This is a genomic window from Vibrio sp. 1S139 (assembly GCF_041439475.1).
Taxonomy (GTDB): Bacteria; Pseudomonadota; Gammaproteobacteria; order Enterobacterales; family Vibrionaceae; genus Vibrio; species Vibrio crassostreae_C.
Genome location: NZ_JBGOOD010000002.1, coordinates 1 through 57,671 on the forward strand (window position 1 = coordinate 1; position 57,671 = coordinate 57,671).

The following is a 57,671-nucleotide window of genomic DNA, read 5'->3' on the forward strand; positions in this document are numbered from 1 at the left end:
ACATTACGTTAGACGGAATTTACGCTGAGCTTAGTGCTTAAGGTTCTGTCTATGAATGAACCTATAGGGCTTTTAATAAAGGCTACACATACCAGGCTTAAACGATATTTATGGAATTAGAAACGATCTCTAGTTCCGAAAAGAAGTACATTTCTGGTTTAAAACAAAAATGGCTCCCAACTATACAATTAGTTGGGAGCCATTTTTTATTGAATCTAATCAGCAAAGCCACTGCTTACCGCGAATGCCGTTACTCAGGTGCTTGTTCAGCGGCTTGCTGCAATGTGTAAGCCGTCGATGGGTCAATCTCATTAACCAACTTCTCAACCTGCATGATCGCATCAACCGAGGTACTGCTTTTACGGTAGCTCAGATAAATTGGGAGATACCAGTCTTCAACCCCTTTCACCTTGTGCAGCTGACCCGAATCGATAAAAGGTTCGACTAGAGACACCGGAAGATACGCACTGCCGCCTTTCTCTAAAATGAAATCGAGGGCGATACGGGCTGTAGAGGTACGTAGGTACGGTGCTGGCACTTTAGGGTGACGTTCTGCGTGTTCAGAACCAAAGCGCGTTCCCCAATCCACATAAACATACTTATGTTGAAATACAGATTCCAGATCATCTTGCTGCGTTGATACCAACACCAAAACCAAGTCAGCGACTTTTTTACAGTTCAGCTCTTCTGCTTTGATCTGATCGAACGCGAAAGCCATATCTAAGGTTCGTTCTAACAAATTACGGTTCAGTTGCTCGCGCCCCATCACCTCTGCCATAAAGCCGTAACCACCAAAAGAGTCGGTTACCACACTTAAACAGTTTTGCAGATACGCATCCCAAATATTCGGCGTGCCGCCCAGCGTTAACTGCAAGGCTTTACCACTCTCTAACGACAGCTCAAATTTGGCTTGTTGTAGGGTGGACACCATCACTTCGGCATAACCAATCAAACGTTCACCGGAAGATGTGAGTTTGATGTTATTGCGGTCACGAATGAAGAGCTGAGTATCAAAATAGCCTTCAAGCTGTTTGATCCGCGCACTCACCGCCGCTTGTGTTAAATACAAGTTTTCAGCTGCACGCCCAAAATGGCGCACCCTTGCAACCTCAAGAAAGGTTCTAAATACTTTCACATCCATCAAATACATCTCTGTAATAAATCTGCTAACTAGCCGGTCTAGGATTGTTTATCGTAAAGGCAAAAACATTTTGTTTCCTATTTTAGCCTTTTAACAATATTTTCGCGTGAGCAATAAACACTAATTTCTATCTAACCACATTACTGAGGCTGATATGTCTGAGACCGAATTCCGACACGGAAAAAAACGTTTTTATGACACCATTAAATTCCCGAGAGGGTTCGCTAAGTCGGGTGATTTTACTCTTTCAGAAGAGGAAATCCTAACCTTGTTTGGTGACACTATGCTTGCACTTGAAACTGGTGAACTAGCACCAATCAATGCAGAAGAAAAACACTTCATTAAAGTGTTGTCTCACCCTCATAAGGCAAAGTCCAAGTTAGAGCGTGTTTGGTTGAAGTACATTCAACTGGCTCGTGGACGCCGTCGCTTTCACACCCTAAACGGCTGCAAACGCGGCGACGTATCTAGGGAAGAATACGAAAGTGAGTTAGTGTTAGAAGATTAGTAAAATCGCTCAAAGTGATACCTCATCACTTTGGGCTTTTTTTTGCCTTCAAACACACATCTTCTTTGTAATTGGTAAGTTTAGCCAACCTATCCATTTTTACCAATATTTATATACAATTCATAGCGATAGCGTGACTAAAACACAGCTCTCGTTCAATCTTATGGGTATTCATCCCACTGAGATTCATCGTTCTTCATCCTGCCCCTGTCTTTTATCACGATAGCGCTCCATTGCCATCATTATTTTTCTAGTTTCAACTATACGCTCAACGCTTGTTTATACTCGAAACACGTTAATGCACCAAAATTCGTCAATGGTTCGAGCGATGCCATTATTGCAATAATCGTATCAAGGCATAGAAACACACCAACCCTTTCAGGTGCTGAATTAGATCAACATTGCTGTATATGACAAACGTATTAATCTTGTTTAACGCCACCAAATATCCATACAATAATTGTGCAATTTTGAGAGTTCCAGTCACAGTTACGACGAAAAAAGCAAAAACTTGACCTAAAACAATAGCGGAACTGGATAACTTATTTTATAATGCGAATTAATGTTTCAGAACACTATAAAATTTTATTTCTAGGGGCAAAATCAATGAGACTTATTCCATTAAGCAACAAAGCTAAAGTAGGTAAATGGGCTGCTCGTCATATCGCAGATTCAATCAACAAGTTCGCTCCAACGGCTGAGCGTCCATTTGTACTAGGTCTTCCTACTGGTAGCACACCTCTAACTACTTACGCTGAGCTAATTGAACTTTACAAAGCTGGCGAAGTTAGCTTCAAGCACGTTGTAACATTCAACATGGATGAGTACGTTGGCATCGACCCTAACCACCCAGAGTCTTACCGCACATTCATGCACGAGAACTTCTTCAACCACGTTGATATCCAAGCAGAAAACATCAACCTGCTAGACGGCAAAGCTGAAGATATCGATGCTCACTGTGCAGCATACGAAGAGAAAATCCGTTCATACGGCAAAATCAACCTGTTCATGGGCGGCGTAGGCATCGACGGTCACATCGCATTCAACGAACCAGGTTCTTCTCTATCTTCACGCACTCGTATCAAAACGTTGACTGAAGACACTCGTATCGCGAACTCTCGTTTCTTCGATGGCGACATCAACCAAGTTCCTAAATACGCACTAACTATCGGTGTTGCGACTCTTCTAGATGCAGAAGAAGTGATGATCCTTTCTCTAGGCCACAACAAAGCTCAAGCGCTTCAAATGGCTATCGAAGGTTCTGTAAACCACATGTGGACTGTTACAGCTCTACAGATGCACCGTAAAGCTATCATCGTTGCTGATGAGCCAGCTCAACAAGAGCTAAAAGTTAAGACTCTACGCTACTTCCAAGAGCTAGAAGCTGAGAACATCCAAGACCTATAATTCCTATAGTCTTGAATAGCAGGGCGTTTTTATAAAGAGAGCGTCTTGAATAGAAAAAGCCACTGAATGTGGCTTTTTTTGTGCCTGCTGCTTTTGTATTTAATGGGAAGATATTTCGGATATTTTTTAGAAGCACAAAAACAACAAAGCGATTTCTCCAACGAGAGAAACCGCCATCATTTTAATCTTTGTATTGAAACGAACGAACAGCTACAAGTTATGTAGGATGTGAAACAAGATAAGCAGAGCTGCAAACTAGAGCTAAGAGCTCAGCGCGTTATCTCGGCATAGGGTAGTGATAATGTCAGTGATAGCTAATACGATCGTCGACTTCACCTTTTGATTATGTCGCCCCAAGAACATTTCAAGCATTGGGCCAGACATCGTTTCCACCATCTCCGCGTCATATTCGATAGGCATAATACGCTGAATCGCGTGCACCTTGTTGAGCTCAAATATCACATCAACTTCTGTAAAGCTGGTGTCTTCACCCTGTATTTTCGCCCACTCTTTCAAGGTAACGAAAACCTCTAGATCGTCGTAGAGTTCTTTACTGATCACGCCAAGTCCGAGTAGCAACTTAGCACGAATCATGATCTCGCCTAACGGCCCACCACTGTTGAGAAGTGGCTCGACAACGAACTTAATTGCAGTGTCGTCTTTCTTAAAGATGTTTTTTAATACGGCATCTACCGTGTCGTCCAATGCATCATAAGCAGCCATTAGGCAGGCGCTAGCACTCTCAGCTTCCGAAAGGGCTTCGAGTAATTCAGTTTCATGGCTTGTTTGTATTGGCATAACGGCTCGACAATAAGAAAGTGCCACTGGTGTGGCACTTTGATGGTTTATCATTTCAATGCTAGATAAGCTTCTTCCGCTAGTTTAACAACTTCTGAGTCACTATTCAGCTCAGAATAATGCGCTAATGTCTCAGCAAAGCCTTTTTCTGCGAACATTGCTTGAAGTTCAACCGCTTGTGGGTCGTCTTCGTTCTTGTAATGGAACGCAGCAGCGATTGCTTTTACTAGGTGAGCATTCGGTAGGCCGTACTCTAATGTACCGTTTAGAGGCTTAACTAGGCGGTCTTGCGGGCTCAGTTTACGAATTGGCTGACGACCAACGCGGTCTACTTCATCACGTAGGAACGGGTTAGCAAAACGACCTAGAATCTTTTGGATGTAGGCAGCGTGTGCTTCTGGATCAAAGCCGTAACGCTTAATCAGAACCGCACCACTCTCTTCCATCGTCGCTGTTACTTCAGCGCGGATTACGTCATCTTCGATAGAGTCTTTAATAGTCTCATGACCTGCAAGCACACCAAAGTATGCCGTTACCAAGTGACCTGTGTTTAGCGTGAACAGTTTACGCTCTACGAAAGCCATTAGGTTATCAGTGCATTCCATTCCTGGGATGTTTGGAATCTCACCTTTGAATTGTGTTTGATCTACGATCCACTCGCTGAACGTTTCAACCGTTACCGCTAGAGGATCTGTTTCGCCCGCTTCTGCCGGTGGAACAATACGGTCAACCGCAGAATCAACAAAGCCAATGTGCTCTTCAGTGAACGCTTTCATTTCATCAGAAAGGTGCTCTAACACGGCTGCTTTTAATTGGCTAGTACCGCGAACCATGTTCTCTGCCGCGATGATGTTCATTGGTGCAGTGTTGTTTGCTGCTGCACGCTTTTCAATGCCTTGAGCGATAGACTTAGAGATGATTTTAAGAACCGTAGGGCCCACTGCAGTCGTCACAAGATCAGACTCAGCAATGCAATCTACTACTGCGCTTGTCGCTGAGTTTACTGCTGTCACGTTCTTAACAACTTCGACAACACACTCTTCGCCAACAATCTTAACTGGGTATTCTTGGCGTTCAATTAACGCATTTACAACCGTTTCATTTACGTCAGCAAACGTAACCTTCATACCAGCATCAGAAAGAAGCTTACCAATGAAACCACGACCGATATTACCTGCACCAAAATGTAACGCTTTCATAATTTTGACCTTATAAATATTTGAATCTAGATAGCTAACTGCTCAACAACATGCCTTGACGATGTGCCCTAGGCATTAAGCTGTAAGCTATTCAGACTGAATCTTGTTAGAAAGATTAAGACCGAAAATGAGGCCAGTAGGGGGATACCGGCCTCCTTCACTCAGGAGCTTGACTAGAGCTTTTTAGTTTCCGTTGAGAATACGTAGAACATCAGCAGGGTTTGTTGTGTTCTGTAGGCATTCCACAGCTTCTTCATCATCGAGTGAATTGGTAATAGCCATCAGCACCATGTTGTGCTCATCGCCTTGTGCGGCAATACCGATAACCATCTTCGCGATATCATCTTCATCTTCGCCCCACTGAATACCTTCAGGGTACTGACAGAAAACGATGCCGGTTTTTTGTACGTACTGTTTCGCTTCGATTGTGCCGTGTGGTACTGCGATAGACTCACCTAGGTAAGTAGACACAAGCTCTTCACGAGCAAACATGCCATCTACGTATTCTGGTGATACGTTGCCAAGTTTTACTAATTGTTCGCCAGCAAACTTGATTGCGTCTTCTTTTTGAGTCGCTTTAAGGCCAAGGAAGATGCTGTCGTCAGTGAGTGCAAGCTTGTTGCCTTCTTGCGCTGGAGCTGCTGCAGGAGCCGGAGCTTCTACTTTCGCTTCACCACTTTGAGCATCGACAAGCTCGGCAACTAGTTGGTCGTATACGCCGCCGTCTAGGAAGTTGCTTAGAGACATATGCATCGCACCTGGCACAGTGCTACGAGCACGGTCTGTTAGGTCTTTATGCGTAATAACGATTTGCGAATCAGCCGGTAGGTTGTTGATTGCGTAGTTGGTTACTTCAATGTCTAGGCCAGCTGTTGCTACTTTCTTACGTAGTAGACCTGCACCCATTGCACTTGAACCCATACCCGCATCACACGCTACATAAACTGCTTTTACATCCGCTAGGTTTACGTTTGCTTCTGCTGCTGCACCTTTAGAAGACGCTTTCATGTCTTTCATTTGTGCAGAAGCTTTTTCTAGAGAGTCTTCGTCGTCATCTTGAGCTGAAGTTTTAAGCAGAATTGAAGCCACTAAGAAAGATACTGCTGTTGCTGCGATAACTGACAATACAACACCGATGTAAGAGCCTTTTGGCGTCATCAGTAAGATTGCGAAGATAGAGCCTGGTGATGCTGGAGAGATAAGGCCAGAATCGAACATTACGTTAGTGAATACACCCGCCATACCACCTGCGATTACCGCAAGAATTAGACGTGGGTTCATTAGAACGTAAGGGAAGTAAATTTCGTGGATACCACCTAGGAAGTGGATGATAGATGCACCAGCAGCAGATTGCTTCGCGCTACCTTTACCAAACACCATGTAAGCAAGTAGAAGACCAAAACCAGGACCTGGGTTTGCTTCGATTAGGAAGAAGATAGAGCGACCCATCTCTTCAGATTGCTGGATACCTAGTGGAGAGAAGATACCGTGGTTGATTGCGTTATTTAGGAATAGAATTTTCGCAGGTTCAACAAAAATAGATGCTAGAGGTAGTGCACCCGCTTCTACCATTGCGTTTACGCCAGCCGCAAGTCCGCCAGACAGAATCTTAACCGCAGGACCAATCACGATGAACGCGATGATCGCACAGATCATGCCGATGATACCCGCAGAGAAGTTGTTCACTAGCATTTCGAAACCACTCTTCACTTTACCGTGAACAGCTTCATCGAATTTCTTAATTGCGATACCACCTAGTGGACCTACAATCATTGCACCCATGAACATTGGGATATCAGTACCAACGATAACACCCATTGTCGTGATGGCACCTACTACCGCACCGCGGTCACCACCAACCATTTTACCACCGGTGTAACCAATCAATAGTGGCAGTAGGTATGTAATCATAGGGCCAACCATTGATGCTAACGTTTCGTTAGGCCACCAACCGGTTGGGATGAATAGTGCAGTAATGAAACCCCACGCAATAAATGCGCCGATGTTTGGCATTACCATATTGGATAAGAAACGACCAAAGTTTTGAACCTTAATCTTTGCTTCTGGTGATAACATAGGTAGAACCCCGTAATGTATTGGTTGGTCAAATGACCGAAAGTGTGTACTCAAAAGTCGATTAAAATGTATCACAACATTTCCAAAATGCACCTTAGCCCAACTTTCGTGATAGCCATCACACACGAAAAACATTTTCGGGTTAACAAGCACACCTTAGATCACAAAAACACCATGAATTTAAATTACAAAGCCAAATTAATGAGAATAGATATCATCAACACACGATCTAGATCACATTTTATTTTGTAATACTTAAAAATAAATAGTGATTAAAGTCACATTTAATAAAATATAGCATCTAAAATCTATATAAACCGTCTAAAAGAACATCGTGTCACGTATATAAAATATGCACCCAGATGAGCAAAATCGCGATACATGTAATTTAATTACAGGTTGAGCTACATTTTGCTAAACATACAAAACGAGACCTAACGCTCTACTAAAAACATAGACCACTGAACTGCAGTTAGCATTGATAGATGTGATATGGTATTTACCAACGCTATCGCATCATATATATATCCAACACCCATCAGCTGATCACTCCGCTATTTGAGAAAAGACTATGTCAGACAAAATTTCCACATCCGCACTCGCTAAACAAAAAGGCATAGAAGCTAAAGCTTTATTTAGCGATCTAAAAACAGCGGGCTATATAGTGCGTTCACAAGAGCGTTGGATTCTCACAGAACGGGGAGAAAGCTTTGGTGGGGAATATGTCGAACACAAGAAGTTTGGTGTCTTTATTGTCTGGCCAGAGAAACTGCTTATCGATTTGGACTCATTCTCAGGAAAAACACTCACCGCCACCCAGCTTGGCAGTGCCTTTCAACTCAGCGCAAAGAAAATCAACTTACTGCTCAACGAGCTTGGTTGGATAACAAAAGAAGAAGACGGTTGGCATGTCACCTCTACAGGCTTAAAAGCCGGAGGTGAACAAAGAGAAGACAAAGCGACTCAAAACTTATTCGTGGTATGGCACGACTCATTGGTTCGCAATAAACGTTTAAAGCAGTCTGTTGTTGAATTCCTAGGGCATGATGCTGAAAGCCACTCGACCGATGTGTCATTCTCCAGTTTTCGTCAGAAATTTGAGGCGAAGCACCGAAGCTTAGACGGGCATTATGTTCGATCAAAGGGAGAGCTGATCATTGATAACTGGCTTTATATGGCAGGAGTGGTCCATGCGTACGAGCGTCCGCTTCCGATATCAAAAGAAGTGATCAGCGATTTTTATCTACCAAGTGGCAAAGTATACATCCAGTTCTGGGGAACTGATTCTGCGCCAATCGCCGAAAATAAACGTGAAGCTACGAGAAAAATCTATGAAGAGCATGGTTTTGGTTTAATCGAAATCACGCCAGAAGATATCCCCAACCTAGACAGCGTACTTCCGCCATTATTGCGCCAATATGGTATCAAAGCGTACTAAGCTACTGAATCTAGAGATTCCACCTCCATTAAGATCACACTTATTGAATCATTATGGACATTATTAACCATAGTGATTTGATATGTTCGCTATTTTTCCCGAGTCATTCTTCTATTATCTTACACCCATCGACTTGAGCTACCGCAGATACTCGATTTATTGGGGCATGTTCGATAACTATTTAGACGTTCAATCTATTGAGATTCGTTTAAATTGGTTATCCGTTTATTGTTGACGTAACTGAACATAAAACCCTACAACATTTATTATTGATAGATATTAGGATTCAACATGACTCATCCAATCATTACTGATCTAAACACTCGTTACACAGCTAAAAAATACGATGCAGAAAAACGCATCTCTGCGGAAGACATGGAAGTAATCAAAGAAGCACTTCGCTTGTCAGCTTCTTCTATCAACTCTCAGCCTTGGAAATTCATCATCATTGAGAGTGACGCAGCAAAACAACGCTTCCACAATACTTTCGAAAACATGTTCCAGTTTAACCAACCACATGCGAAAGAAGCGTCACACACGATCCTGTTTGCTCACGATCCTAAGTACACTAAAGAGAAATTCGCGAAGCGTGCTGATACAGAAGTAAGCTCTGGTCACTTACCAGCTGAAATGTACGAGCAATTCTTAGGTGCTTACGCATTCGCAGAAATGAACACAGACGAAACAGGTTTCAACGGTAACTGGACTAAGTCTCAAGTTTACATCGCACTAGGTAACACACTGCACACACTAGCTCGTCTAGGTATCGCTTCAACACCTATGGAAGGTGTAGATGCAGCTATGATCAGCGAAGAGTTTGCTGACGAACTAGAAGGTCACGTTGTTGATGTAGCGCTAGCTATCGGCTACCACAAAGACGGCGAAGACTACAACTACGGCAAACCAAAAGCGCGCCTAGCTCTTGATGAAGTCGTTACAACACTTTAGGGCGTGTTGACCTTTCGTGGTTAAATTTTGTTCGGATGGGGACGCCTAGTCAAAAGCGTTTTAATCGCGGTGAGGGAGAAGTAGCCTAGTCATTCTAAGCAAACCTCCCTCAACAAAGAGTAAAACGCTTTTTGCGGGGGCGCCCAGCTCGAACCCTTCGGGCAGCGTTTGCTGGTCATTTCTACTGCGTTATCGGCTTCTCATGTAGGCTAGCTACACATCGATGCCTCTGCCTTGTATAAATACCCAGCAACTCACTGCAAAAATCAGCTCGAAAGATCAACACGCCCTAGTTATTGATGTGACAGAGCCCTAACCGCAGGGGTATCAGGCAAGAAAACCTCGATAAACAAGAACAAAAAAAGCCAGTCAACAGACTGGCTTTCTTGTATTCATCTTAGTGCGATAAGCACATTGCGTTTAAGTAAAGGCGAACATTAACCGATAAACGAGATGTAACCCTGAAGGATAATCAGGTTAACGATATCGATAAAGAAGGCACCAACAATTGGCACCACCATGAACGCCTGTGGTGAAGGACCAAAACGGTTCACCAAAGAGCCCATGTTCATTACCGCTGTTGGTGTTGCACCTAGGCCGAAACCACAGTGACCACCTGCCATAACCGCTGCGTCGTAGTTAGAACCCATTACTTTGAACGTCACAAAGTAAGAGAAGATACCTAACACAACCGCCTGAACCGCCAGGATAACCAAGAACGGAATCGCAAGGTCAAATATGTTCCAAAGCTTAAGGCTCATTAGCGCCATTGCTAGGAACAGTGACAATGACACCGTACCAAGAATATCGACCGTTTCGCTGTCAGTCTTATGCAGCTTAGTCACTTCAAACACGTTAGTGATGAACACACCGATAAACAACGCGTAAACGAAGTCAGGAATCATCAACCAAGAAATTTCAAAAGTCGCCACCCACTGCTCTAGGTACTTCGCACCCGTGATACAGATAAGAAGGATGAACAACACTTCAATCACCTTCTTCGCCGTCACTTTGTCTTCTTCATACTCGTTGTAAGTAACAAGTTCAGGGAAGCGTTCATGTGTTTGCGTGCCAGTGCCGTACTCAGATTCAAGCTGGTTTTTATCAATCAGCTTTTGCGCCACTGGGCTACCGATAATACCACCGATGATCAAACCAAAGGTCGCTGAAGCCATCGCGATTTCTAGCGTATTTGCAATGCCAAACGTGTCTGCAAGAGTTTGAGACCAAGCCGCGCCTGTGCCGTGACCGCCCGAAAGGGTGATAGAGCCAGCAATCAAACCCATCAAGGGTTCAAGGCCTAGTGCCGTAGCTAAGGTTACGCCTACACCGTTTTGGATAATGATGTAAACCGACGCTACCCCTAAGAATAGGAATACCTTAGCACCACCTTTTATCAGCTGCGTGTAGTTCGCCGCAAGACCGACCGTTGCAAAGAACATCAACATAAACGTGTTCTGCAGGGGCAAGGAAAACTCAAGATCAAGGCCGTTAAAGTGCAGGGCTGTAATAGCAAAAGCGACAATCAAGCCGCCGACAATGGGCTCTGGAATGTTGTACTTTTTGAGAATCGGAAGCTTTGCATTGACGAAATGACCTAGAAACAAAACACTAATCGCGATTAGGAAGGATTCTAGTGGTCCAATTGAAATTAATTGATTCATATAACCTCTATTTTTTTACGTTCTCATCTTCCCTAATGAGTCTAGTTTTATCTGTAATTATTTGTGCTGCTCTACCTATATTTATACAAACTGGAGAGAAAGTGTGGATTCGAAAAGCGAACACATTACTGCGATCGCTTAGTACCATGTTAGTAGCACGTTAACTTTTATAGGAGATAAAAGGATTTGTGACAACAATCACCTCCTAAAAGTTGAAAACGGCGTGAGTATCTATGCCGCTGACTCTGCTTTCTTAATACCTAAAAAAGCAAAAAGGAGCTATTTCTAGCTCCTCTTTCATCACCATCGCTGGTAATTAGAATTTTTTCGGTGCGTAACCAGTCATAACCTCAATGCGAAGTTCTTTACCGATCTTCGTCATCGGGTGAACAATTACGAGTCCTTTAACAGACTTTTTAAGTTTACCCATATCCGCTTGCTCAGCCTTAGTGATCTCACGGCTAAATGGCATATCAACCAGAGACTTACGCTCTTGGTTCACATCATAGCTTTCTTTGTGTTTAAGCTGGGCAATTTTCTTAGTTAGCTTCTTAATCTCTTCCTCGAACTGACGAACAACAGGACGATCATTACGAGTTTTAGCAGCATCTAACTTGTGGCGACACTTGTCTAGACGGTTGTTAATTTGTTGAAGTTCGTTTTTAACACTCATAATAATTTCCTAAGATTAAACAAGCCAATTCGGATTGGGGCGCGGAGTATAGCACAAGGGTTGTGTTGAACCGAAATTTATCTGTTAATTACCAATAGAAACGAATCACATCGACACCGCTCATTCAGCTTGCTTATTCTTTGTGGCGAATCTCTAAGCGGATTATTCATTGATAGGATAGCGCCTACTTCAAAAATTGCAGTCCTCGATGCATCAAAATTCCGTCTAAACTTATACTCTAACGCAATAACTAAATCAGGGTACACAGCTTGGAGTTGTTACCCCCAGCACGACTCTGAATCGCAACGTAATCACAAGGATAGCCGATGACATTATTGAAACGAACATTGACCTGCAGCCTAGCCCTGAGTGCAATGTTTGCCACAACTTATACATCTAGTGAACAAGCCACCCAAAGTAACCTAATCGTCGAGTACTCTACACCGCAAAATACCGAAGAAGAGCAGCTCAAACGAGAGATTCAAAGCAGTGGCGTTAATGACACCGTGGTCGACCTATCAAACCAACTCTTCATGTTTGAGAAGCCATTAACCATTCAATATGGCGGGGAAGAAGGACCACTCTACGATCCACAAACCCATCAAGTACTGATCCCTTACAGTTTTTACGCTGAGTCACTCAATTACTTTGAGAAGAACCAATACGAAAAAGAGTATGGGAAATCTGCGCAAACCGGCGCTATTGATACCTTGCTGCACACCCTGCTACACGAGACTGGGCATGCGTATATCGAAGATCAGAACATTGCCATATTGGGTAAAGAAGAAGATGCGGTTGATAACCTAGCAACCGTGCTACTGCTTAACTACGTAGAGCATGGGGCCGACGCTGCTATCAGCGCTGCAGACATGTTCGCTTTCGAGTCAGAAGACCGCCCAGAGTATTACGACTTGGGGGAATACATCGACGAGCACAGTTTCGACCTGCAGCGTTACTTCTCCACGTTATGCTTGGTGTATGGCAGCGATCCCGATGCCTATAAGAACTTGCTCGATGAAGTGGAAAACGACTATTTGAAAGACAGAAAAGAGTTCTGCGTTGAGCACTTTGACGTGATCAATGAAAATTGGCATCAGTATTTAAAAAAGAGTGACGATGCTTAGATGCTTAAAGGTTAGTGTCGAGAACTAGGAAAACGGCTTTGGCATCAAATTCCAAAGCCGTCACTCGATAGATTGGCTTAAGTCTTACGTGTTAAGAGTTAAGAGTTAAGAGTTAAGAGTTAAGAGTTAAGAGTTAAGAGTTAAGAGCTTAAACCCTAGACGTTCACTTTGTACTTCAGATCTTGAGCTTCATCGCCGGTCATCCCTCGAAAACCCCAACAATGTGAAGGCTGCTCTTTAATGGTGATTTCAATATCAATCGGAGAGATAGAGAGCTGCTTTTCAATCTCAGAAAAGATCTTCTTGATTAGACGCTTTTTGGTGTTTACCGCTCGACCTTCCATCATATTTATCTCAATGACGGTATAGGCTTCTGTTCTTCCTTCCGGGTAAAAGAAGTCATCTCGTTCCAATGGCACAAACCGATGTGCTCGCTTGTCATCGGGTAAACCCATTTCACTGTTCAAGCACTGCTGCAACACATTAGAGAGCTGCAACTTAATTGGATTTAAGCACTCTTTGATACCATAAATAACAATCATGACCATTCCTTTGATGCGATGTTAGGTATAGAAGAACGTCAGATAGAAGCATCGTCTGGCAACTACCCATTCGCTTACTATTTGTTCATATATTACCTAATGACGCGTATGAGAAAAGGTAAAAACAATGAATTTATGAACAGGTGCAACAAAATATCTATCCCTTTGCGAACATAAGCCGAAGCGAATTGATCGAACACCACCCTCCCCGCGTATATCTTCTCGAATCACATCTGAACTAAGGAGTACTATGTGCCGAATTCACCTAGGAAGACCACGCGGACAGACGCCGAACCAGAAACACCCGTAGAGTCTTCTCTGGAGCTCGCTGTGTTTCCCCTCCCCATCTTCCTTTTACCGGGAGGCAGACAAAGACTGCGCATTTTTGAGCCAAAGTATCTCGCGATGGTCGCTCACGCAGCGCAGGGCGATGGTTTCATTATCGCCACTCAAGACAAATCTAACTCTGATCATCTCAGCTCTTGGGGAACAAAGGTGACCATCGTCGACTTCAATATGTCGGACGACCAGATATTAGAAATTGATGTCGAAGGCGAAAAGTTGGTGCAATTGCATGGGTCGTTTCGAGACGATGATGACCTGATTAAAAGTAAGTTCAGCTTGTTGCCTCACTGGCCTACCGATGAATATAAAGTGCCTAACGTGTTTACCGCTTTTTTGGTTCAGTTGTTTCGCGACCACGATTCGATAAGAACACTCTATCCCACTCCTGATTTTGAGAGCCCACAATGGATCTGTGCGCGATTGCTCGAAATGATGCCTATCCCACTGGAAAAGAAAACAGAATTTACTGAGCCAGCCAGTTTTCCGTCTCTAGTTCCTTTTTTGAATCAAATCATTACGGGGCAATAAGCACTTTTCTTCACTATAATTTTGTATAGTAGAAATTAATTTAAATTAAAGTGATCCCGACTTTCTCCTTTCACGTAGTGCCCATCAAATTCGCATGATGGTTAGTTACTATGCAAGTGGAAAGCAGAAGTTCAGGGAACGGCAAGGAGCATGTCATTATTCCCGATAACAAAGTACCTACAGACAACAAAGTACCGACAGAGCTCTCGAGCTGGCTGGTGTTGGTTGGTACAGACCGAGACAAGCAGGCGTTCACCTGTTTGTTCAAGTTCTTCGCTCCTAAGATCAAGCGTTTTGGTATCAGTAAGTTGGGTGGCGAAGCTGCTGCAAACGAGCTAGTTCAAGACACGATGACTAATGTTTGGAAGAAAGCACATCTCTACAATGTAGATAAAGGCGCTGCGACCACTTGGGTCTACACGGTAATGCGTAATGCAGCATTCGACATGTTGCGCAAAGTGAAAGCGAAAGCCGAACAAACGATAGCCGACGATATCTGGCCAATCGATGCGATGGTAGCCGAGTCTCAAAGCGAAGATTTGCCATTCGGTGACCATTTGATGAGCCGACACGTAATGACTCAAATAGAAAAGTTGCCTCTCGCTCAGAAAACCATCGTCAAAGGCGTTTACTTTCAAGAGCTCTCTCAAGAGCAACTCGCTCAGCAACTTGGCGTCCCACTTGGAACAGTGAAATCACGTCTGAGACTCGCTTTAGCCAAATTAAAAGTTCACATGGGGGAACAAGACCATGATTAAACATCACCCAAACGCGGCAATCTTGAAAGACTTCGTCGATGGCACGTTGGCTGATTCAGTTTCTTTGATTGTTTCTAGCCATGTAGAGCTGTGTGAACACTGCCAACAACAAGTCAAGCAGCTTACAGCTGTAGCAGCGAATAATGCTTTTGACGCAGAGCCTGTATTCTCAAATGAAGATCTAGACAGCTTCTCAATGGACGACATGGACTTTGATTTTGACGCGATAGAGCAAATCACAGCTGATACTTCTCAGTCTGTTGAAGTGACTCCAGAGGTTCAGAAAGTAACTGTTGCTGACACGACATTCACAATCCCTCGCGCTCTAAACTCAGTAGCGAGAAAGGACTGGATGAACCTAGGCAAAATTTCACGAGCAAGACTCGATTTTGCTGACGAAGCACACCACACCAGCTTGTTGCACATCGACAAAGATGGACAAGTGCCTTGCCACACCCACAAAGGCTTCGAGATCACGCTTCTTCTAGAGGGCAGTTTCGAAGACGAAATGGGCGTTTACAACAAAGGTGACTTCATCTGGTTGGATGGCAATCACACTCATCAACCGGCAACAAAAGAAGGTTGTGTCTGTTTAACCGTTTCAAGTGATGCGCTTTACTTCACAAAAGGTGTGAGCCAACTATTCAATCCACTTGGAAAATATATCTATTAACCCAGTTGCAGGCTATATATATACAGGATGGCATAAAGCTATCCTGTATATCGTCAATACATCTGAATAAAAACAACTACGGTGTCAAAGTAAAAACACACCCAGCTCTGTAAATACGATTAGCAATGTTGAACTATAAGAAAAAGCTCAGAGTAAGAGCAAAGGAGTTGGCCAATGGAAAAGAAAATCAAAATCGGTATCAGTGCATGTGTTGCTGGACACAAAGTACGTTTCGACACAGGTCATAAACGCTCTCGTTTTTGTACAGACGACCTAGCAGACTACGTGGAATTGGAACCTGTTTGCCCAGAGATGGCTGTTGGTCTTCCAACCCCTCGTCCAACCATTCGTCAAACAAGAATGCTAGATGACATCATCCATGTTTCTCGCCCTGATGGCTCAGGTGATGTGACCAACGAACTGATCGAGTTCGGTCAAAACTACTCAAAGAAAAACCAACACATTGCTGGCTTTATTGTGTGTCAAAAAAGCCCAACCTGCGGCATGGAGCGCGTGAAGGTGTACCACCACCATGGTCGCGGCTCTGAATCGACAGGCATAGGCATGTTCACCCAACAAATTATGGACGGCAACCCGTTACTTCCCGTTGAAGAAAACGGCCGCCTTAACGATCCCATTTTGCGTGAAAACTTCATGACTCGAGTGTTCACTTACCAAAAATGGCTCGATCTTGTGGATGAAGGTGTGACCAAGCACAAACTGATTCAGTTCCACAGCGCCCACAAATATCTAGTCATGTGTCACCACGTTGAGGGTTACAAAAGCTTAGGCAAACTGCTAGCGGGTAATGATTTAGATATCGACGAACTAGCGGCTCAATACATCGAAGGCTTGATGACGGCGTTGTCTCATCACGCGAATCGAGGCAGTCACGCCAATACGCTGCATCATTTGCAGGGTTACTTTAAAAAACAACTGAGTAGCGCTCACAAGCAAGAGCTGACCAACCAGATCGCATCATTCAGAGAGGGCGTTGTTCCACTGCTAGTGCCACTGACACTGATCAATCACTACCTGATGGAATACCCGAACGAATACCTAGAATCACAGGTTTACCTAAACCCGCACCCTCAAGAACTTAAACTGAGATACGGATATTGAGCGACATACTATGGATACGACGAGACCTGCGGATTCACGATAACCCAGCGCTCGTCGCGGCAGTTGAAAACGGCGTAACGACCGCCGTTTTCATTTCAACGCCTCAAACGTGGCGGCAACACCATCTTGCGCCGATCAAAGCTGATTTCATCTATCGTCATCTAAAACAACTCGATTCCCAGCTCGCTGAATTCGGGATAACGTTGCTTCACCTGAAAGCTAGCGACTTTGACGACCAATCCAAACAGCTCATCGATTTGTGCCAGCAGCTTGATGCCAAGTGCGTCTACGCTAACTCTGAACCAGAGGTCGATGAACAAGCTCGCGATAAAAAGCTGATTTCAAGCGGCCTAAACCTGAAGATCAGCGATTGTGACGTTATGCTGCCACTCGGTAGCGTTCTCAACAAACAAGGCGAGATGTTCAAAGTCTTTACGCCCTTTAAGAACGCTTGGTTAAAAGAAGTTCAGGTGAAAGGCATCATCTGCAGTCCAGCTCCTGTCGAGTCAGCTGAACGTTCACAAACACAGCTTCCTGACGACTTACAAGCCTTAACCATCTCTGCTGACTATGATTTCGATTTTCCGCGTGTTGATTCGAGTCGCTGGCCATTAAGCCAAGATGTATTGGGCAATGTGATCCCCAATTTCTTAGGCAATAAAGTCAACGACTACGCACGTCTGAGAGATATTCCCTCAGTTAAAGGAACATCGGGGCTATCACCTTATTTAGCGATTGGCGCCGTGAGCCCACGTTGGTTAGCGATTCAATTGATTCAGCAGCAACCCGATCTGTTATTTGATACGCAATTACCGGCCTTTTGTTGGCTCAATGAATTGATTTGGCGAGATTTTTATAAGCATTTGATGTGCCACCACCCTAAACTGGTCAAAGGTGCTAACTTTCAGCAAAAATACAATGGTTTAGATTGGTATCACGATCATCCTAGCTTCAAAGCTTGGTGCGAAGGAAAAACAGGATATCCATTGGTTGATGCCGCAATGCGTCAACTGGTTGAAACGGGCTGGATGCACAACAGACTAAGAATGGTGGTGGCAAGCTTCCTAACCAAGCACCTGCTTATTGACTGGCGTTGGGGCGAGCGTTTCTTTATGTCGCACCTTATCGACGGAGACTTTAGCGCCAACAATGGTGGCTGGCAGTGGGCTTCAAGTACTGGCTGTGATGCTCAACCTTACTTCCGAATTTTCAATCCAATCACTCAGAGTGAAAAGTTTGATCCAAAAGGAATTTTTATTCGTAAGTACATACCAGAGCTGCAAAATATCCCAGATAAGCATGTACATTTCCCACATGACTTTATCGCTAAAAACGGAATAGACAGCGAATACTGGCAACCCATCGTTGAGCATAAAGAAGCACGATTGAGAGCCTTAGCCTTCTTCAAATAATTAGAGTGAATATTATGGATAACTCTCTATGGCTTGATAACTTTCTCAACATGTATCGAGAACTCGGAACCGACAATTTCGACGTGCTTAAGACGGTTTATCACCCTGATATTGAATTCCAAGATCCGCTGCATCATGTCAGCGGTATTTCGGCGCTTACGCACTACTTCGAGAACCTCTACACCCAAGTAACCAGCTGTTACTTTCATATCGAACACACTTTCGAAGCGAACGACGAAGCTTCCGTTTACTGGACGATGCAGTTTGCTCACAAGCAATTAAATGGGCAAAAGCCAATCGAAGTACAAGGACACAGCCATCTCAAGATGCTCGACGGTCAAGTGATTTACCACAGAGACTACCTCGACGTCGGTTCTATGTTGTATGAACACATTCCAGTACTGGGCTGCGCGATAAAATCCATCAAAAAGAGAGCGAGTCGATAATGCATATTATGATTACAGGCGCGACCTCAGGTATCGGCCAATCCCTAGCTAAAGATTACGCTCAGCAAGGGCATCAGGTGATTGCTTGTGGCCGCAATCCAGACAAACTGCAAGCCTTAGTTGATTCTCACGATACAGACATCGCGCATTCATCAATTACACCGCTCTGTTTCGATCTGACTGATTACCACAACTTTCCAGAACTCGACCAAGACAAGCCGCTCGACCTGCTGATTTTAAATGCAGGTGATTGTGAGTACATCGACGACCCAGTGAACTTTGATGCCGAGCTATTCGAGCGCGTCATCAACATAAACCTAATTTCAATTGGCTACGCCCTTAAAGCTTGGTTAAAAAACATCAAGCCCGGCGGCCGTTTGGTTTTAGTCAGCTCCAGCGCCAGCTTTTTACCTTTGCCAAGAGCCGAGGCTTATGGCGCTTCAAAGGCAGCTCTCACCTACTTAGGCAGAACACTTTCGGTTGATCTGGCAACGCACAACATTCATGTCTCAATTGTGCACCCTGGCTTTGTTGAAACGCCATTAACCGAGCGAAATACATTCTCTATGCCTATGATTATTAGTAGTGAGGCCGCAACTCAGCGAATCGTAAATGGTATCGCTCAAGGAAAGAGTGAAATTGATTTCCCAAGACGATTCATCATGTTGATGAAGCTACTAAGAATGCTTCCAACTCCAGTTTGGCAAAAACTCGCTTCAAGGATGGTATAACAATGAAGAAAATCGCCATTATTGGTTCAGGTATCTCTGGACTCACTTGCGCGCATATATTAGATAAGCACCACGACGTAACAGTATTCGAAAAGAATGATTACGTTGGGGGGCACACCGCGACCGTTGATATTGAACATCAAGGCTCGGCGTTTTCGATAGATACAGGTTTCATCGTATTCAACGATCGAACCTACCCGAATTTCAATCAGCTTCTAGAACAACTCGATGTCGAAAGGCAACCGACTGAGATGAGCTTCAGCGTCCACAACACGACGACCAAGTTTGAATACAACGGCCACAGCATTAATTCGTTATTCGCGCAGAGGAGCAACATCTTCAAACCTCAGTTCTGGTCTTTAGTGTCTGACATTCTCAAGTTCAACAAGCTGTGTAAGGCTCAGTTTGAAAGCAATGAATTCACACCAGACGTTACCCTTGGCAGTTTCCTACGAGATAATCAATTTTCCGACTTTTTCAGCCAGCACTACATCTTACCGATGGGCGCGGCGATTTGGTCGACAAGCTTGGAAGAAATGGAAGAGTTTGAGCTCAAGTTCTTCATTCAGTTTTTCTACAACCACGGATTGCTCGATATCGCGAACCGTCCTCAGTGGTATGTGATACCAAAGGGATCGCGTTCTTATGTTGAAATCATCCTTTCACGCCTAAGTAAGACTGTTGCACTGAATACATCGATTAAACAAGTGACTCGCCAAGAAACAGGCGTCACGATTGAATTTGAAGATGGCAGCGCACAAGGTTTCGACGAAGTAATCTTTGCTTGCCACTCAGACCAAGCCTTACGTTTGCTTGGTGATGCAACAGAACAAGAGCAACAGGTACTGGGCGAGATCCCATACAGCCGCAATGAAGTGGTTCTGCACACCGATACTCGCTTGTTACCAGACAGAAAACTGGCTTGGGCAAGCTGGAACTACATGTTGGATGGCGACAGTAAACGACCTGCCTGTGTCACGTACAACATGAACATTCTGCAAGGCATCGAAAGCCAAGACACCTTCTGTGTCACCTTGAATCAAAGCGAAGCCATCGACCCAGAAAAAATTATTCGCAGCTTTGTTTATCATCACCCGGTACTTAATTCGAACACGGTCGAAGCTCAGCACAAGCGTGAGCAAATCTGTGGCAAAAACCAGACGCACTTTGCTGGCGCTTATTGGTATAACGGCTTCCATGAAGACGGTGTCCACAGTGCACTCGATGTGACCAAACGCTTCGGTTTAGATTTGAGTACGAGTTCCGCGCTATGAACAGTCAAACCCTGACACCCGAGATGGGGATCGCATCCGAAAAGAGTGAAGAGCTCAGCGGTATCTATTGGGGTAACGTCAGACATCGCCGCTTTGGCGACATCACTCATGAGTTCAGCTATCAGCTGTATATGATGGGGTTAGATCTTGATGAGCTTCCCCAAACCACAGCGCGCAGTGCGCTGTTCGGAACTCGTTGGTACAACCCGATTCGCTTTGTCGAATCGGATTATCTAGCTGAAAAAAAAGAAAATGTCACCACGGATGAACCAAAATCACTTAAGCAACGTATAGCTTCCAAAGTGCAACAACTTGGTGGGGTTTGGTCTGATTCAAACCGTGTGACGATGCTGGCTCAGTGCCGCTGTTTAGGCATCTACTTCAGCCCAATCAACTGTTTCTTCTGTTATGACGAGACTGGAGATTGTAAGTACATGTTGGCTGAGGTGAGTAACACGCCTTGGCGAGAAAGACACTACTATCTCATCGACATGCACCAAGAATTGAAGGTAAAAAAAGAGTTTCACGTTTCGCCGTTCATGGATTTGAACATGACTTATTTTTGGAAGATTAAGCCACCAGCGAAACGCACGTTAGTTCACATCGAAAGCCGCCGAGACGACAAGCTTTTCGATGCGACACTGGCCCTGACGAAGCAGTCAGTAACCAAGACAAACATTAGACGAACGGTATTCAAGATTCCGGCGATGACGATAAAAGTCGTGATGGGAATTTATTATCAGGCTCTCAAATTATTCCTGAAAAAAGTACCGTTTGTGGCGCATCCAGACTCAACATCTTAAGCGCTTAAAACAGAAATCATTTCTAGCTTGGGTTCGCTCCAATCAAGGAGCTGAACTCAGCTTAGTTGGCACAAAATATTAGAATGAGTTATCAGCGAGGTTTACATGGAACAGCTTGCCAAACAAAACGACAATATTGAACAACAAGCTAAAGCCGTTGCTGTTTCAAGCAACTGTAAATATCGAGCTTTAATCTTCAAGGTGTTAGAAAGCCTGCAATTCGCAACGCTTGAAATCATTGAGCGCGACCAGCATTCAGTATTTGGTGATCGAGAAGCTGAATTGAAAGGTCGAATCGTGATTCATGATGCGACCTTTTTTAGAGATGTGGTCATCAACGGCAGTATCGGCGCATCTGAGGCCTACATTGATGGAAAATGGACAAGCCCAGATCTCACCAAAGTGATTCAAATCATGGCTCGAAATCAATCTCAACTCGACGAGCTTGACGATAAAACGCAATGGATTTCTCGCATCAAAAACCTATTGTTGCGTCGTAAGAATGCCAATACCGAGCAAGGCTCTAAACGTAATATTCTTGCTCACTACGATATTGGCAACGAACTGTATGAGCGCTTCCTAGACAGCTCGATGCAATACTCTTCCGCTATCTACAGCGAAGAAGCAGAAACCCTATCCAAAGCTCAGCAAAACAAAATGAAAACCATCTGTGAGCGATTAGAGTTGTCAGAGAACGATAACGTGGTCGAGATAGGCACGGGCTGGGGTGGCTTAGCGATATTCATGGCGCAACACTACGGATGCCATGTCACCACAACCACAATCTCAGATGCCCAACACGCGCTTGCAGAACAGAGAGTAAAAGCGCTTGGCTTAACCGACAAAATCACCCTGCTTAAAGAGGATTATCGTAACCTCACTGGTGAGTATGACAAGTTGGTCTCTATCGAGATGATTGAGGCGGTCGGCCATGAATATCTACAGACCTTCTTTGAGAAATGTTCTTCACTGTTGAAACCATCAGGCAAAATGCTGATTCAAGCAATCACCATTGCCGACAGTCGTTACGACAAATATCGCAAAGGCGTCGACTTTATTCAGAAGTACATCTTCCCTGGCGGCTGTCTCCCTTCGGTTTCAGTGATGACCCAACACCTTGCGACCAGTACAGACCTTGTTGTCCAAGAAATTGATGACATTGGCCTGCACTACGCTCGAACGCTTAATGATTGGAACATCGCCTTTGAAAACAGTTGGGAAGAGTTAGAGTCTCTCGGCTATTCAGAAGAGTTTAAGCGCTTGTGGATCTTCTACTTCTGCTACTGTGAAGGTGCATTCAAAGAGCGCGTGATCAGTACTCATCACTTAGTTGCTAGAAAACCTCGTTACTTTGGAGCAAAAGATGAAACGGTTTTGGATTATTAATCTCGTTCTGTTTCAAGCGACCTGGGTTTGCAGCGCGTTCTTTACCGCGCAAGCCCCGTTCGTGGCGCCACTGATTGTGGCCGTTCACTTCCTTCTCTCCCCTACTCGCAGTAGCGATCTGAAAATACTCATTTTATTACCATTGGGGCTATTGCTTGATAGCCTCTTACTCCACTTCGGCGTGTTTGCCGTCGACTCTGAAATTGCGAATCAATCGTGGTTCCCGGTGTGGCTTGTCTGCCTGTGGATCATGTTCTTAATCAGTTTTAACCACAGCCTAAATTGGCTTTTAAAATGCTCGAAAGTGATCTTGTTTGTCATAGGGTTCGTAGCAGGTACTAGTAGTTATTGGGGAGGCATCAAAGCAGGTGCTCTTCTTACTACTTGGCCAGATGCATCGGTAGTTGCTGCCCTTGCAATAAGTTGGGGGATTTTGTTGCCCTTACTGGTGGCCGCCTACTCCAACTTAATACAACCTAAAATGGCAATAACGAGGTGACTTATGGCTTATCCACGCAACCCGACACAAACGTTCAAACCTGAGCGAGGTATTGTTCGCGCTCATCAGCAAGCAAAAAACACACTTCTAAGCTTTATTACTCTCCCGTTAATCTTTGCTGCGCTGTTATTTGCCGGACACGCTAGAGCCTCTGCTGTCGATGATCTGAACAAACGTGGTGAGGGTGAAATGAGTTACCTGTTTTGGACTCTCTACTCGGCAGAATTCTACGCGACTCCAACCAACTCCGAACGAGCTTTGAAGCTTGAGTATTACCGCTCTATCGATAGCAAAGACCTCGTAGACGCTACCGAAGATCAGTGGAACAAGCTTGGCTACTCTGACAGCAACATTCAACGTTGGTTGAAACCCTTGTACGCGATGTGGCCGAACGTGGAAGAAGGAAGCACACTCACGATTCGTGTCGCTGAAGATAACGTAAGTCGTTTTTATTTCGATGAACAACCGATCGGCACCATCCAAGACAAGCAATTTGGTGAAGCCTTTCTAGCGATTTGGTTGTCTGAAAACACCTCTGAACCCGGTCTTCGTAAACAACTTTTAGGTTTGAACAAATGAATCCAAAAACAACAATAATAAAATTTGCTCTGGCATTTTTTTCACTAACTTGGCTAGTGGGCTGTGGCTCTGCAAGTTTAGAAGACCATGTCGACACTACGCCAGAGCTCAAGCTTGAAACCTTTTTTAATGGCGAGCTAATGGCCTACGGCATGGTGCTAGACCGCTCTGGTAACTTACTGCGCCGCTTTGATGCCAAACTGATCGCGACTTGGGACGGTGACAACGGAAAAATAAAAGAGTGGTTCTCTTTTGCTGATGGCGAGCGCTCAACTCGCGTTTGGAATCTGATCAAAACGGGCGAAAACACCTATTCTGGGACTGCCAACGATGTCGTTGGAACCGCTTATGGTGAAACCCAAGGTTCTGCGCTGTATTGGAAATATGACTTAGAGATTGAAGTAGACGGCAGCACCTATGAAGTGGTGCTCGATGATTGGATGTTCTTAATGGACGATAAACGCTTGTTCAACAAGACTGAGATGTCTAAGTTTGGCTTTAAAGTCGGAGAGGTCATCTTATACATCGAGAAGATTTGATGTAACTGCCGTTTCTGATTCTTAGTTTTAAAACGATGACTACATCTACAGTACGTAACAAAACAGCCCACAACGAAAATTGTGGGCTGTTTTGTTTGATCCCTCGAATAGCATACCTGCATGCTCAAGCCATTGTGCTAAGATGCGCCACCAGCATACAAATGGACTAGACTGACACTAAGCAGTCCCCATTTGTTTCGCTAAGCGTAGATTCCCTACCATGAATAATTGAAAAGGCTTTAAAGCATGAGCAAGTTGACCTCAGCGGAGCGTAAAGCTCGCGACAATGAACGTTTCTCACAACGCGTAAACGACCGCAGAGAAAAAGGTGAAGACGTAGTTGCTTACGCACTGACCAACAAAAAAGCTGTAAAATTCCTGACTAAGTCAGAGAAAAAACGTTTCAACGAAACGAGAGCGACTCTGCAAGAAGAGAAGCGAGTGAAAGAACAAGAAGAGCTTAACCGAATCGAAGACGCGTTCACGATCAAACAGTTCGACGACGAATAATCACTTATGATTACTCAAAAGCGCTGGCTCTATGCCGGCGCTTTTACTTGTTAGTTCGTTGTTTTTTAACGCTGTTATTTCTTGCTAAACCCGTCGATTCTTAACGGCTTTCCCCCACTTTCTTAGCTCAGCCTTACCGCTCGACCAATCACCCAAGCTATTAACCTATCAACCAGGCTATCGATCAACTTTAGCCATAGATCTCAGAAAATCTTAGCCTAGCCCCTTACTATCTCGAATCAACTCTACAAATTGAAGACAGTATGATTTTAATTACCGGATCAAGCAGCGGTTTAGGCGCAGCTCTCGCGAAACAATATGCTAACGCCGACGCTCAGCGCGTAGCCATTACAGGTCGCAATGCACAACGTTTAGCAGAAGTGGCGCAAGGCCTACCTGCGAATACCATTAGCCAAGCGTGTGATCTCTGTGACCCGCACTCAGTGAGCGAGTTATTGGATGCGTTACCTGAAATGCCGAAGCTGGTGATCCACAGCGCTGGCAGTGGGTACTTCGGTAAGATAGAACAGCAAGATCCAACCATCATCAGCGACATGCTGAAGAACAATATTGAGTCTTCGATCTTTTTGATTCGCGAGCTTGTACAGCGCTACAAAGATCAATCGGTCACCATCGCTGTGGTGATGTCGACGGCGGCACAAGGTGCTAAAGCTGAAGAGTCCACCTACTGCGCGGCAAAATGGGCCGTGAAAGGCTTTATCGAATCGGTAAGGTTAGAGCTAAAAGGTCACCCGATGAAAATCGTGGCGGTTTACCCTGGAGGAATGGCGACCGAGTTTTGGAATACAAGCGGTAAAGGCATGGATACCTCGAGCTTTATGACCGCGCAAGAAGCCGCTCAGATGCTACAACAGGCGTTGACCAGCACAGAGCATGGATTCGTGTCAGATATCACGATAAACCGCGGCTAGCAGGTAAACAGCTCGCTTAATCGGTAAATAGAGCGACACATTACCAAAGAAATGATTAGAGTAATTATTTGTGAGGGTGAGCATGAAAGTGTGCGACAATGCTCGGCGTAAATTCATATTCAAGGTTTATTATGAAACTTCTAGTTCGTAACCTATCGCGCTCTACCTCTGAGCAAGACATCCGTGTGCTATTTTCTGAGTTTGGCTCAGTAAAAGAGTGCAGCCTAGTTTTAGACCAAGAAACTGGCGACTCAAAAGGCTTCGCTTTTGTTGAAATGCCAGAGCAAGAAGAAGCTAAAGCGGCACTAAACAAGCTGAACTTGTCAAAGCTTGGCAAAAACACGATTCGTGTAAAAGTAGCGAACTCTTAATCGATTCAATGCTTCATAAGCCGCATGGCTTAGCTTAACAGCAGCACAGATGATAAAGCCCGTAACGATATGACGTTTTCCAGCGCAATATCGTTACGGGCTTTTTGCTGCTCGCAATTCTCTTTTCACACGATTTGAATACGCCTACAGACCTTCATGTTCATCAATAGCACGTCTTGCTTCGGCCATTGAACATCCAGATTCCATCACCAGCTGAGCCACAGTCATTGAAGGTGTAGCGGCCAACAGAGATGCCAAACACACCACGGGTTTAGGCAGCACTTTGTCGATTGCAATTGCTATCCAACCGTCTTTTTCATGGGTTAACATCGTTTTAAATTCAACGAGTTGATACTCTTGAGCGACCAACAGCCAATTACGCGAACGACGAACTCGTTTCAACTGACATCCACATTCCGCAGCATTCACCATCACTTGGCTTTTATCACTCACACGATGTACAAAACTATTCAATGGGACGCTAAACATAACTCTCTGCTAACCAATCTATTCCTACCATTCAAGAGCTCTCTACCTATCTCTCAAAACTTTCTAACTGTCACTCAATTAAAACCGTACGTAGGATTACACAGACACAAAAAAACCGCCAGTGATGCACTAAGCAACCTCGCGGTTTTTGGATGTTAACGTGTGTGGTTTACGCTTTAGTTTCTACCACAATGTCCGTTTTTACCGAGTTCGCGATAAAGCAGTTTTTGTGCGCCAAGTGGTGCAGTTTGTCGAGCTGCTTGGCGGTGGGCTTTTTGGTACCTAAAAACACAATTTTAGGGCGCAGAGTCACCTTAGTGACCGATGAGCGGCCAGATTCATCTTCTTCCAGCACACCAATCGCATCATCGACATAGGAGTCGATCACGTACTTCTGCTTTGCGGCAATGCCCAAAAACGTCAGCATATGGCAGCTAGAAAGTGCCGCGATAAACGCTTCTTCTGGATCAACATTCGCTTCCACCGAAAACGGCAGTGGCACAACATGTGGAGAGGACGAAGCAGGCACAGTGACACCACCATCGAACTCCCACGTATGACCTCGACTGTATTGATTGTCGCTAAAGACTTCATCTTCTGCTTTTTTCCAGCGAATGATCGCTCCGTATTCAGACATAATTTCTTCCCTTTTTAAAGCTCAATAAATTAACGATCAGCTGGATGATTGACACCATCGTTGGTCACCACATCACCAATATCAAAAGGATTCACCCCTTCCAAACAGCCGATGTTAAAACCGTATTCGTTTGGGCTAGAACGGCGCTGATGATGGGTATAGATACCGCAGTTTGAACAGAAGTAATGCTTCGCGGTATTGGTATTGAATTGATAAAGCTTGAGATGCTCCGCACCTTTGAGGATCTTGATGCCGTCCAGTGCAACAGAGCCCACAATCGCTCCCCTGCGACGACAGATAGAGCAATCACAGCGGCGTGGTTTTTCTATCCCGTTAGGTAAGCTGAACTCTAGTTCAACCGCACCGCAATGGCAGGTTGCCTTGTGAAAAGGTTGGATAACCGTATCTCCGACGACTTTCATTTTTCTCTCCAATCACATCCTTATGTTGGTCGTATCATAACCAGTTCAATGTTCTCTGTCCGTACCCGGGTGTTGAGTTCGAGAGATCTGTCATGCGCTGCTTCTCGGCTAATCTAACTAGACTTTTCAACCAAATCGCCAAACCGCTCAAACAAGAAATCAAGAAACAACCGGATACGCTTGGGCTGATATTTCTTGCTGATGTACACCACATTCAAATCGGCACTCGACACCGACATCGCGGTGTTGAAGTTCTTCATGTAGCCATTAAGCAGCGTCACAAGGCGCTGGTTATTGATGTCGCCTTGCACATCCAGTACCGATTTAAGAGCAATGCCCTCGCCTTTTAATGCCCAGTAGCGAATCACTTCGCCATCGTCTGAAAATCGCTTTGGAACAACAGTAATCGACTTCTTCATATCATGATCTTGGAAGTGCCATGTCTTGAGCTCTTCATTGCTGCGCAGCATGGCTAAACAATCGTGATCAACCAAATCTTGTGGTGTTAACGGTGTTCCATGCTTGGCAAGATATTCAGGAGAAGCACACAGCACACGTCGGCTTGGTGACAAGCGTCTGGATATCAAACTGCTGTCGACCAATTCACCATAACGGACCACGATATCCATGCCAGATTCAGCAATGTTCGAGAGGTTATCGTTCAAGTAGAGGTAAGGGATCACGTCGGGATATTGCTGACAGAACTCAGAGAGAATCGGAAGAATGTACTGCTTTCCGATGTCTTTCGGCGCGGCGATTTTGAGTGGACCTTTGACCTCTTTGACGCCATTTTGGATCAGGTTTTCGGCCTCACTGACATTATCCAATATCTCCAGACACGCCTTGTGATACAGCTCGCCAGAGTCGGTTAAAGACACATGACGCGTGCTTCGATTCAACAACTTCACACCATATCGTTCTTCAAGCGCCTGCAGCCTTGCTGTCATGGTCGCAGGAGAAAGCCCTAACTCTCGCCCCGCCGCCGCTAACCCGTGATGCTTAACAATGCTCACGAACATCGCCATATCTGAAAACTTATCCATACGATTCTCGCTTCCACCTCTTCGTCTTACTTCTCGATCTTAATGCTCGATTTGAATACTCAGTCACACTATTCAGGTTAAACGAATAATGAATTTATATTTTAACCAATTATCAAATTTAGTCGAATAAATATAATGGCAAACATCAACAGAACAACGCAGGAATTCAGAGCATGACTAACGAATCGACTAAACAAGAGCAACGCACTTTCGTCATCATTGGTGGCACATCAGGTATCGGCAAAGCACTAGCGATGCAACTAAGAAACGAGAACAACACGGTACATATTGCCAGCCGACACACAGGCGTTGATATCACCGATGAAAAGTCGATTTGTGAATACTTCGAATCGATTGGCGTGTTTGACCACTTAATCGTAACGGCTGGCTCATCCGCTCCCGCAGGAAAAGTAACAGACGTAGCAACCGCAGACGCCAAGACAGCTTTTGACACTAAGTTTTGGGGCAGCTTAAACGTAGCCAAACATGCCGCTCGTTACATGACACCAAACGGGTCTATCACGTTCACAACTGGCATGTTGTCACGCAAAGTTGTTGCTGGTACTTACGTAAAAACCGCCATCAACGCCGCACTAGAAAGCGTAACCAAAATACTGGCGAAAGAGCTATCACCTATTCGAGTCAATGCCGTTAGCCCGGGTTTAACCATGACGGAAGCCTACAAAAACATGGACGATTCCGCTCGTACAAGCATGTACGACAACGCCAAAAACAACCTACCCGCAGGCAAGGTTGGCGAGCCTTCAGAGATAGCCATGGGTTACCTGTTCGTAATTAATAACCCATACGTCACAGGGTCAATCATCGATATCGATGGCGGCGCTCTACTCGGCTAACACTCCGCAAAGAAGCAAAGACATAAAGAACAATCGTTAGGGCGTGTATCTCACGTCCTAACAAACAAGAATTAACACAGGTACTTCACTATGAAATCAGAAGCGATCCATAAAGAAAAGATCCCATTCCAAGTTTGGATACTGACACTCGCAGCTTTTGCCATCGGCACCGCTGAGTTTGTTATTGCAGGCATCCTTCCACAAATTGCCACATCCCTTTCGATCACCGAAGGTCAAGCCGGATACCTAATCAGTGCTTACGCATTGGCTATCGTTATTGGTGGCCCGATCTTAACCATCTACCTCGCACGTTTTAACAAGAAGATGGTACTGATTGGCTTAATGGCACTGTTCATCATCGGTAATGTCTTATCAGCCCTTGCTCCTAGCTACCCACTTCTACTTGCCAGCCGTGTTATCGCAGGCTTAGTGCAAGGCCCTTTTTATGGTATCGGTGCGGTTGTTGCAACCAACTTAGTGTCTGAAAAAATGGCAGGTCGTGCCGTTGGCCAAATGTTCGCAGGCTTAACACTCGCTAACGTTCTTGGCGTTCCAGCTGGTACATGGGTCAGCTTGCAATTCGGCTGGCACACCACTTTCTTTACCGTGGCAGCACTTGGCACCATCGCCATGATTTCAATCTTAACGTCAATAAAATCTTCAGGTCACAGCGAAGCGAAAGACATCAAAACTCAGCTGTTGGCATTCAAAAATCCAATGCTTCTCATCAGCTTGGCGATCACCGCTTTTGCTTGGTCTGGCTTCATGACGCTTTACGGCTACCTTGCGCCTATCGCCATGCACATCACGGGTTACGGTCAAGAGTCTGTTACTTGGATCTTAGTGATTGTGGGTGTCGGCTTAATTATCGGTAACACCTTGGGCGGTCGCTCTTCAGATAAAAATCTAGGCAAAGCTTCAATGTATTGGGCAGTCGCGATGATCGCTTCACTGATTGTGGTAGGCCTAGTGGTAGACAACAAAATCCTATTCGTTGCAGCTGCATTTGTCTTTGGTATTGCATCATTTGCGAACGTTCCCGCTATGCAACTTCGAGTGATGAACCACGGTGGCGAAGGCCAAGAGTTAGCAGCAACCGCCAATATCTCAGCGTTTAACCTAGCGAATGCCTTCGGTGGATTCCTTGGTGGCATGGTACTCGACAGCCAGTTAGGCGCTGGAATGATTCCATTCGCAGCCGTTGTTGTCCCTGTCATTGGCTTGCTACTTATCGCCAAAGCTAACCGAGCTGAAAAGCCACAGAGCAACTCTATTTTCAGCCCAGCAGAAAGCAAATAACGCGACTTATAGCCCCAATACAAAAAGAAAGATCACAGCATTAAAACAAGGTAGAAACCATGAACAAATTATTCGAAGCATCAGAACTGAAAGGCCTAGCACTACAAAACCGCGTGGTTATGGCACCCATGACACGCGCTCGTACTAGCCAACCTGGAAACGTGCCAAACGACATGATGGCAACCTATTACCAACAACGCGCAAGTGCAGGGCTGATCATCACGGAAGCAACGCAGATCTCTGATGACTCTCAAGGTTACTCATTCACACCCGGCGTTTATACCGATGCACAAATCGAAGGTTGGAAGTCAGTAACAACAGCAGCAAAAGCACAAGGTGCCGCGATATTCTGCCAGCTATGGCATGTAGGCCGAGTATCACACCCTACCTTTCAAAAAGGCGAGTTACCGATTGCACCTTCTGCATTAGCTCCAATAGAAACGCAGGTTTGGATCTCTGATGAGAATGGTAACGGCAACATGGTGGATTGCATCCAACCAAGAGAGATGACCCAAGCAGACATCGATCGTGTTGTTCAAGATTTTGCTAACTCAGCGAAAAAAGCAGTCGAGGCAGGGTTCAACGGAGTGGAAATACACGGTGGCAATGGCTACCTGATTGATCAGTTCCTAAGAACCAACTCAAACAAACGCACCGACAACTACGGCGGTAGCCGCGAGAACCGCCTTCGCTTCCTAATCGAAGTGGTTGATGCTGTGATTGAAGAGATAGGTGCCGATAAAGTAGGTGTGCGCTTGGCGCCGTTCATCACCTTCAAAGACATGAACTGCCCAGATATCGTACCAACGATTTTAGAGGCATCGAAGGCACTTCAAGATCGAGACATCGCTTACCTGCACCTATCAGAAGCCGACTGGGATGATGCTCCAGTTATCCCTGAAAGCTTCCGTGTCGAACTAAGAGCCTTGTTCTCTAACACCATCATCGTTGCCGGCAGCTACACACCACAACGCGCCGAAGAAGTACTAAGCAAAGGCTACGCCGATCTCGTCGCATTTGGTCGCCCATTCGTTGCTAACCCAGATCTAGTTTCACGCCTACAAAACGGCAGCGAACTATCCGATCTTGATGGCGCCACTCTGTTCGGCGGCAACGAAAAAGGCTACATCGATTATCCAACGCTGGCGGAGCCTCAACACGATGTTCTAAAAGAATATTCATAACGAAACATTCGCTAAAAGCGAAACCTCGAAAACTATGATAAACTAGGCGTGCCAAATTAAAGTAAATCTAGCTCTCGCAGTTAGACAAAAAGCCACGTCATGTGGCTTTTTTATTATGAATTGAATATTTCCTGAGTTAATTGAGTCAACCTTTCACCTTTCACATAAACTTCTAGTAATCTGATTGGATCTTGATAGTGGCAATGAATAGTCGCATATCGAGGAATACATTCATCTACAGAACGAACATCAACGCCTCTTTTTGCGACATGTGCTGACTTTAGTTTTTGCGTGCTACCTGGAAATATAAAGTGATTAGATACAGGAGTATCTTTTCCTTCAAGCTCATGAATTGCCTGCTGGTAGAAAAACTGTTTAACCAAATCCGACCAGCCCGGAGCAGTCGATGGTGAAGTCGCGCTATAGTATTTTGCGTCGACGACTGCAAACTTGTTCTCTTGTTCATGCTTCAGAACGGTATCTGTCCTCTGACCTTTTTGAGCTACGGTAATAAAATCACCTTCATTCGTCTGGTAGATAGGAACAGGTAACTTGCTATTTACTGGATATTTACCAATCAAACACTGATCGAGCATTGACTCCCATAAGTTGTGAAATTTACGCACACCAATTAATACACAATTAACCTCATTGCCCTTTTTTACTCTAAGATATTTGATTAGGGCTTTTATCAAAAACATATCTCTTTCAGAATAACTAAGCTGCAATTGCTGTTCAAGATATAAGAGTTTGGCTTCAGTACTCCCAATGGAACTAACAAGAGACTCCACTTTCAGGTCGGAATGAGAAAAAGTACCAAACCATAAAGATCCATAATCTGATAGTAATTCTTTGACAACCTCTGCATGTATCTTCGCTGTTTCACAGTGTGTAAGGTATTTAGCACGAGATGAGTGTAATTCCAAATAAACAGATCCACTATTAGCCGGATATGATGAACTACGTGCAATAGTACGCGACCAATTAACTTTCCCAGAATTAACTGTATTCTCTTTCACTCGACGTACATATAAGCCATTCGATCGATAGTCATCAATGAGCGAGATAGCTAAAGATAAGGCACGACCACCTATCACTTCAGTACCGTTCTCTTGAGCATAAATGCCACTATCTTTATCTTGATAATATTTTAGTAGAGCTTGGACCAGATAATAGCCAGCAATGCCACCATCTTCTATTGATGCAAGATGGTTACGCGGTAAAAAAACAGCTATACCATCGCTGTAAGGCACTACTCCACAAAAATGTATCCTCCTCATATCAGGGGCAATCAGCCCCTGATTTTGCAACTCATCCAATACGCTTCGAGGAATCGATGGGTCTTCAAGGAAACTACGATCAGATAAGTACAATATATTATTCAACTGCATTTTCTGGTGCCTCAGCCACCTCAATTTTTCGGCCTTCCTTTTCAATTTTCTCTTCAATTAACAAATTAAATACAGCCATATTTTTTTTGAATTCGCTTGATAATTTACCGAACGTTTTATATTTAGAAGAGAAAATTTTTGTATGCCCTAAATGACGAAGTACATCATCCCAAAGATAAACAAACACCTTACTGCTAAGGGTTTCTTTTGCCGATTCAGCTGTTTCTATTTCATCTTTTTTCACAAAGAAAGGACCTAGTAGGCGATCTTCAGCAACGTGAGCTTCAATCAATACATCATTAATGATTGAAGCAAACTTTGGCCAAGAAATTCTATATACACCACTTTGAGTTGATAAGTGAAAGTCGTAGTTTGGGACATCGACATGAGAAAAATCAATATCAATAAACTTGAAACGCCAGCGTCGTTTGAATGCTGTATCTAAAGGCATTACTGCCTGATCACTACTGTTCATAGTGGCTAATAAGGAAAGGTTAGCCGGTATTTCCAACTGTTTAATGTTTGCTATACCGACCTTATCAAGAGATTGGTTGATGTAAGACAACATGTCAGGGTCTGACGCATCAATCTTGTAAGTACTTTCACCATCATCCTCTCTATCCAATAGTTGGAATAGCTCCCCAAAGACAGCAGCTGCCGGTGCTCGGTTCAACTCTTCAATTACTAAGCAGACATGTTTAGACGGGTGAGATTTCGCTTCTATTAGTGCTCTAGTAAACGGCCCTGGTCGGAATTGGTAAGCAACGTAGGGTTTTCCGTTTTCATCTGTTGCCATGTTAGGTTTAAGGGCACCAACAAAGTCACTGTACTGAGTGTCAGGGTGAAAAACCGTCACGATTTTATTAGCACCTTCACACTCTACATTATGAATGTGATGGCTCTTACCTGTTCCAGGCGCACCATAAAAGATTTTATTGCTCGCACCGGTAAATGCAGGGGCTTTCAAGTCAAAGCGAAGAAATGACTTAAAGAAAAACACCTCATCATCTTTCTGAATAGACATGTTGTTCCACAGCCTAGAGATAAGCTCAGAGACACTTGCTCTTAATTCATCAGTATCAAGTAAGCCTGTTTTAACATATACATACTGGTGTGAAGGTAAATGATAGTGAATCGGCTCTTCAACATATTCTGCGTGACCCAATATAGAGGTAGGTCTAAACAAAAATGCTTTATCGATTGATCCCCAATCAGCAAACCCTGATGAGGATGGAGTTAATTCAGCATCCAATTTACCTTGCCATCCAAGTGTCGATAAGACCCTAAACATCAACTCATCGCCACTTGTTGACCTAAAGAGGTATGGAATAGCTGGAGAGTAGTTATCCATAAGAGCTTGGTAAGCTGATGGGGATTTGGAGAACGCATAAAGCAAATCACCAAGTACACCAGAGCTTGCATCTGGGACAGGCAACGCTTTCAGCAAGATTGAGCTCATAAAATCATCTTGTGAACGATATTTTTTCCCTTTAGTTTTGTCATCGTTAATAATATCTTTCCCGCCCAATCGATTAGCTTTCAAACGGAATGCATTTAAAAAATTATCTCGGCTATAAGGATCTAACGAGGTTAATACTGGGTTTGATGGTGAAGAGCTATTAATTAAATTATGAAAATCAACTGCTGTCTTTACCGAGCTTTTTACTTGGTCAAAGACAGCCATGTAGTTACTAAGCAGAGAAACTAAAGGTTGGAGCCTTAGTGCATATAGGAAGTAGTGGCTAGGAATATAGCAATGGTTTTTATTGTTTATAATCTTAATTCGAGCTGAATGCTCGAAGATCTCAAGATCCAAGTCGAGGTTACTAAAAGCACTCTTGACCTCTTCAGTAAACGAAAACTCATCAAAATGCCAGCTTGACTCCGACTCACTCTTATACCATTCACCAACCGTGTTAATTTTTGAAAGCATTACTTTCTAATTCCTAAATAAAAATACAGCTACCCTAAGGCAGCTGCATTGAAGTTAATCGTGCTTAATCCAAAGGCTACGCGAGACCTCTTGACGTAAGTTTTCTATCAGTTTCTTGTTGGTGTCTGAAAACTGGCCGTTCTCAAACTCCCCCATAAAAAACAGACACTCGGCTAACGGCCTTGATTGCTCTTCCGACAGGTTACGTATAAGAGGGTGTTCATTATTTAGAGTAATATAGTGGTCATCTTCATATCCAGGTTCCCATAGCGAACCATCACTTGTTTTAGCTAGGCGAACATCAATATCTTCGATCAGAGGAGCAACTATTCTGTAGTTGCTCAAATGCTCTCCTCGACCAGAGCAAAGGATACGGAAGTCCAACAACCCATTAAAAATAGCTACTAAAGCATCACCAAATCCAGCTCTGTAAATACCATAACGATCCGCAATAATATTGCCAAACATATCCGTGTTTGCGGTACCAACACTCTCGCAACCTAGTATCAAAGTGTAATGTGCTTTTACCGCTTCAGGCATAAAGATACGAGCATATTTTTTTCCTTGGTGTTGAAGTGCTTCTGCCACTTTTTCTGTAGAGAATATGAACGCTTCAAGTCCTAAGGTATCTGCGACCTCGTAAGCCATACGGGTAATTTCGGATCGTTCTGGTAATTGCTCATTGAGCCAATCTAGCAAGGCGACATGCTTTTTCTTTAAGTCGCCTTTAGGTAGGTCTGTAACTGCAACCTCAAAGATGCTTTCAAATTGCTCTTGGTGGCTAAATGCCACAGCACTTGCCGCTAGCTGGTAAACGTAATCGGTAACGATATGATCTGATTCATTAAAAATCCGGTTGAACAAATCTATAGGAATAGGAATTGTTGTCTTCCAAAAAATCAGACCGTCCACTCGATACTTTGGGTTTTTATCATTCAAATAGCGTTTAAAGTCGGATAGATCATATTGGTAACTCATTCATCCTCCTCCACATCTGGAAGCTCGATACTCAAATGGCGTAGTGTTTGACTTACCTTTTGGCGAAATCCATTCAACGTATGCTTGTTAGCATCAGAGAACTCACCGTGCTCAGCATTTGATAAACTCCACAGCAGCATATCCAAGGCTTTCATGGCCTCGGCATTACCTTTGCAAACGTTATACATCTTATGGAAGTAAGGGTGTGACTTGCCAAGGGTGACGCATGTATTTCCTTCGTCATCACATGAAGGCTCCCATAAGCAATCACCCAGTAATGAATCTTCCTCATGTACACGAACGGCTTTGTCATCATAGACACGAATCCCCTGAATCACGATCGGTTTCATCTGATTTTTATTGCGGATCGTTACCGTGTCACCATCAACTTTAATTTCAGAGTTCTTGGTGTACTTTTTATGTTTATCAATCGCTTTATCGGCAGGGCCGTGCGCCCGCTTAGTATTTGCAGAAGTTAAGCGTTCTTGCCCTTTAGTCAACTCTTGACGCCAAGGAGAAATGAGCTGTTGTAACTCTTTTCTGATTTCGGCAGGGATAATGACACGACTCTTGCGAAAGTCGATGCTGAACACATCATCTAATTCGTGGCTGAAATTCAGCTCAACTCGAAGACGTGTGATCTTACTTTCTTTTTTATACATACGATGTGGCCAGCCATCGTGCCAGATAAGGCGACCTTCTCGATAGATGTAAAGCCCTTGATTATCGAGGCCATAACGGACGTAGTCTTGCTCATCAGAATTCAATTCATTTAGAGAAGGAATAACACCGCCTTTTACGGTAAAGCTAAGATTTTTATCGCCCTCAATTTGTACGGACCTCTCTTTCAATATACGAGAACGCACACCGTCCTTAGTTACAAATTGGGAGCAGAGAGGATCCCAACCCTTTAAGTTTACGGATGGGCTATCTCCAACTTTCATTGAAATGGTCACTTCACCAGAGTTCAAAAACTTGAAGAATACTGCGCTTAGCTCTAAAGAAAGGTCTTTACCAAGAGACTTAATCTGCTCTCGCATTTGCTTTTCACTGCCAGACTTAACTAAACGGTCTATATTCTCCCAAATAATCATGGTGCCGCTAGCATTTGAAAAACTACTCAATACCTCAAAATCATCGTAATAATCATCTTCATCTGGAGTTTCTAACTCCCAGCGATCCGAAGCGATAATTTTATCTATATCCCACGCTCGACCGACGTTGTTACCATTCTGATGGGATAGCACTACAAGACGGCGACAAAATGCTGTCGATGCTGTCTTTAGCCCCATACCGAACTTACCTAACGATTTAGGATTGTCACGGCGTGGCGAACCATAACGCATTGCATTTCGTAGTTGTTCTTCTGACATCCCATCACCATTATCGCTAATGATGACTCTGAACTCTCCATACATATACTGGAGTTCGACTTCAATTTGAGTTGCATTAGCCGCTATTGAATTGTCAATAATGTCCGAAAATGCAGCCTCTTTGCTATAACCGGTATCACGTAAACTTTCGACTAATCGAGCCGCTGACGGGCGAAAATCATCTTCTTCTGGTAGTTCTATTTTTTGATTCATAAACCTAACGTTTCCAAATACTCTAGCATTATCTGCTTGTCTGTTTCTTTATCATCGGTAACTGAAACAACACGTTCACTGAGCTGCTGCTTTAGACGGATGCGTTCATCGATCTTTTCTTCAATAGTACCGGCGTAGTACATGTAATAAACATTCACTATGAATTTTTGACCATTTCGCCAAGCCCTTGCCGTCGCTTGCTCTTCAAGTGCAGGGTTCCACTGACGGCAGTAGTGAATCACATTAGTTGCGGCTGTAATATTGAGCCCCATACCTGCCGTTCGAGGGTGCAGTAACAAAACGTCAAAGCCTTTTGAGGAAGAGAAGGTATCAATAAGTGGCTGACGCTCATCATTGGGTGTGCGACCATCAATAACCCCAGGCAATATGCCATACCTTTCGCGTATCGCACCTTGTATTAAGTCAATAGCCTTTTGGAAAGTTGCAAAAATAATAACCTTCTCACCAGCTTGTACAATTTTATCCAATTGGATCATAAGTAACTCGAACTTAGCGCTATGCTTAATAAGAGATCTAACATCATTAGGTATTGTAGGGTCAATTAGTGCTGGGTGAGCTGTAAATTGCTGGAGTTTATTTATTAATGGAAGGATCCCACCACCACCGTTTTGATTATCTCTCTGCATCTCATCAATCAACGATTCATACTGTGCTTTTTCAACTTCTCCCATAGAAACGGCTGTGTGTATATCAAGCTTTTCTGGTAATTGCTCCAACACATCTTTTTTCATTCTGCGTAAAGTAATTTGACGCAAACTACTCTCAAGCTCTTCTAAATTCTTATTGAGTGTCTCAGACAAATCAGAATGAACATATCGACTCTTAAAGCTATCTTGCGCCCCTAAAAAGCCTTCAAAGACTAGGTCCGTTAACGCCCATGCATCCATTAAGCTGTTTTCAACTGGGGTCCCAGACATAGCAACGGTTACACCAACATTCAATCGACGAGCAGACAAGGAACGGATCGATTTAGGGTTTTTTAACATACTCGCTTCGTCAAACAGAGCGAGGTCAAAATACATGTCTTCAAACATAGTAATGTCTGAAGACATTGTCGTGTAAGGAGTAACCACGACATTATGCTCATCAAAAGCGGAAGCGACACCACGACGATGTTTTCCATAATGAAGGTATGGAACAATACTTGGGGCAAAAAGCTGGAACTCTCTAACCCAGTTGTCGAGTAAGGGATTTGGAACGACGATTAAAATTTTACTGTTAGGATTCTTCTCTAAGACATCGCAACACAGCGCAATCACTTGGGCTGTCTTGCCTAATCCCATATCATCGGCAAGAATAGTTCCCACGCCGTTTTCAGCACAAAAACTTAACCAGTTGACCCCTTCTTCTTGATACGGATACAACGATTGCACGAATAGCTTTTCATGATGAGCTTGTTTCTTCTGATTATCTCTCAGCATTTCAATTAAGTGAGCTGGGAACTCATCAATCAACGCTTCTAAATGTAAGGAACGAAGAAGTTTCATCAACTTAGGTAGCGGTAAGTCACCAAAAGCGATAGCTAGGTGCTCATTGATGCGGGAGCTAACAAAATGCACTCTTTTACCATCAGATATGAAGTAGCCATACTTAACCAACGAATGTGTTTGTTCTTTATCTAATGGTTTTCCACGAAAAAACAAAACAAAATTAGGGGCTGGTTCTGTTTCAAATTTAAAATGGATTTGAGCCGGGCGCTTAGAAATAACTAACCCAACCTCAACACCGTCAGAGTTGGCTGATATTCTCCCCAGCTTAAATAGGTGTTCAGCTTCCAAAAAAACACCATTGTGCTCAACCATCCCATTTTTAATTATATAAGCCATTCTCACTTCCTGTTTACAGGGTTAAAAACCGGATAACCACTTGCAATTATGTATGTCAAAATATACAGTGCACACTATCACCGGGGCAAAAACCGGATATCAATTGAGAAATATGGTGCACAAATTGAATACCTCCCATTATATCAAAGAGTTAAGAGATAGACTTGGTTTAGGGCAGCGCGAGCTAGCAAATTTGATAGGTCTAGGCAAAGACGGCGAACGAACAATTCGTGGTTGGGAAGCTGGAGAGCATAAACCTTCACCTCTTAAGTGGGGTAAAATTATCGACCTAGAAGATGAAATGAAAAGGTTCTACGATAATGCCCCTTTAAAACAAGGAAAAATAGAAGACGCAAGCTTTCGTTTTATCGATCTTTTTGCTGGTATTGGTGGTATCCGCTACCCATTTCAGCAGTTAGGCGGTCATTGTGTTTTCACCTCAGAATGGGATAAATTCGCCCAAAAAACTTACTTAGCTAACTATGGCGACATGCCAAATGGTGATATCACTAAGATCTCAGCTGAAGAGATCGATGATCATGAAATCCTTTTAGGTGGTTTTCCATGCCAAGCCTTCTCTCAAGCAGGTCTAAAACAAGGATTCAGTGATACACGAGGTACGATGTTCTTTGAGGTCCAGAAAATTTTGGCATTAAAGAGACCCAAAGCTTTTTTACTTGAAAACGTCAAACAGCTCAGAGGGCATGACAAAGGTCGTACACTAAAAACGATCATGGATATCTTACAAGGGAAACATGAACAACAGATCCCAGAAGATGTGCCTATGAGTGAAGAAGCACGACGTGCGTTGCAAGATGAGTTGAACTACTGGGTTGATGTACGCGTATTACGAGCAGGTGACTTTGGTGCACCTCAGAACCGAGAGCGAGTGTTCATAATTGGTTTTGATAAGGACCAGTTCCCAGGCGTAAATTTCGGCGATATGTTCAATTGGCCTGAGCCGCCAAAGACACCAACACGTGTTGGAGACATCCTACAAACACCAGAGGAATTGGCTGCTGATCATGCAGAGCATGGTAAAGACCGTTTTACTATTTCAGATAGACTATGGGAAGGACATCAAAAGCGAAAGGAAGGACATAAGACCAAAGGCAACGGGTTTGGTTATTCACTTTTCAATGCAGAGAGTGAGTACACGAATACCATCAGTGCTCGATACTATAAAGATGGTTCAGAGATACTCATTGACCAAGCCCAGCTCAATAAAAACCCACGCAAGCTAACGCCACGCGAGTGCGCTAGGTTACAAGGTTTTCCTGAAAGCTTTAAGGTTGATGCCGTTTCACAAAACCAAGTGTATCAGCAGTTTGGTAACTCAGTTTGTATGAATGTAATCCATGCCGTAGCTGAGCAGATGATCAAGACATTAACGGCAGCTGAAAAGTTGGTGGGCGAGCAACGCCAAGCTAGCTAAGCCAATTAAAGATAAGCCCCAAAGGGGCTTACCTTTTTTATTGGTCATTACACAATTAACTCTATCCAAAACCCCCCAGATGCATCCAAACCTAAGATTAGAGTGCTCCCTTCTTGAGCACGGTCCATAACCTCATTAGTTTGGAAGTAAAGGCGGTACTCTGAACGTGTCGGGTGACTTTCTCGAGCATCATACCAAGTAACACTGCTTGCTACGTATCCGTCTTGGCCTCGAATAGAAAAACGGGCATCAAAAGATTGGCGAGACAAACCCAATATACTCTTTAGCTGTACTACACCATTAAGCTCGTGCTGATTCGAGCGGTTTGGCTCAGCTTCTACAGCTGATAGTGTCTTAATACATGCAGGGTTCAGGCTAAGGGCTTTTATCATTAGAATCATTCCTTTTATCTTTATCCTTCATATAGATGGGGTTATTAAAGCAAATATCAAGAGTCATCTCCTCATGCTTTATTAACGTTCTTTCTATAACCTAATACACTGAACTCGATGCATTACTCTGAGGCACCTCTTGTCGAAACAGCCTACAGCTTCTGGGAGAAAAGTTAAAAACACTTAAATGATCTCAAGCACTGAGTAAGCATCTTTCAAAAAAGTGAACTGAAGGACGTTCCTGCATTTTTCATTTTCTTCGTGTATGCGATAAGTGGGAGCTAACATGACTACGATTGTCGTCATTATAAAAATAGAAAAGAATGTGCTGTAAAAATTTCCGACAGGCAAAAGAAAGGCTCGCATGACTAGTGCGAGCCTTATGCAGTTTAGGGGGTAAACCACAATCTGATATTAATTAGGGGTAATTATTTAACTTATGAGCCAGTATGCACCTGTGCGCATTGATGTACTATTTTTAAATGATTCACTGCAATTAATCAATCGATAAAAGTTAGCGTTTGGTCAATTTAAACCACATAGATAACAGTGGTTTAGTTAGTGATGTCTAGAAAACCATCATAAAACCCATAAAAATCAGATCTATAAGCTTCTCATTTGCCAGTAGCCTTCACCATTAGTGGCGAGTTGGCTGTGTAAATAATCGAGCGTATCTGCGACCGTTCCCGCAATGCCTTGTGGTGGATTGAACAACAGCAAACCACTGCCGATCAGGCGATCATCACCCTTGGGATCTCGAAGGCGAAGTTCCGACTTGATCGGACTTGGTAGCAAACCATCTTTCACTGCGGTCACGCAGTGATTCAGAATCAGTGAGCTCTTATCATCCGTGTAGAGCGGGTACCAAATTAGTGCAGATACTTTCTCCGACTGCTGATATGCCTTAACTAAGGCATCAATCACCGCGAGATATTCTGAATCGGTTTCATAGGGTGGGTCGATAACAATCAGATGATGATTGTCATGTTTAGCTACGTCATCAGGTAACGCTTTAAGCCCATCACCTGCGCTAATCGTAAGCTTGCTTGAAATACCCAAGTCACACTGTAACTTATCGATATTAGTTTGCAGTAAATCAGCTTCATCTTGCTGAATGTCTGAAAAATAGAAGCTATCTTGGCTGCGACCTTGTTGGTAAGTGATGGCGGCAGAACCCGGATACAAAGAGATAAGTTGATTCGGATTGTAGTATTCCAGTACCGACATAAAAGAAGCGAATGCCGGAGGAAGATAAGCCTTATTGCGCCACAAGTACCCGACCCCTTCAGCAAACTCACCTGCATGATTACTTGGTGCGCTGGTGAGGTCATAACACCCTGTACCAGAGTGTGTGTCGATAACATTGAGGCGTGAATGTTGCTGCATTAATGACTGAACAAGTGCACTCAATACTGGATGCTTTAGCGCATCACCATGGTCGCCTACATGACATTGATGTCGATATTCCATTCCCTTGCCTCATTTCTACGAACGTCATCTAAACATACTTCATATCATGAGGGCTTGCCTGCTCAATCCATCGTTTTTTGAAATAGGCTCTCTTTTCTGTAACTGTCTGACTCTTATAAAAAATAAAGCCCCTCGTTTTGTTATAAACGAAGGGCTTTGTTGACGTTACTGACTAAGTCGTACTGTTAACCAATAGAGAGCCTAAGGGTACTCACCCTCAACTTCTACCGGCGCTTTCACTTGGTAGTGACAAGGCTGTAGGCCAAGTAACTTAGGCAGTGTGATACCTACTGAAACTGAAGACCACGTACCACTGACAATACCTACAACCAGTGCAATCGCGAACCCTTGAAGTGCCGCACCGCCAAGTAGCCAAAGCGCAGATACGGTGATTAGGGTTGTACCTGAGGTCACCATGGTGCGTGAGAAGGTCGCTTTAACCGATTCGTTAAGCAGGTTATCAGTGTCACCATTTGGATTACCACGCAGCATTTCACGAACACGGTCGGCAATGATGATCGAGTCATTCAATGAATAACCTAAAATCGCCAACACAGCCGCTAACACAGTCAGGTTGAACTCGAACTGAGTAAAAGCGAACAGACCCAAGATAAGCGTCACGTCATAGATGATTGCGGCTAGGGCGCCGAGTGCTAAACGCCATTCAAAACGTACACTCAGGTACAGCATGATCATTAGGAAACACACCAATACCGCTAAGCCACCTTGGTCAACCATGTCTTGACCGACTTGAGGGCCAACCACGCTGCTGTTAAGCACTTTTACTTGGTCGCTGACAGAAGACAAAGCATCCACTAAGTTTGGCTGTGGAGCATCTGTCAGTTGGCTATAACGGATTGTCCAGCGATCCTGTTCTGCCATACCAACCACTTGCACGTCTTGTTGGAAAGCTGTATCAAGTTTTGTTTTTAACGCATCTTTGGTGACTTGATCAGAGAGCTGAACCTCGGCAACCACACCACCTGTGAAGTCCAAGCCCCAGTTAAAACCTTTCACCGCCACCAGCATCACAGAGCTCATGAACAGCACAATAGATATCGCAGACATCACCTTACGAAGGCGAGTCATATTCTTATCCGAAATATAGCTATTTGAAAAATAGCGGTCTGAAATAGTCATTTTTGAAGTACTCATGCTTAAATCCTTACATCGTGGCGTTGGTCACGCCCCCAAACCAAATTGATGATCGCTCGTGAAGCAAAAATGCCCGTGAACATACTGGTTAGAAGACCTAAGCCTAGAGTCAGAGCGAAGCCCTGAATCGGTCCATTACCAATGGTGTATAGAGCCACAGCAACGATCATGGTGGTGACGTTAGCATCGAAAATTGACGAGAATGCGCTATCGAAACCACGATCGATAGAGCTAGCAAAGCTGCGCCCTTCTTTCATCTTGTCTCGAATACGCTCGAAGATAAGCACGTTAGTGTCTACCGCCATACCGACGGTCAGTACCAAGCCCGCAATACCCGGCAGAGTTAACACCGCACCCGGTAGCAAGGCAATCAAACCAAACAACGTGGTCATGTTAACCACCAATGCACAGTTCGCGACCCAACCAAGGCGGCGGTACCATAGCGCCATAAACGTGAGAGTCAGACCAAGGCCAAGAGCCAAAGCAGCAAAGCCATTCGTTACGTTTTCAGCACCCAGAGATGGGCCAATAGTACGCTCTTCAATGATGGTAACAGGCGCTGTTAATGAACCGGCACGTAGCAATAGAGCAAGCTCTTGTGCTTCTGCCATGCTGCCTGCACCAGTGATTCTGAAGCGGCTACCCAGTTGAGATTGGATGTTCGCCACACTGATTACTTCGCTGGTTTTTTCGCTGTTACCGGCTCTGTCACGGCTGTATTCGCTGTAAACGGTCGCCATTGGCTTGCCGATGTTATCGCGAGAAAACTCAGACATTTTCTTACCACCAGAAGAATCCAACGTGATGTTTACTTCTGCACTGCCCATCTCACCAATGCCACTACGCGCATCGATAATGTGTTCACCGCTCAGCACTGCTTTGCGAGCAACCACGACACGATTACCATCTGAATCTTTCAGAGTTTGAGTATTGCGCGTTGCGTTGTCGTACACAGAGTAGAACGCTAATGAAGCCGTAGCACCAATCACGTCTTTCGCAGCTGCAGGGTCTTGTACACCCGGTAATTCGATACGGATACGGCTTTCTCCTTGGCGTTGAATCGATGCCTCAGTGATGCCTAGCTCTTCAATACGGCTGCGCATGATCTGTAGGTTTTGTTGAACCGTTAGGTTGCGTAGCGTTCTTTGTTCTTCTTCAGACTGAGTTAACGTTAGCGATTTATCTGAACGGTCACGTTGCCATTGTGGGAACTCTTCACGAATCAGTTTTTGTGCTTTCTCGAAATCGGCATCAGTACGGAAGTTAAATTCAACTTGGTTATTCACCACTTTACCGCGTGCATAACGCACTTGGCTGGTGATTTCATCGACCACAGATTGCGCTTGGGCGTGGTAAACCGGTTCCATGTCCACTTCTAACAGGAACTGCACACCACCACGTAAGTCAAGGCCTAGCTGAATCGGTGCGAAGCCCATGTCAGTCAACCATTTCGGTGCTGCTGGCTCCATCGCTAGCGCAACCGTCGCGTTGTCCAATAGGCGCTCATTCAGCACCTCTTTAGCCTTCGCTTGTTGTTCTGCGTCTTCCAAGATCACGACTAAACGTTGGTCTTTTTGAAATGCCGATTTAGCTTGGATGCCTTCGCTCGCAAGGTATTGGGTAATTTGACTCGCATCGATGGTCTGTTCGGAACGATTGTTAATTTGAACCGATGCATTTTCGCCATACCAAGAAGGTAAAGCACTCAGAACCATGATGATGATGGTGGCGATAAGCACCACGTATTTCCACTTTGAGTAGTGGTTAATTTGTTTTCTTTGAATGCGTTTTTTCACAGTCAAGATCTCTTCTTTCTACCAATCACCGTAAATACGTGCTCAAAAATAGCACCTGAAAAAAGCAGTGATCGAGCATTTTAACCAGCTAGGGTGACCAGTTATTTACTACGATTGGTATGTCTAATATTTTGCGAACACGAGCGATGGCTAATCACGACCAGAACAAGCTGATTGAAAGATAGTGATGCTAAAGCTGATGTCGCTATGTTTGTTTTGATTAACTGGCGAGTTCAACGGGCACAATTGACCATCGATACGACCAATTTAGGGTCAAACGATTAGCTAAGAAGTTCTCGGAAATGCGAGTATTGGATGTTGCCCTCTTTCCACCCAGAAAGCCGGGAGGACGGAGAACTCACAATACTGGTCCAGTGCAGCTTGGAATCCAACAACGGCGTGTTGAAGAGCAGGGAAGCCAGTATTGAGGGGGGAGAGAAGTCAATCAGTAGATGATAAGCAGGCTCAAGATCGGCCACGCTTTCTTGCTCGTTACTGAGCATACGTCTGAAGTTTGCTGCTTGAAGGCTTGATTCGGTGTCGTGATAGTTAGAACTGTCACCAGAAGGCACGGTGCCAAACTGAGCCTTATCGCACTCTAAGTAGCTCGACGGATTATCCGTATCAGCTTGTTTACAAAGATCATTCTGTGAAGATTGCTCTTGAGCCGAGTATATTTGAAATGGCTTAGAAGGAAACGAATAGCCGTTAGAATTCACTAAGCCAAAGCTCAGTAAAAACAACATTAAGACTAATCGGGTACCCAGTTTAAGCAATCTAATATCCAAACAACATTCTCGTAGATCGTCAATCTACAATACAAATGAAACGCTGTCTTGATTTAAAACATTTTTTTAGAAAATGATACGATGCAACCGATTAAGCGATCTCAAAATTTAGATTTACATAGATCTAAAACGGCTTAACAACAGGTGAGGCATAGACGTTATGAATGGTGGGAAAACAAGAAAGCCAAGCGGTGCTCGCTTGGCTTTGAGTTGTCTCTTTCTGTTGGTTTCAAGCTTTAGGCTTTAGGCTTTAGGCTTTAGGCTTTAGGCTTTAGGACGCATGATGTTCTTAACCTTACGGCTATCTTCACCAAAGATGCGTTGGACAAGTTGATTCATGTCTTCCGCAGTAATCGACCTCGCCACTCGCTCAACTTGAGACAAAGCTTCGATATCGTAACCATGAAGTAAATAACGAGACAGATACCATGCTTGGTCAATAGAGCTCGTCTCGAGAGGCGTGAAGTCCGCTTCAAACTGTTTCACGACTGCGTGCATTTCCTTTTCAGAGACGCCTTGTAAAAGGTCTGCAATCACTTTATCGATCGCCACTTCAACTTGGTCAACGTTCTCCGGCGCTACCATCGCCCCGATAACCCACTCACCACTCAGCTCACTATCTGCGGATGATGAATACGTATATGGCGAGTAATCTAAGCTCAACTCTTCACGAATATAAGCATCTAAACGAGCCGCCAGCAGTCGTTCTAGCAAGTTTTCCGTGAAGATATCTTTTGCCGTTACGCCTTGGTCGGTTTCGGCTTCAGGTTCAGAGATGACTCGTAAGATGTACTCTGCACTATTCACATTGTTGATCGCTAAATCAATGCGTGATTCAGATGGCTGCTTGTAAGCCACCTTAAATTCAGGAACCTCAGCTTTTTCTAATGGAATCGAAGCCAAGTATTGCTCAACCAAAGGCTTTAATTCACTTGGGTCGATGTCACCCACAATCACCAATTGGTTATGCCTCATTTGACCAAACAATTGCTGATGAAGATTAGCGACGTCTTCCACAGAAACCGCTTCAACACGTTCTTTATCAACAAAGAGGTGGCCACTGTCTTGACGATAGATATTCTGGTTTCTTGCGCGCTCAAACTGACCGACAGGGCTGCTCAAGAAAGATTCTTGACCTTGTACAAACTCCTGTTTCACTGCCTCTAACTGCTCGGGAACAATTTTAGGCGCAGTTATGAAGGTATAAAGCGCAGCAAACGTATCTTTAAGTCCGTCTTTATTGATATTAAATTCAATACCATGACGAGTATTACCAATGAAAGAATCGGCGCTAATATTTTCACGATCAAAGTACGCTAAAAGCTCAGAGCCCGTAAACTCACCGACACCACTTCGAGCGAAGGTAGGTAACGCAACCTCAACAGCTGGGTACAAGCTCGGATCCAAAGCGGCTTTTCCGCCGAGGCTCATGTACATCACCCCAACATCATCACCTGCCTCATAATCACGCAGGTACCACATGTCGATGCCATTGCTTAACGTCCACTTTTGGATGTATGGGTCAATAGACATTTGTTCAGCAAGTACAACCTCGCCTTGCGAGCTAGGTACAGCAAAAGCACTCGCTGTTCCAATCGCAAGCGGCGGAACTCCCGCCTCGCGATACGTGGCTTTTAAACTATCGAGAGAGTTGATGATCGCTGTTCTGTCTTCAGAGTCGTCCATCCCAATAACAATAAAGTAATCATCAGAAAGTAGATTCTTGATGTTGTCGTTAATCACTTCAAGGCTCAAGTTAGCAATGAAAGCTTCCAAACTTACTTGATAGTCTTTCTGTGATTGGACGATTCGATCTGTGACTAACGCACTCGCTTTGTAGTTCGCGTGTTCAACGCTATCCATTTTATCCCAGTCATGCTCGATGTTGTCGAGTAAGTCTTGATAGTAGTGCTGTTCGCCAACAATATCCGTTTCCGAAACACCAAAATAACGCAATGACGCCAATGTAGAAAGCAGATCTTGTTGGATTACTTCACGGTCTCCAGCCGGAAACCCAACACTTATTGCCGAATAGTGCAGAGCACCCATTCGATAGCCATCAGACGCTATCCATTGAGTCGGCAGCGCGGCATCATTAAATACTGCTTCTAATCGTTGTCGAATCAACTGTTGAGAGGTTTCATCTAACCAACGTTGATGCTGCTGAGCATGATTTTCAACTCTATTTAAACCTCGGTTAAACGTCAGAGTGATGCTTGGCGCTTCTCTTCCTGCGTACTCAACATAATCATCTTCATTGAATGAGGTCATTTTCTGTTTCTCTGGTCTCGGCGTATCGCCACGCTCCCAGCTAGAAAACTTTTCTTCAATAAGTGGAATCACAGTTTTGATGTCCACATCACCAGAAACGACCAGCTCAACTATTTGAGGTTGATACCAAGTCTGATAAAAGTTGCTGATGCCTTGAGGAGTAGCATTCACGATCGACGATTTAGTCCCTAATGCATCTTGCGATTCGTACGGGCCGCCTTCAACGAAGTAATCATAATATATATCTCCGAATGACTTATCATCGAGGCGAGCCATACGGAACTCACCAAGAACCACGCCTTTTTCTTTTTCGACTTCTGAACTTGATAGATCCAGGCCATCACCAATGTCACGCATCCACGTCAAAGCAGACTGCAATTGGATGTTATCTGGCAAATCTAACTGGTAGACCGTCTCTTCATAAGAAGTGTAGGCATTAATATCAGCACCAAAGCTAGCGCCTGCGTCTTCGAATAGACGAATCACATCGTTCTGAGAGAAGTTTTTACTGCCATTGAATGCCATGTGTTCCAAGAAGTGCGCGTAGCCTTCTTGTTGAGAAGTCTCTTGAATCGAACCGGCGTGCACGACTAAACGAACAGATACGGATTCTTCATGATCTGGATAAACATGATAAGTAAGGCCATTTTCTAGTTGGCCTGAAGTCCATGCCGGATCCGGCTGGATTGGCGTTTCGGTAGTTTTTGATGTTGAGCTACAGCCAACTAAGGTGAGGCATAGAGCCGTCGCTAAATAATATGTTTTCATAACAATCTCTTAATGTCATTCATCGACAATATACAGATTGAGCTAATGATTATTATTTAATATTGAACCTGATGAGTATCTTTGTGATCTAGATCTTTATTTTATAAATCACCAATCGTTATGTAAGATCGCTGTGCTCATTTAAATAGGCATTTAGATAAGAGCCTATTAAATCGATTTTAGACTCGCTAACTACATCTATTTAAAATCAATAAGCTACATAAATTTCAGCCAGTTCTCTACATACCCTTAAACAACGCTTGCGAGGCACGGCTGATCGGTAGCTTTTCCCCTGACACATACGCCGACATCTGACCTGAGAGCCCTTTCTTCACCTTATCAATGGCGGAAACTTTCACTACCACTGAACGGTGGATTTGCCAAAACTCATCAGGATTGAGTTGCGCTATCAACTCTTTTAGTGACACGCGAAGAATATACTCCTCTAGCGATCCCCCTTGACCCTTCTTAAATATAGACACGTACTTGTCTTCTGCTTTGAAGTAAGCGACATCATCGACGGCGATTAGGTGAATGTCTTCCCCTACACTGGCTTTGAGCCATGTGAGATACTTTTTCTCCGATAGATAAGGAGGCTGCGTTTGCTGTGACGTCGACTGGGATAGTTGTTGAAGCTGAGCCATTAACGCCGTGATATCGGGCTGTTCTGGCGTGGTACCTGTTTGTGTTTGATTGCTCGACAGACGCGCTTGCACTTTCTGACATGTGGCCAGTAAACGCTCTTCATTGATTGGCTTAAGCAGGTAGTCCATCGCATTGTGATCAAAAGCTTTGACCGCGTATTCGTCATAAGCCGTGATAAACACAATCAATGGCGGTGAATCTAACTTGTTGAGTTGTTTCGCCAGAGAGATACCATCCAGTTCCGGCATACGAATATCGAGAAAAGCCACGTCGGGCTTAAGCTGCTGAATACTCTGCATCGCCTCCAAACCGTTTTGTGCTTTACTGACGATTTCTAACTCCGGCCAAACCTCAGCAAGGCTCTTGTCTAAGTGGTGACTTAACAGTGCTTCATCGTCTGCGATTATCGCCGTTACGCTCGGCTGTACTGTTGGGTTGTTCATGGTTAGTCCTTTAAATTCACACTGTAAATCGTCTATTTTGCGTCACTGTTCGGTGTTTTCTGATCTGTAATTCTAGGCGGCTGCCTCAGTCAACGGTAACAAGATCGTCGAGACTACCCCGCCTTCAGCGTGTTCAGTAATCGTTAGGCTCGCCTTATCACCATACAGGGTTTCGATTCTTTGACGAATATTGCTTAACCCAACACCGTGACCCGTATTCGCAGAAGGCGTTTTCAACCCAGCGCCATTATCAGCCACTTCAATTTTTAGCTGCTGTGCTTGTTGAGTAATACGAATATTCACTTGGCCACCAGCGGCTTTGGGCTCGATGCCGTGCGTGAGTGCATTCTCGACCAAAGGTTGAATCAAGAACGGTGGAATCACCTGCAAATCGCTAATCTCGTGTATTTCAATCGAGAACGTTAAGCGCTCACCCAAGCGTATCTTTTGGATATTAAGATAAGCGTCTAACAAGTCGACCTCTTGTGCGATGGTCGATTGCTCGGTGCGGCTGTTTTTCAGAGTTACACGTAATAAGTCAGTCAGTTTTTCGAGCATCAACTTGGCTTTCGCGCTGTCACTCTCAATCAATACATTGATGGTCGCAAGCGTGTTGAACAAGAAGTGCGGTTCAATTTGGCTTTGCAGTTGTTTAAGCTGGCTTAGCACCACCACCTTTTCTTGGTCGGCCTGACGACGCTTGGCCACTTCCAATTCGTTATCGGCACGTAACTGCTGCTCCCGAGTATAGAAATAGTAATAGCAAACCGAACAGAAGATCACACCGAGCAAGACTACAGATTTAAGGTCCGAGATATTAGCCCCGAAATACCCGTTCAACCAATAGTGTGCGTTCAAGGTACCAAAGGTCATCGCGATCACCATTGAGATACCCACCTCAAGCGTTCGAGATGTCCTCTTAAACAACTTCACCAAGATGAAAGAAGAACCCACGGCGCTGTAGCCAAAGCCAAAACTGATTGCCAGGTTAACCGTTAATCCGCCGCCCCAAATCGTATGGGTTGTAATCGCAATAAGAACACAAAATAGCGTGGTGAACGCGAAACTCTTAATCCATGAAAATCGACTGTTTGAAGAAGTGTCCATTAAAATCGTCCTTTGATATTTAAGAGAATCATATGACTATCGGGTAAACTGGCGTAAGCAGAATCACTTTTACCACCTAGAAAGCGTGCAGCAAGTTCCAAATCCAACGATGAATTGCCATTATCTAAAGCCTGATAATTGAGCCACTGAGTCGCAATAAAACCGCCATCTTGAGGAGACAACATGACATCGAATGTTGGCGTGATATCTTCAAGCCAGCCATGTGTCGAATCCAGAGACCAATGAAACATGATGTTGTGTTGAACCAAATTGGCGTGCTGATAGCCTTGCGCATAAGAACCTACCAACGAAGATGTCATCGGATTAACCGACAAAGACTCTGCACTTTCTATCGCGCTTTGCCACTCAGAATGACTCCAAGCACGGCTATCAAACCAGTATTCCAGCACCACATTATGGCCCGTGTCATTGGCCCATGTTAATCCTGCTAACGCTTGATAAGCCTCGCCCTGCTCTTCAAGATAAACCGGTTTATGCAGTGAGTTAGGCTGGCTGTAACCCAAACTTTGTCGCTGATAAACCATCGAACCGTGAAACTCCCACGCGAGATTTAATACCGACACCAAGCTCGCTCCAAGCAAGCCGTGGCGTACATCGTCGTAATAAGCGATCCATTGATATTCGTGGTCGCCAACCAGATTGTAACGACGTATCCCAAAGCCTTGTTGCTGATTCTGCTTTTCGAATTCATTTACGTCTTGGGAAGTCCATGACGAATCGCTGTAAAGCAGTGTCCATTCGCCCGTCATATCGAACAGTGACGCCGAGGCAACACCTGCGCCCTCTTCTGCGACAATGCCCACTGGGTTTTGTCGATAAGGTTTGATGATGTCTAACGGTCGATAGCCATAGCCCACGCCCCAATCCAAACGAACCTTGCCAAGCGTGACATCAAGATAGTGGTCACCGAACGCTGAATTAGACAGTTCAACACCACCTTGCCAAAACAGCTCGCGCACAATGAATTCCGATTCAAAGCTCGCCTCATTCCCCTGTGGGTCATTGCTCAAAATGTCGTTGGCTTTCATTGCAAACAGGCCAAGCCAATTGTCATATCCAACCTCAAGATCCAAAAAACCATTGAGTGACTGGCGATTGTCAGATACGAAAGGGTTAAATGGCGACTCTCTCGATTCAACGGCCTCAGCACTCAATTGCCAGTCCCAGGCTAGGTTCAGATCGTCCGCTTGAGTCGTATTACTCATACAAGGCAGCACAAGGAAAGTAACGATTAAAGGCTTGATGTGGAATCGACGACTAGAAGCTTTCATGGCACCCACCTAAAGCCCAGACACGCTATTACGTGATAAGTAAGCAGGGTTGTAGTATTTGTCCGCTAAAGCTTGTTCGCTTACCTCGCGGTACTCAATCACGGTTTTCTTACTTGGTTGAATCTTATCGAGCAAAGTCATCGAAACTACACTTGGCAAGCCATCTCGCACGCCTTCAGTAAACCAAGCTTGCTTGGCTAACTTACCTGAACGCAGATACAGATCCGCTTTAACAGGAAACGCTCGGTCTGCCGTTAACCACAGATCAATCGATTGATAGCTGGCACCCTTGGTTTTCGCCGTTAGCTTTAGATGATAAGTATCGAATGTCTCGCCAGTCGACCTCTCAACCTGTTGCTCGGCAACCCACTTACCTTGGTAATCTTCGCTCCAAGTGAGCGTCGAAATGTCCCCTACCGAAGCTTCACCCAAGAGTTTCTGCATTGGTGTGATTCGGATAGGTCGGCGCGATTTCGGCATCAGTAACCAATAGTTGTCCTCTATCATCAGCATCTTTTGACCCGCCTCGACCGCCGACTTGAACACGACCAGCGACTCTCGGTTTGGTCTTGTGTAGACGTTGTATTCGCGGGTTTTGTCTAGTTGCTCGTCTTGATATAGCGCGACCAGAGATACCACTTTTGATGCCTGTTCGCTGTTCAAACGGTAGCTGTCTGCCTTAGCAATCATCTCGGTAACTTGCTGTGAATCGATAGCCCAGCTTGGTGCCGATGCTAGAGCCAACGCAGAACCTAAAATAGTGAGTGAACGAGTAAATTTATACATAAACCAGCGCCTCCGTGATTGGCTTATTTACGCCTTTGCGAGCAGAGAAATAAGCGGCTAGCAAACAGATCGTCAGTACACCCAGGGTGGCGTAACCAACCAATTCCAATGAGAAGTAAATATTGAGTGGGTAACCTTCGGTTCTGCCGGGAGGTGGTGGCATTTGGATATCCACCACCAGCAATAACACCGACACGAAGCCACTCACTAACGCGCCGATCGCGCTGCCAATCACAGCCAACAATCCCGCCTCTTTTAAGAAACCTGCGACGATTTCAGACGGGTAACTGCCTAGTGCCGACAAGGTGCCAATTTCACGAGTACGCTCGGTCACCGACATGGTCATGGTGTTAAACAACGACACAAACACTACCAATGCCATCACCGCGCCCATGATGCCGAAGATACGGTCGTAAAGATCTTTCACCTTGGTGTAGAAAAACGCGCGATCTTGCCACGGGGTGATCTCGATCTCTGTGCCTTGATCGCTTTGGCTCGCACTATTTCGATCTAAAGCTGTTTGGATACGCTGTTGAACGGTCGAGGTCTTGCTTGTTTCAAATAGAAACACCGACAAGGTACTGACTTTGTCTGACGCTAAAAGCTCTTGGGCAGTGGTGATGTGTACGTATAACTGACGCTTATCCAGCTCAGGCACTCCTGTCGAGTAAATACCCTGCACCTTAAAATCAAAAGCGTTCAATGCGCCGTCACTGGTGGTGGCGAGCAGTGTCACCCAATCATCAACCGCAACTTTGAGGTTGCGAGCAAGGTCGGTTCCCAGCATCACTTGTGGCTCTTGGCTGTCGTATCTGGGAGATTTCACATCAGAGAGAGTTTGACCGCTGCGCACGTCAAGGAAAGGTCCTTTCATGTCGAACTCGCGCTCATTAACGCCTGTTCCCATAAAGATGCTCGACTTGCTTCCGTTAGACACCAAACCACTAAAATAGACTCGCGGCTGCACCCCACGCACATTGCTGTCGCCAATAATGCTCTTGGTTAGGGCTTGAACATTGTCTAGACCATTGCTCAGCGGCATGTCTTCATCTTGCTCAAAATATCCCGGCGTACTCAAAGTAAGATGACCAGTATCGCGCGCGGTCGATTCACGCAGAGATTCATAGGTATAAAGCCCATAACCTCCAGCCGAGGTCAGCGCAAATACGGCAATTGCGATGATCAATACCGAAAGCAGACTACGGCGACCGTTTCTCAATAAATTAAGCCACGCCAAACGCACCGAGGTAGGAAGCAAAAAAGTGCTCATTCTTTGTGTTAACTTGCCCATGAGATTGCCTCCATTGCTGTGGCTTGTAGTGCCAGTTGACCATCGATAAGTTCAATGACTCGGTCACAACGCTGCGCCATTCTTGGGTCATGCGTTGCGACAATAAAGGTGGTGCCCATTTCGTGGCCGAGCTCTTTCATAATGTCGATCACAAGGTTGGCGGTGTGACTGTCTAAGCTAGCGGTCGGCTCATCGGCAATGACTAAGCTTGGGTTGTGGATTAGCGCTCTGGCTATCGCGACACGTTGCTGCTGGCCGCCTGAAAGATTGTCTGGGCGATGATGTACATATTCGCCTAGCCCAACACGCTCCAACATCTCTTGTGCTCTGGTCTGCTGCTCTTGTTTCGAACATTGGTTCAACATCAATGGGTAGGCCACGTTCTCAAGTGCCGTCATCACTGGAACCAGATTGAAGCGCTGAAATACAAAACCCAACGACTGACGGCGAAAGCGTGCAGCGGCGATTTGCTCTGTCGGATACGGTTGGCCATCAATATTGATCTGTCCTCGATAGCTCATATCCAACAAACCAAGAATATTCAAAAGTGTGCTTTTTCCAGAACCCGACGGGCCACACAACGCCACCATTTCACCGCGCTGGATATGGCCATCGACCCCGTTTAATGCATCAACACGTTGACCGCCTGTGACATATGCTTTGCAGATATCTTTAAATTCAATCATTCCTTTGTCCTCCGCTGACCCATAATTTTTAAGCGTTCGCAGTTGTTAATGAGCTTTAGTAAACCGCTATTTGGCTTTCGCTATTAGGGCTTTCGCCGTCATTGTCTCGATGTTGCCAGCATCGGTGTTTTCCATCTTTTCAAGCCACACCTGTGCTTGCTCGAAGTCCTCAGCACGAATCGATGCAGTAATGGCGTAACGGTAAATCCACGATGTCGCAGCGAAATGTTGCTGTTGGAAATCATCTTCCGCGAGTAACGCGAGGAACAGGTCATAACCACGATCAAAATGGTTAAACATGTCTGGTAGCGAGGTGTAAGTCACCGCGGCCATTGCGCGAGTTAAGTAAGAATCTGGCAGCCCTTGAACACGAGGTTGCTCATGAATCGGTTGGTCTTCGTCTTTTAGCAGCACCAGTGATTTATCAATGGTTGATAAGCCTTTCTCCACATACTTCATCTTGTTCCAAGGTAAGAACGCATCACGCCCCATCAGGGTTTCTGTGCTTCCGAGGTAAACCAAGGTCAGTGGTGTCGCTCCGTCTTGTTGTAAGGTTTCGTTAAGGCGTTCATACGCCACCTCAACCAAATCTTCATTGCCTTGCGCGGCTTGGTTATAGATATCGAGCACGTCTGAACTCGGGTTGGCCTGCACCAAAGTGGGTGCGAATGAAACAAGTGCAATCAGTAATGAACGCTTAAGCAGAGAAGCGGTAGAGCCTGAATTAAATGAGTGTGAAGTAGTCATAATTTCTAATCCCTTTCAAATGTTGACGTTGAAAGGTTAACTAGAATTTGTCGCGCAGTTTTACCAATGCGACGAATGGTAATAATGAGGAGTGAATGGTTGAGAGGCGGTGTGAGTGGGGTCTCAACCTTATAGGAACTAGACGAACACTATTCGCATAATTAGCCATAGTTACCTCCCCCTCTAACTCCCCCTCAATCTGGGTTCATCAATATCTCTAGATCTTTAGCAGAGGGGGAGAACTTTCTTTAGCACTGAACATATATCGACACTTTTAACGATCGATGTTCTATTCCTCCCCTCTCCACGATCAGCAAGGGATCTACATATGAATCAAGGGGAGGCTAGGAGGGGATTTATTTTGGATTAACGCACTCGGCAGAGCTCAAACCAAAAAAATAGCCGCTAATCCGCGGCTATTTTTAATTATCTAAACGAAGTTCCTATTACTTCGATCTTTCTACTTCTTTGTCTCTTCAACCACGGCTTTCATCAATACTGATGTAT

The 57,671-nt window shown here is 44.6% G+C and carries 55 protein-coding genes (1 of these 55 running past the window's edge); 25 read left to right on the top strand and 30 right to left on the bottom strand.

The annotated features are described in order from the left end of the window. Positions 1 to 250: 250 nt before the first annotated feature. A complete protein-coding gene (locus ACED46_RS00835) occupies positions 251 to 1,141 on the bottom strand; it encodes a LysR family transcriptional regulator (RefSeq protein ID WP_017061518.1) in 891 nt (296 codons plus the stop codon). Between the two features lie 154 nt (positions 1,142 to 1,295). Here ACED46_RS00835 and ACED46_RS00840 point away from each other — a divergent pair, with 154 nt between their 5' ends. Both ACED46_RS00840 and nagB read left to right on the top strand, forming a co-directional pair. Then, positions 1,296 to 1,649 (top strand): DUF413 domain-containing protein, encoded by a 354-nt coding sequence (locus ACED46_RS00840; protein WP_017061517.1) that lies wholly within the window; start codon positions 1,296 to 1,298, stop codon positions 1,647 to 1,649. 606 nt (positions 1,650 to 2,255) lie between these two features. After that, complete coding sequence (gene nagB / locus ACED46_RS00845) at positions 2,256 to 3,056, top strand: glucosamine-6-phosphate deaminase (protein ID WP_017057618.1); 801 nt, start codon at positions 2,256 to 2,258, stop codon at positions 3,054 to 3,056. A gap of 261 nt (positions 3,057 to 3,317) precedes the next feature. On the opposite strand, the gene ACED46_RS00850 is transcribed toward nagB, so the two are convergent. The 3 genes from ACED46_RS00850 to ACED46_RS00860 all read right to left on the bottom strand — a co-directional run bounded on the left by ACED46_RS00850 (position 3,318) and on the right by ACED46_RS00860 (position 7,129). Continuing rightward, positions 3,318 to 3,854: an MltR family transcriptional regulator gene (locus tag ACED46_RS00850; RefSeq protein WP_198592367.1), complete on the bottom strand. Its 537-nt coding sequence runs from the start codon at positions 3,852 to 3,854 to the stop codon at positions 3,318 to 3,320. A gap of 50 nt (positions 3,855 to 3,904) precedes the next feature. Beyond that, a complete protein-coding gene (locus tag ACED46_RS00855; RefSeq protein ID WP_371720736.1) occupies positions 3,905 to 5,053 on the bottom strand; it encodes a mannitol-1-phosphate 5-dehydrogenase in 1,149 nt (382 codons plus the stop codon). A 183-nt stretch (positions 5,054 to 5,236) separates the two neighbouring features. After that, positions 5,237 to 7,129 (bottom strand): PTS mannitol transporter subunit IICBA, encoded by a 1,893-nt coding sequence (locus ACED46_RS00860; RefSeq protein WP_017072359.1) that lies wholly within the window; start codon positions 7,127 to 7,129, stop codon positions 5,237 to 5,239. A gap of 571 nt (positions 7,130 to 7,700) precedes the next feature. On the opposite strand from ACED46_RS00860, the gene ACED46_RS00865 reads away from it, so the two are divergent. Next, complete coding sequence (locus ACED46_RS00865; protein WP_017070219.1) at positions 7,701 to 8,567, top strand: hypothetical protein; 867 nt, start codon at positions 7,701 to 7,703, stop codon at positions 8,565 to 8,567. A 291-nt stretch (positions 8,568 to 8,858) separates the two neighbouring features. Beyond that, on the top strand, positions 8,859 to 9,515 hold the full coding sequence (locus ACED46_RS00870; protein ID WP_017061511.1) for an NAD(P)H-dependent oxidoreductase: 657 nt from the start codon (positions 8,859 to 8,861) through the stop codon (positions 9,513 to 9,515). Positions 9,516 to 9,952: 437 nt separating this feature from the next. Here ACED46_RS00870 and gltS read toward each other — a convergent pair whose 3' ends face one another. Together gltS and ACED46_RS00880 are read right to left on the bottom strand one after the other, a co-directional pair. Further along, positions 9,953 to 11,179, bottom strand: a complete 1,227-nt coding sequence (gene gltS / locus ACED46_RS00875; RefSeq protein ID WP_371720737.1) for a sodium/glutamate symporter — start codon at positions 11,177 to 11,179, stop codon at positions 9,953 to 9,955. Positions 11,180 to 11,495: 316 nt separating this feature from the next. Beyond that, a complete protein-coding gene (locus tag ACED46_RS00880; protein WP_017060971.1) occupies positions 11,496 to 11,852 on the bottom strand; it encodes a YibL family ribosome-associated protein in 357 nt (118 codons plus the stop codon). A 326-nt stretch (positions 11,853 to 12,178) separates the two neighbouring features. Here ACED46_RS00880 and ACED46_RS00885 point away from each other — a divergent pair, with 326 nt between their 5' ends. Further along, positions 12,179 to 12,976, top strand: a complete 798-nt coding sequence (locus ACED46_RS00885; RefSeq protein WP_371720738.1) for a DUF4344 domain-containing metallopeptidase — start codon at positions 12,179 to 12,181, stop codon at positions 12,974 to 12,976. Between the two features lie 155 nt (positions 12,977 to 13,131). Here ACED46_RS00885 and ACED46_RS00890 read toward each other — a convergent pair whose 3' ends face one another. Further along, complete coding sequence (locus ACED46_RS00890) at positions 13,132 to 13,518, bottom strand: tautomerase family protein (RefSeq protein ID WP_017060969.1); 387 nt, start codon at positions 13,516 to 13,518, stop codon at positions 13,132 to 13,134. A 252-nt stretch (positions 13,519 to 13,770) separates the two neighbouring features. Between ACED46_RS00890 and ACED46_RS00895 the strand changes: the two genes are divergently transcribed. The 16 genes from ACED46_RS00895 to ACED46_RS00970 all read left to right on the top strand — a co-directional run bounded on the left by ACED46_RS00895 (position 13,771) and on the right by ACED46_RS00970 (position 26,426). Beyond that, positions 13,771 to 14,391 (top strand): LON peptidase substrate-binding domain-containing protein, encoded by a 621-nt coding sequence (locus ACED46_RS00895; protein ID WP_017065084.1) that lies wholly within the window; start codon positions 13,771 to 13,773, stop codon positions 14,389 to 14,391. A gap of 110 nt (positions 14,392 to 14,501) precedes the next feature. Further along, positions 14,502 to 15,149: a sigma-70 family RNA polymerase sigma factor gene (locus ACED46_RS00900; RefSeq protein WP_017060967.1), complete on the top strand. Its 648-nt coding sequence runs from the start codon at positions 14,502 to 14,504 to the stop codon at positions 15,147 to 15,149. After that, complete coding sequence (locus tag ACED46_RS00905; protein WP_017060966.1) at positions 15,142 to 15,822, top strand: ChrR family anti-sigma-E factor; 681 nt, start codon at positions 15,142 to 15,144, stop codon at positions 15,820 to 15,822. The genes ACED46_RS00900 and ACED46_RS00905 overlap by 8 nt, the downstream gene beginning before the upstream one ends. A gap of 174 nt (positions 15,823 to 15,996) precedes the next feature. Further along, on the top strand, positions 15,997 to 16,944 hold the full coding sequence (locus ACED46_RS00910) for a DUF523 and DUF1722 domain-containing protein (protein ID WP_017060965.1): 948 nt from the start codon (positions 15,997 to 15,999) through the stop codon (positions 16,942 to 16,944). After that, complete coding sequence (gene phrB / locus ACED46_RS00915; protein ID WP_371720739.1) at positions 16,941 to 18,356, top strand: deoxyribodipyrimidine photo-lyase; 1,416 nt, start codon at positions 16,941 to 16,943, stop codon at positions 18,354 to 18,356. The genes ACED46_RS00910 and phrB overlap by 4 nt, the downstream gene beginning before the upstream one ends. 14 nt (positions 18,357 to 18,370) lie before the next feature. Next, positions 18,371 to 18,802: a nuclear transport factor 2 family protein gene (locus ACED46_RS00920; protein WP_050647550.1), complete on the top strand. Its 432-nt coding sequence runs from the start codon at positions 18,371 to 18,373 to the stop codon at positions 18,800 to 18,802. Beyond that, positions 18,802 to 19,533 carry an SDR family NAD(P)-dependent oxidoreductase gene (locus tag ACED46_RS00925; protein ID WP_136974016.1) on the top strand — a complete coding sequence of 244 codons (732 nt, stop codon included), beginning with the start codon at positions 18,802 to 18,804 and terminating at the stop codon, positions 19,531 to 19,533. Before ACED46_RS00920 ends, ACED46_RS00925 begins: the two co-directional genes overlap by 1 nt. Positions 19,534 to 19,535: 2 nt before the next feature. After that, on the top strand, positions 19,536 to 20,807 hold the full coding sequence (locus ACED46_RS00930) for an NAD(P)/FAD-dependent oxidoreductase (protein ID WP_102428126.1): 1,272 nt from the start codon (positions 19,536 to 19,538) through the stop codon (positions 20,805 to 20,807). Beyond that, positions 20,804 to 21,610 (top strand): DUF1365 domain-containing protein, encoded by an 807-nt coding sequence (locus ACED46_RS00935; protein WP_017061280.1) that lies wholly within the window; start codon positions 20,804 to 20,806, stop codon positions 21,608 to 21,610. Before ACED46_RS00930 ends, ACED46_RS00935 begins: the two co-directional genes overlap by 4 nt. A 105-nt stretch (positions 21,611 to 21,715) precedes the next feature. Then, positions 21,716 to 22,996 (top strand): class I SAM-dependent methyltransferase, encoded by a 1,281-nt coding sequence (locus tag ACED46_RS00940; RefSeq protein ID WP_371720740.1) that lies wholly within the window; start codon positions 21,716 to 21,718, stop codon positions 22,994 to 22,996. Beyond that, positions 22,974 to 23,495, top strand: a complete 522-nt coding sequence (locus ACED46_RS00945; RefSeq protein WP_371720741.1) for a DUF2878 domain-containing protein — start codon at positions 22,974 to 22,976, stop codon at positions 23,493 to 23,495. The genes ACED46_RS00940 and ACED46_RS00945 overlap by 23 nt, the downstream gene beginning before the upstream one ends. A gap of 3 nt (positions 23,496 to 23,498) precedes the next feature. Further along, complete coding sequence (locus ACED46_RS00950; RefSeq protein WP_017061277.1) at positions 23,499 to 24,074, top strand: chalcone isomerase family protein; 576 nt, start codon at positions 23,499 to 23,501, stop codon at positions 24,072 to 24,074. Next, complete coding sequence (locus ACED46_RS00955) at positions 24,071 to 24,613, top strand: DUF3833 domain-containing protein (protein ID WP_065583946.1); 543 nt, start codon at positions 24,071 to 24,073, stop codon at positions 24,611 to 24,613. Before ACED46_RS00950 ends, ACED46_RS00955 begins: the two co-directional genes overlap by 4 nt. 246 nt (positions 24,614 to 24,859) lie before the next feature. Further along, complete coding sequence (locus tag ACED46_RS00960) at positions 24,860 to 25,123, top strand: hypothetical protein (protein ID WP_017061275.1); 264 nt, start codon at positions 24,860 to 24,862, stop codon at positions 25,121 to 25,123. Positions 25,124 to 25,386: 263 nt separating this feature from the next. Next, the gene (locus ACED46_RS00965; RefSeq protein WP_017065090.1) at positions 25,387 to 26,055 is read left to right on the top strand and encodes an SDR family NAD(P)-dependent oxidoreductase; all 669 of its coding nucleotides are present in this window, start codon (positions 25,387 to 25,389) and stop codon (positions 26,053 to 26,055) included. A gap of 131 nt (positions 26,056 to 26,186) precedes the next feature. Next, positions 26,187 to 26,426, top strand: coding sequence for an RNA-binding protein (locus ACED46_RS00970; protein ID WP_017061273.1), 240 nt, complete (start codon positions 26,187 to 26,189; stop codon positions 26,424 to 26,426). Positions 26,427 to 26,570: 144 nt separating this feature from the next. Here ACED46_RS00970 and ACED46_RS00975 read toward each other — a convergent pair whose 3' ends face one another. From ACED46_RS00975 to ACED46_RS00990, 4 genes are all read right to left on the bottom strand, one after another. Next, positions 26,571 to 26,915, bottom strand: a complete 345-nt coding sequence (locus tag ACED46_RS00975) for a ribosome recycling factor family protein (protein WP_017061272.1) — start codon at positions 26,913 to 26,915, stop codon at positions 26,571 to 26,573. A 169-nt stretch (positions 26,916 to 27,084) separates the two neighbouring features. After that, positions 27,085 to 27,552 carry an OsmC family protein gene (locus ACED46_RS00980; RefSeq protein WP_017065091.1) on the bottom strand — a complete coding sequence of 156 codons (468 nt, stop codon included), beginning with the start codon at positions 27,550 to 27,552 and terminating at the stop codon, positions 27,085 to 27,087. Positions 27,553 to 27,581: 29 nt separating this feature from the next. Continuing rightward, the gene (locus ACED46_RS00985) at positions 27,582 to 27,974 is read right to left on the bottom strand and encodes a GFA family protein (protein ID WP_017061270.1); all 393 of its coding nucleotides are present in this window, start codon (positions 27,972 to 27,974) and stop codon (positions 27,582 to 27,584) included. 113 nt (positions 27,975 to 28,087) lie between these two features. Then, positions 28,088 to 29,017: a LysR family transcriptional regulator gene (locus tag ACED46_RS00990; RefSeq protein ID WP_102320399.1), complete on the bottom strand. Its 930-nt coding sequence runs from the start codon at positions 29,015 to 29,017 to the stop codon at positions 28,088 to 28,090. A gap of 173 nt (positions 29,018 to 29,190) precedes the next feature. Between ACED46_RS00990 and ACED46_RS00995 the strand changes: the two genes are divergently transcribed. The 3 genes from ACED46_RS00995 to ACED46_RS01005 all read left to right on the top strand — a co-directional run bounded on the left by ACED46_RS00995 (position 29,191) and on the right by ACED46_RS01005 (position 32,357). After that, on the top strand, positions 29,191 to 29,874 hold the full coding sequence (locus ACED46_RS00995; protein ID WP_017077081.1) for an SDR family oxidoreductase: 684 nt from the start codon (positions 29,191 to 29,193) through the stop codon (positions 29,872 to 29,874). Positions 29,875 to 29,964: 90 nt separating this feature from the next. Next, positions 29,965 to 31,173 (top strand): MFS transporter, encoded by a 1,209-nt coding sequence (locus ACED46_RS01000; protein ID WP_371720743.1) that lies wholly within the window; start codon positions 29,965 to 29,967, stop codon positions 31,171 to 31,173. Between the two features lie 59 nt (positions 31,174 to 31,232). Then, the gene (locus tag ACED46_RS01005; protein ID WP_371720744.1) at positions 31,233 to 32,357 is read left to right on the top strand and encodes an alkene reductase; all 1,125 of its coding nucleotides are present in this window, start codon (positions 31,233 to 31,235) and stop codon (positions 32,355 to 32,357) included. Positions 32,358 to 32,470: 113 nt separating this feature from the next. On the opposite strand, the gene ACED46_RS01010 is transcribed toward ACED46_RS01005, so the two are convergent. Genes ACED46_RS01010 through ACED46_RS01030 form a run of 5 tightly spaced genes read right to left on the bottom strand, consistent with a single transcriptional unit; the run spans position 32,471 to position 40,092 of the window. Continuing rightward, positions 32,471 to 33,748 (bottom strand): LlaJI family restriction endonuclease, encoded by a 1,278-nt coding sequence (locus tag ACED46_RS01010; RefSeq protein ID WP_102561825.1) that lies wholly within the window; start codon positions 33,746 to 33,748, stop codon positions 32,471 to 32,473. Beyond that, positions 33,735 to 35,681, bottom strand: a complete 1,947-nt coding sequence (locus ACED46_RS01015; protein ID WP_371720745.1) for an AAA family ATPase — start codon at positions 35,679 to 35,681, stop codon at positions 33,735 to 33,737. Before ACED46_RS01015 ends, ACED46_RS01010 begins: the two co-directional genes overlap by 14 nt. A 54-nt stretch (positions 35,682 to 35,735) precedes the next feature. Further along, positions 35,736 to 36,659, bottom strand: coding sequence for a hypothetical protein (locus ACED46_RS01020; RefSeq protein ID WP_371720746.1), 924 nt, complete (start codon positions 36,657 to 36,659; stop codon positions 35,736 to 35,738). Then, positions 36,656 to 38,245 carry an ATP-binding protein gene (locus ACED46_RS01025; protein ID WP_371720747.1) on the bottom strand — a complete coding sequence of 530 codons (1,590 nt, stop codon included), beginning with the start codon at positions 38,243 to 38,245 and terminating at the stop codon, positions 36,656 to 36,658. Before ACED46_RS01025 ends, ACED46_RS01020 begins: the two co-directional genes overlap by 4 nt. Further along, positions 38,242 to 40,092, bottom strand: a complete 1,851-nt coding sequence (locus ACED46_RS01030; RefSeq protein ID WP_371720748.1) for a DEAD/DEAH box helicase — start codon at positions 40,090 to 40,092, stop codon at positions 38,242 to 38,244. The genes ACED46_RS01025 and ACED46_RS01030 overlap by 4 nt, the downstream gene beginning before the upstream one ends. A 115-nt stretch (positions 40,093 to 40,207) precedes the next feature. Here ACED46_RS01030 and dcm point away from each other — a divergent pair, with 115 nt between their 5' ends. Beyond that, a complete protein-coding gene (dcm, locus tag ACED46_RS01035) occupies positions 40,208 to 41,527 on the top strand; it encodes a DNA (cytosine-5-)-methyltransferase (protein WP_371720789.1) in 1,320 nt (439 codons plus the stop codon). Between the two features lie 47 nt (positions 41,528 to 41,574). Here dcm and ACED46_RS01040 read toward each other — a convergent pair whose 3' ends face one another. From ACED46_RS01040 to ACED46_RS01105, 14 genes are all read right to left on the bottom strand, one after another. Then, positions 41,575 to 41,919 carry a type II restriction endonuclease gene (locus ACED46_RS01040; protein WP_102575211.1) on the bottom strand — a complete coding sequence of 115 codons (345 nt, stop codon included), beginning with the start codon at positions 41,917 to 41,919 and terminating at the stop codon, positions 41,575 to 41,577. A gap of 603 nt (positions 41,920 to 42,522) precedes the next feature. Next, the gene (rlmJ, locus tag ACED46_RS01045; RefSeq protein ID WP_371720749.1) at positions 42,523 to 43,389 is read right to left on the bottom strand and encodes a 23S rRNA (adenine(2030)-N(6))-methyltransferase RlmJ; all 867 of its coding nucleotides are present in this window, start codon (positions 43,387 to 43,389) and stop codon (positions 42,523 to 42,525) included. 201 nt (positions 43,390 to 43,590) lie between these two features. Continuing rightward, on the bottom strand, positions 43,591 to 44,544 hold the full coding sequence (secF, locus tag ACED46_RS01050; RefSeq protein ID WP_017061264.1) for a protein translocase subunit SecF: 954 nt from the start codon (positions 44,542 to 44,544) through the stop codon (positions 43,591 to 43,593). A 2-nt stretch (positions 44,545 to 44,546) separates the two neighbouring features. Then, entirely contained in the window at positions 44,547 to 46,346 is a 1,800-nt protein-coding gene (secD, locus tag ACED46_RS01055) for a protein translocase subunit SecD (protein WP_371720750.1), read from the bottom strand. Positions 46,347 to 46,621: 275 nt separating this feature from the next. Continuing rightward, complete coding sequence (locus ACED46_RS01060; protein ID WP_017072340.1) at positions 46,622 to 47,086, bottom strand: hypothetical protein; 465 nt, start codon at positions 47,084 to 47,086, stop codon at positions 46,622 to 46,624. Positions 47,087 to 47,392: 306 nt separating this feature from the next. After that, the gene (locus ACED46_RS01065) at positions 47,393 to 50,167 is read right to left on the bottom strand and encodes an insulinase family protein (RefSeq protein WP_371720751.1); all 2,775 of its coding nucleotides are present in this window, start codon (positions 50,165 to 50,167) and stop codon (positions 47,393 to 47,395) included. A gap of 239 nt (positions 50,168 to 50,406) precedes the next feature. Continuing rightward, complete coding sequence (locus tag ACED46_RS01070; RefSeq protein WP_017065100.1) at positions 50,407 to 51,255, bottom strand: LytTR family DNA-binding domain-containing protein; 849 nt, start codon at positions 51,253 to 51,255, stop codon at positions 50,407 to 50,409. A gap of 72 nt (positions 51,256 to 51,327) precedes the next feature. Beyond that, positions 51,328 to 52,362 (bottom strand): sensor histidine kinase, encoded by a 1,035-nt coding sequence (locus ACED46_RS01075; protein ID WP_017061259.1) that lies wholly within the window; start codon positions 52,360 to 52,362, stop codon positions 51,328 to 51,330. Next, positions 52,362 to 53,654 (bottom strand): hypothetical protein, encoded by a 1,293-nt coding sequence (locus ACED46_RS01080; protein ID WP_371720752.1) that lies wholly within the window; start codon positions 53,652 to 53,654, stop codon positions 52,362 to 52,364. Before ACED46_RS01080 ends, ACED46_RS01075 begins: the two co-directional genes overlap by 1 nt. 9 nt (positions 53,655 to 53,663) lie before the next feature. Next, positions 53,664 to 54,440, bottom strand: a complete 777-nt coding sequence (locus ACED46_RS01085; protein WP_371720753.1) for an outer membrane lipoprotein-sorting protein — start codon at positions 54,438 to 54,440, stop codon at positions 53,664 to 53,666. Further along, a complete protein-coding gene (locus ACED46_RS01090) occupies positions 54,433 to 55,731 on the bottom strand; it encodes an ABC transporter permease (RefSeq protein WP_065583959.1) in 1,299 nt (432 codons plus the stop codon). Before ACED46_RS01090 ends, ACED46_RS01085 begins: the two co-directional genes overlap by 8 nt. Then, positions 55,719 to 56,417 (bottom strand): ABC transporter ATP-binding protein, encoded by a 699-nt coding sequence (locus tag ACED46_RS01095; RefSeq protein ID WP_371720754.1) that lies wholly within the window; start codon positions 56,415 to 56,417, stop codon positions 55,719 to 55,721. Before ACED46_RS01095 ends, ACED46_RS01090 begins: the two co-directional genes overlap by 13 nt. A 66-nt stretch (positions 56,418 to 56,483) precedes the next feature. Continuing rightward, positions 56,484 to 57,164, bottom strand: a complete 681-nt coding sequence (locus ACED46_RS01100; RefSeq protein WP_102320952.1) for a hypothetical protein — start codon at positions 57,162 to 57,164, stop codon at positions 56,484 to 56,486. 460 nt (positions 57,165 to 57,624) lie between these two features. After that, positions 57,625 to 57,671 carry the final stretch of an NAD(P)-dependent oxidoreductase gene (locus ACED46_RS01105; protein WP_371720755.1) on the bottom strand. 829 nt of this gene lie beyond the right edge of the window, so 47 of the gene's 876 nt are visible here — the last part of the coding sequence; the start codon falls outside the window, past its right edge; it ends in the stop codon at positions 57,625 to 57,627.

Excerpts from the sequence above, each read along its gene's own strand:
- ACED46_RS00835 (WP_017061518.1), bottom strand. The coding sequence starts at position 1,141 with ATGGATGTGAAAGTATTTAGAACCTTTCTTGAGGTTGCAAGGGTGCGC.
- ACED46_RS00840 (WP_017061517.1), top strand. The coding sequence starts at position 1,296 with ATGTCTGAGACCGAATTCCGACACGGAAAAAAACGTTTTTATGACACC.
- nagB (WP_017057618.1), top strand. The coding sequence starts at position 2,256 with ATGAGACTTATTCCATTAAGCAACAAAGCTAAAGTAGGTAAATGGGCT.
- ACED46_RS00850 (WP_198592367.1), bottom strand. The coding sequence starts at position 3,854 with ATGCCAATACAAACAAGCCATGAAACTGAATTACTCGAAGCCCTTTCG.
- ACED46_RS00855 (WP_371720736.1), bottom strand. The coding sequence starts at position 5,053 with ATGAAAGCGTTACATTTTGGTGCAGGTAATATCGGTCGTGGTTTCATT.
- ACED46_RS00860 (WP_017072359.1), bottom strand. The coding sequence starts at position 7,129 with ATGTTATCACCAGAAGCAAAGATTAAGGTTCAAAACTTTGGTCGTTTC.
- ACED46_RS00865 (WP_017070219.1), top strand. The coding sequence starts at position 7,701 with ATGTCAGACAAAATTTCCACATCCGCACTCGCTAAACAAAAAGGCATA.
- ACED46_RS00870 (WP_017061511.1), top strand. The coding sequence starts at position 8,859 with ATGACTCATCCAATCATTACTGATCTAAACACTCGTTACACAGCTAAA.
- gltS (WP_371720737.1), bottom strand. The coding sequence starts at position 11,179 with ATGAATCAATTAATTTCAATTGGACCACTAGAATCCTTCCTAATCGCG.
- ACED46_RS00880 (WP_017060971.1), bottom strand. The coding sequence starts at position 11,852 with ATGAGTGTTAAAAACGAACTTCAACAAATTAACAACCGTCTAGACAAG.
- ACED46_RS00885 (WP_371720738.1), top strand. The coding sequence starts at position 12,179 with ATGACATTATTGAAACGAACATTGACCTGCAGCCTAGCCCTGAGTGCA.
- ACED46_RS00890 (WP_017060969.1), bottom strand. The coding sequence starts at position 13,518 with ATGATTGTTATTTATGGTATCAAAGAGTGCTTAAATCCAATTAAGTTG.
- ACED46_RS00900 (WP_017060967.1), top strand. The coding sequence starts at position 14,502 with ATGCAAGTGGAAAGCAGAAGTTCAGGGAACGGCAAGGAGCATGTCATT.
- ACED46_RS00905 (WP_017060966.1), top strand. The coding sequence starts at position 15,142 with ATGATTAAACATCACCCAAACGCGGCAATCTTGAAAGACTTCGTCGAT.
- ACED46_RS00910 (WP_017060965.1), top strand. The coding sequence starts at position 15,997 with ATGGAAAAGAAAATCAAAATCGGTATCAGTGCATGTGTTGCTGGACAC.
- ACED46_RS00920 (WP_050647550.1), top strand. The coding sequence starts at position 18,371 with ATGGATAACTCTCTATGGCTTGATAACTTTCTCAACATGTATCGAGAA.
- ACED46_RS00925 (WP_136974016.1), top strand. The coding sequence starts at position 18,802 with ATGCATATTATGATTACAGGCGCGACCTCAGGTATCGGCCAATCCCTA.
- ACED46_RS00930 (WP_102428126.1), top strand. The coding sequence starts at position 19,536 with ATGAAGAAAATCGCCATTATTGGTTCAGGTATCTCTGGACTCACTTGC.
- ACED46_RS00935 (WP_017061280.1), top strand. The coding sequence starts at position 20,804 with ATGAACAGTCAAACCCTGACACCCGAGATGGGGATCGCATCCGAAAAG.
- ACED46_RS00940 (WP_371720740.1), top strand. The coding sequence starts at position 21,716 with ATGGAACAGCTTGCCAAACAAAACGACAATATTGAACAACAAGCTAAA.
- ACED46_RS00945 (WP_371720741.1), top strand. The coding sequence starts at position 22,974 with ATGAAACGGTTTTGGATTATTAATCTCGTTCTGTTTCAAGCGACCTGG.
- ACED46_RS00950 (WP_017061277.1), top strand. The coding sequence starts at position 23,499 with ATGGCTTATCCACGCAACCCGACACAAACGTTCAAACCTGAGCGAGGT.
- ACED46_RS00955 (WP_065583946.1), top strand. The coding sequence starts at position 24,071 with ATGAATCCAAAAACAACAATAATAAAATTTGCTCTGGCATTTTTTTCA.
- ACED46_RS00960 (WP_017061275.1), top strand. The coding sequence starts at position 24,860 with ATGAGCAAGTTGACCTCAGCGGAGCGTAAAGCTCGCGACAATGAACGT.
- ACED46_RS00965 (WP_017065090.1), top strand. The coding sequence starts at position 25,387 with ATGATTTTAATTACCGGATCAAGCAGCGGTTTAGGCGCAGCTCTCGCG.
- ACED46_RS00970 (WP_017061273.1), top strand. The coding sequence starts at position 26,187 with ATGAAACTTCTAGTTCGTAACCTATCGCGCTCTACCTCTGAGCAAGAC.
- ACED46_RS00975 (WP_017061272.1), bottom strand. The coding sequence starts at position 26,915 with ATGTTTAGCGTCCCATTGAATAGTTTTGTACATCGTGTGAGTGATAAA.
- ACED46_RS00980 (WP_017065091.1), bottom strand. The coding sequence starts at position 27,552 with ATGTCTGAATACGGAGCGATCATTCGCTGGAAAAAAGCAGAAGATGAA.
- ACED46_RS00985 (WP_017061270.1), bottom strand. The coding sequence starts at position 27,974 with ATGAAAGTCGTCGGAGATACGGTTATCCAACCTTTTCACAAGGCAACC.
- ACED46_RS00990 (WP_102320399.1), bottom strand. The coding sequence starts at position 29,017 with ATGGATAAGTTTTCAGATATGGCGATGTTCGTGAGCATTGTTAAGCAT.
- ACED46_RS00995 (WP_017077081.1), top strand. The coding sequence starts at position 29,191 with ATGACTAACGAATCGACTAAACAAGAGCAACGCACTTTCGTCATCATT.
- ACED46_RS01000 (WP_371720743.1), top strand. The coding sequence starts at position 29,965 with ATGAAATCAGAAGCGATCCATAAAGAAAAGATCCCATTCCAAGTTTGG.
- ACED46_RS01005 (WP_371720744.1), top strand. The coding sequence starts at position 31,233 with ATGAACAAATTATTCGAAGCATCAGAACTGAAAGGCCTAGCACTACAA.
- ACED46_RS01010 (WP_102561825.1), bottom strand. The coding sequence starts at position 33,748 with ATGCAGTTGAATAATATATTGTACTTATCTGATCGTAGTTTCCTTGAA.
- ACED46_RS01015 (WP_371720745.1), bottom strand. The coding sequence starts at position 35,681 with ATGCTTTCAAAAATTAACACGGTTGGTGAATGGTATAAGAGTGAGTCG.
- ACED46_RS01020 (WP_371720746.1), bottom strand. The coding sequence starts at position 36,659 with ATGAGTTACCAATATGATCTATCCGACTTTAAACGCTATTTGAATGAT.
- ACED46_RS01025 (WP_371720747.1), bottom strand. The coding sequence starts at position 38,245 with ATGAATCAAAAAATAGAACTACCAGAAGAAGATGATTTTCGCCCGTCA.
- ACED46_RS01030 (WP_371720748.1), bottom strand. The coding sequence starts at position 40,092 with ATGGCTTATATAATTAAAAATGGGATGGTTGAGCACAATGGTGTTTTT.
- ACED46_RS01040 (WP_102575211.1), bottom strand. The coding sequence starts at position 41,919 with ATGATAAAAGCCCTTAGCCTGAACCCTGCATGTATTAAGACACTATCA.
- rlmJ (WP_371720749.1), bottom strand. The coding sequence starts at position 43,389 with ATGGAATATCGACATCAATGTCATGTAGGCGACCATGGTGATGCGCTA.
- secF (WP_017061264.1), bottom strand. The coding sequence starts at position 44,544 with ATGAGTACTTCAAAAATGACTATTTCAGACCGCTATTTTTCAAATAGC.
- ACED46_RS01060 (WP_017072340.1), bottom strand. The coding sequence starts at position 47,086 with ATGTTGTTTTTACTGAGCTTTGGCTTAGTGAATTCTAACGGCTATTCG.
- ACED46_RS01065 (WP_371720751.1), bottom strand. The coding sequence starts at position 50,167 with ATGAAAACATATTATTTAGCGACGGCTCTATGCCTCACCTTAGTTGGC.
- ACED46_RS01070 (WP_017065100.1), bottom strand. The coding sequence starts at position 51,255 with ATGAACAACCCAACAGTACAGCCGAGCGTAACGGCGATAATCGCAGAC.
- ACED46_RS01075 (WP_017061259.1), bottom strand. The coding sequence starts at position 52,362 with ATGGACACTTCTTCAAACAGTCGATTTTCATGGATTAAGAGTTTCGCG.
- ACED46_RS01080 (WP_371720752.1), bottom strand. The coding sequence starts at position 53,654 with ATGAAAGCTTCTAGTCGTCGATTCCACATCAAGCCTTTAATCGTTACT.
- ACED46_RS01085 (WP_371720753.1), bottom strand. The coding sequence starts at position 54,440 with ATGTATAAATTTACTCGTTCACTCACTATTTTAGGTTCTGCGTTGGCT.
- ACED46_RS01090 (WP_065583959.1), bottom strand. The coding sequence starts at position 55,731 with ATGGGCAAGTTAACACAAAGAATGAGCACTTTTTTGCTTCCTACCTCG.
- ACED46_RS01095 (WP_371720754.1), bottom strand. The coding sequence starts at position 56,417 with ATGATTGAATTTAAAGATATCTGCAAAGCATATGTCACAGGCGGTCAA.
- ACED46_RS01100 (WP_102320952.1), bottom strand. The coding sequence starts at position 57,164 with ATGACTACTTCACACTCATTTAATTCAGGCTCTACCGCTTCTCTGCTT.